Origin of the sequence: Sandarakinorhabdus sp. DWP1-3-1, from assembly GCF_049896705.1 — a bacterium.
Taxonomy (GTDB): domain Bacteria; phylum Pseudomonadota; class Alphaproteobacteria; order Sphingomonadales; family Sphingomonadaceae; genus Sandarakinorhabdus.
In genome coordinates this window covers 1-54,816 of record NZ_JAFCUV010000002.1, presented here as the reverse complement: position 1 = coordinate 54,816, position 54,816 = coordinate 1, and the positions used below count along the sequence as shown (strand labels likewise).

Sequence of the window (54,816 nt, the reverse complement as noted above, 5' to 3'; positions counted from 1 at the left end):
CTGCGGCATACTGTGACCAAGGGGCCGAGCCCGACCTTCCTGATGGAGATGCCCAAATACCAGTGGCCGGCGCCGCGCGACATCGGTATCGGCATGTACCAGCGCGCCATGGCGTTCATCACACGCGCCGGCGGCATCATCCTGGTGTCGACCATCGCGCTCTGGGCGCTGGCGACCTGGCCCAAGCCGCCGGCGGACTGGAACCGGCCGGCGCTCGAATACAGCATCGCCGGCCGCATCGGCGCCGGGCTTGAACCGATCTTCCGGCCGATCGGCTTCAACAAGGAAATCGCGCTGGCGCTGGTTCCCGGCATGGCGGCGCGGGAAGTCGCGGTCAGCGCGCTCGGCACCGTCTATTCGCTGCAGGGCACCGATGCCGACCACAGCGAGGACCTGGTGGAAAAGCTCGGCAAGGCCTGGTCGCTGCCGACGGCCCTGGCCTTCCTCGCCTGGTTCGTCTTTGCGCCGCAGTGCATCTCGACGCTGGCGGTGACCCGGCGAGAGACCGGCGGCTGGGCGTGGCCGGCGTTCATGTTCGCCTATCTGTTCGCCGCGGCCTATGTGGCGGCGGGCATCACCTACTGGACGTCGCGGGCGCTGTTCTGACCGGCACGAGCCGGATTTCGGCGGCAGCATGCTCGTTGTGGGCGCCGACCGGCACCGGCGTGAAGGTATCGGAAATCCACATCAGCCGGCCGGCGCCATCGCTAATGCGCGCCGACAGCGAGAGCCGCGCCGGCGGCTGCGCCCGGCGCGGATCGAAGTCCAGCCGCCAGTGCAGTGGCACCTGGTTGCCGTCCGGCCGGATCCGGGTACGGGCCAGCAGCGGTGCGGCCGCATCCGCCCGTGCCGTGTCGCGCAGTTCGACAACCAGTATGGCGCCGGCCGGCAATGCCACCCGCGCCGGATAGGTGACAATGCCGGTGGCGACGCCGGGCGTTGCGGTCGCCGGCACCGCCCTGCAGGACAGCGATCGCCTACCGCCGCCGCTGATGGTCAGGGTCTTGGCGCCTTCCAGCCCGCTGCCGCGCAGATCGAGGCCACCGCCGGAATAGCGAAAGCCCGACAGTGCCAGCCGGCGCGACAGGGCGACCTCGCGGCCGCGGTGCTCGAGGAAACTGCCATAAGGCTGCTCGACAATCGCGGCGATGCTGCCGTCGCCGCAGATATAGCGGCCCGATGCCGCCACCCGATAATCGGCAACAGCCGGAGTCGACGCCAGCAGAGCAGCACAGGCAGCAAGCAACCGCATCGGCAACCTCCGGACCGGAGCGGCGAGGATATTGCCCCGACCGCCGGCAATCAATGCGGTCATGCAGGAAACCGGGGCGATGGCGATGACGTTTGCAACGCGAGGGAGAATCACCATGCCGCGCGGTGACAAGGACGCCTATTCCGACAAGCAGAAGCGCAAGGCCGACCATATCGAGGCAGGCTATGAAGAGCGCGGCGTAGCGCCCGCGGAGGCCGAAGAGCGGGCTTGGGCCACGGTCAACAAGCAGGACGGCGGCGGCAAGAAATCTGGCAGCGGTCGAAAAGGCAATTGAAATAGGCACCTAGCCAAGGGGCCGGAAGGCACAAGGAAATCGTGCCAGTTGCGTAATTAAGTATGCGGGTACCGGCCTTCGAAAACAGATACTTGCCGTTCACCAACGTTCCATCGTTCGATTATTTCATCTCGGCGCAGGGTCGTTGCATTGCCGCGACTGCGTTCGCATCACGGCGTCCAGGCGACGAACCAACGTCGCCACATTTCTCCGAAAGGGACGCACCAAATGACATCGCCGAAAGGCGTTGCAGCACTGCTGCAGCGCATGACCCGTTGCGCCTTGCTGCTGGCGTCACTGGGTGCGACAATCGTCGCGGTACCTGCCAGCGCCGTCACGACACCGAGCTGGAACGGCTATAAATGGGCTCGCATCGGACAGTTGAGCGTCCGGGTCGGCGACAACGTTTCTAGCGTCTGGGACCCGTATCTCGACAAGGCGATGGCACAGTGGAGCACCGCCAAGAACATCGATTTCGTATCGGCCAAGGGCCTGCGCCAGGCAACGCCGCTGTCGTGCAATCCGGTCTATGGCGGCATCCAGGCGTGCAGCGCAAATTACGGTGCCACGGGATGGCTGGGCTATACCAACGTCTGGCTGAGCCGCGGCTTCATCGTACAGGCAACCGTCAAGCTCAACGATTATTATTTTGCGCAATCCCAGTACAATACAGGCGCCTGGCGGTCGATGGCTGTCTGCCATGAACTGGGCCATAGCCTCGGGCTCGACCACAACAATGCCGTGCGAACCGATGCCAACACCGGCAGCTGCATGGATTACAGCAACGATCCGAGCGGCCTGACCGGGAAGAACGGGACCCGCTCCAATATGGCGCCGGGTGCAGTCGATTTCACCGCGTTGAATGGCATCTACGCCAAGCCCAATCCGAGCCAGTTGGCCAGCACCAAACCGGGTGTCCGGGCCGGGGATGGCTACAGCCTTGCAGGCTTTCAGGTCAACTTCATCGCGTCGGTGCCCGAGCCGCAGAGCTGGGCACTGCTGATCGGCGGCTTCGGCCTTGTCGGCACAGCGATGCGCCGCCAGCGCCCGCGGGTCGTCAGGATCGCAGCCGCCTAATGGTCGATCCCGCGGCCGGTCCGCTTTTGCAGCTCGTCGATACGCTGGCTGGCAGCCGCCTTGCTCAGCGTTTCGTCAAAGTCTTCGCCGGCCTCCTGGCAAAGCGTGCGCAGATAGGACGCTTGCGGGCCGGTCATCGCCTCATCCCCCGTCGACCAGTCGGCGGGGTCCTTTTCGGCAGGGTTGGCTGGCTGATCGCTCATTCGTGAATCTTCCCGTCATCGGTCGTGTCGTGGCTGGCCTTGGGCATATCGGGAGTCGCTGCAACACCCAGCCCGCGATCCCGCATGACATCCGCAGGCGGTATCGGCTCGCCGGCGGCATCTTCGGTGGCATCGAGCACCGCAGCCTCGTCGAGCTGCCCGGGCGCGATCCCGGCATGCGGGCTGCCGAGGGGCCGGAAATCGTCGCGCTTCATGCCGGAATCGGGTGCCAGCGGGGCGGGGGTGGGGGTTGGCTCTGTCATGCCGTGTCAACGCGTTAAGCGGTGGACGGCTCCCTAATGCGCCTCGCCCCAGCTCGGGCCATGGCCGATCTCGACGCCGAGCGGCACCGACAGATGCACCAGCGGCCGATGTGCATCGGCCATGGTATCGCGGATGACCGGCATGGCTGCTTGGACATCGCCTTCCGGCACCTCGAACACCAGTTCGTCATGGACCTGGAGCAGCATCCTGGTGCCGTGCAGCCCGGCGTCGGACAGAGCGCCCGGCATCCGCGCCATGGCGCGCTTGATGATGTCGGCGGCGGTGCCCTGGACGCGGGCGTTGACCGCGGCGCGCTCCGCGAACTGGCGCTCGCCCTGATTCTTGGAAAAGATCAGCGGCACGTGCGCCTTGCGGCCGAACAGGGTGGTGACAAAGCCCTCGTCTTTCGCTGCCATGATGGTTTCCGCCATATAATTGCGAATGCCCGGGAAGCGGCTGAAATACAGGTCGATGTAGCGTGCCGCCTCGCCGCGATCGATGCCGAGCCGCTGGGCGAGGCCGAACGCCGAGATGCCGTAGATGATCGAGAAGTTGATGGTCTTGGCGCGGGCCCGGGTGTCGCGGGTGACCTCGCCGAACACCTCCTGGGCAGTCAGCGCATGGACATCGCCGCCTTCGGAATAGACCTGCTTCAGTTCGGGCACGTCGGCGATGTGGGCGACCAGCCGCAGCTCGATCTGGTTATAGTCGGCGGCCATCAGGACATGGCCGGGCGCCGCCACGAACGCATGGCGGATGCGGCGGCCGAGCTCGGTGCGGATCGGGATATTCTGGAGATTGGGATCGTTCGACGACAGCCGGCCGGTGCTGGTCGCCGCCAGCGCATAGTTGGTGTGGACGCGGTCGGTCCTGGGGTTGATCTGCGCCTGCAGGGCGTCGGTATAGGTCGATTTCAGCTTCGAATGCTGGCGCCAGTCGAGGACTTTCGTGGCGATCTCGGCGCCTTCGCCGGCGAGGCGCTCGAGTTCGGTGACATCGGTGGTCCAGGCGCCGGTCTTCGATGACTTCTTGCCGGATTTCAGTCCCATGCGCTCGAACAGCACCTCGCCCAGCTGCTTGGGGCTGCCGATGGTGAAGGGGCCGCCGGCGATGGTGTGAATCTCGCCCTCCAGGCGGGCGATCTCGATCTCGTAAGCCGCCGAAAGGTCGACCAGAGCACCGCGGTCGACGCGGATGCCGGCGAGCTCCATGTCGGCGATGACCGGCAGCACCGGGCGGTCGACGGTTTCGTAGATGGTCGTCGCCTGTTCACGCCACAGCCGGTCGCGGAAACAGCAGTGCAGACGAAAGGTGACGTCGGCATCCTCGGCGGCATAGTCGGTCGCCTTGCGCAGGTCGACCTGGGCGAAATCCCATTTGCCCTTGGCGCCGCCGGTGACGTCCTTGAAGGCGATCGGCGTGTGCCCGAGGTGGCGCGTCGACAGGTCATCCATGCCATGGTTCCAGCGCCCGGCATCGAGCGCATAGCTGAGCAGCATCGTGTCGTCATATGGCGCCAGCACCGGCACACCGTGGCGGCGCAGCACGATCAGGTCGTATTTGAGGTTCTGGCCGATCTTCAGCACCGCTGGATCGGCGAACAGCGGGTTCAATCGGGCGATGACCTCGGCCTCGTCCAGCTGGGGCACGCGTTCGGCGAGCAGGCCTTCGCCCGACTGGTGGCGCAGCGGGATGTAGCAGGCCCTGCCGGCACCGGTCGCCAGGCTGATGCCGATCAGGTCGGCGCGGCACTGGTCGATGCCGGTGGTCTCGGTATCGAGCGCGACGGCCCCCAGCCGCGTCGCTTCGGCGATCCACCAGTCGAGCCGGTCGAGGGTGGTGACGGTTTCATAATCGGCATGGACGAAGGGCTTGGCGTCATTGGCGACCGGCTGCGGCATGGCGTTGGCCGCTTCCGCCTCGCGGCCAAGCTTCGACAGCATGCCGCGAAAGCCGTGCTTGGCGAGGAACTTCGCCAGCGGCTCCTGCGGCGGGTGGCGCAGGGTCAGCGCGTCCAGCGGCTCGGCAAGCGGAATGTCGTCCTTCAGCCGGACGAGCTCGCGGCTGAGCCGGGCATCGTCGATCGAGGCGGCGAGCGTCTCGCGCAGCTTGGGCTTCTTGATGGCGTCGAGATTGGCGATGACGCCTTCGACGCTGCCATAGGCGACGATCAGCTCCGCCGCGGTCTTGGGCCCGACCCCGCGCACGCCCGGGATATTGTCGGCGGTGTCGCCCATCAGCGCCAGCACGTCGCCGACCTGTTCGGGGGGCACGCCGAATTTCTCGATGACCTCGGCGCGGTCGATGCGCTGGTTCTTCATCGTGTCGAGGCAATCGATGCCCGGCTGGATCAGCTGCATCAGGTCCTTGTCGGAACTGACGATGGTGACGTTGAAATCGGCGCGCAGCGCGGCACAGGCATAGCTGGCGATGATGTCGTCGGCCTCCACGCCATCCTGCTCGATGCACGGCACGCTGAAGGCGCGCACGGCGTCGCGGATCAGCGGGAATTGCGGCACCAGGTCCTCGGGCGGCGGCGGGCGGTGCGCCTTGTACTGGACGTACATGTCGTTGCGAAACGTGTGGCTGCCGGCGTCGAGGATCACCGCGAGATGCGTCGGCGCCTCGGCATTGGCGAGCTCGGTGATCAGTTTCCACAGCATGGCGGTGAAGCCATAGACGGCGCCAACCGGGGTGCCCTGCGGGTCGGTCAGCGGCGGCAGGCGGTGATAGGCGCGGAAGATATAGCCCGAGCCGTCGACGAGATAGAGATGCTGCTTGCTCATGCACGCGACTTAGCAGGCGCAACCGGAGGCGGCGAGGGCAAGGTTGCGCTTGCCAGGCCGTGCCGGGCGCGAAATAACAGCGGCGGTCCGCCAAAGAAAGTCCGCCATGCGCCCGATTATCCTTGCTGCCGCTGCCCTGCTGTCGAGCGTTGCCGCCAGCGCGCAGCTCGGCCCGGTGGTGGTGACGCCGGCGGCGACCGACATGCGGCTGGGCAAGCTGCGGCTGACGGCGCTGCGCGATGCCGCCGCCAATGCGCCCAATGATGCGAAAGTCTTCGGCGTCGAAACGGGCCCAGAAGCCGTGGAGGCGGTGCTCGCCGCCGCCGGCGCGGCGCCGGGGCAGATCAGCCTGTCGGTCAACACGCTGCTGGTGCGGATGCCGGGCCATGTCGTGCTGGTCGATACCGGCTATGGCGCCCCGCACGGCATCATGCTCGACAGCCTGGCCAGGGCCGGCGTGGCGCCGGCGGCGGTGACCGACATCCTGATCAGCCATGGCCATGGCGACCATGTCGGCGGGCTGATCGATGCCGATGGCAAGCCGGTGTATCCAAGGGCGACGGTGCGCATGGCTGCCGATGAGTGGACCGCGATCCAGGCGGCGCCGGCCAACGCCAAGCTGGTGGCCGGCATCGCGCCCCGGGTGAAAACCTTTGTCGCCGGGGCCGCCGTGCTGCCGGGCGTTGCCTCGGTCGATCTCAGCGGCCACACGCCGGGCCACAGCGGCTATCGCATCAGTTCGGGCGGCCAGTCGGTGCTCGCCATCGGCGACATGGCGCACAGCTATGTCGTTTCGTTGGGCAAGCCCGATTGGGCGATGGGCTATGACCGCGACCGCAAGCAGGGCGCCGAACGGCGCCGGTCGGTGCTGGCTGCCGAGGCAAGGGATGAAGAGCTGATTTTCTCCCCGCATTTCCCATATCCCGGGTTCGGCCGTGTCGTCGTCGCGGGTGACGGCTTTGCCTGGCAGCCGCAGCCGGGCCTGACGGCGAAATAGCGCCGGGCGCGCGCCCCATGGATTTGGCCTGCCGCTTCTGGCATGGACCATCATCCGACCATCACCCGAGGGGCGAAGTTTCGTGCAGGCCTTCAAGACGCTTACCGGCACCGCCATCCCGTTCGGGGTGGAAAATGTCGATACCGACGTCATCATCCCGGCGCGGTTCCTGAAGACCATCACCCGCACCGGCCTTGGCAAATCGGCGTTCTGCGCGCTGCGCGAGAACCCCGACAATATCTTCGATACCGATCGCAACAAGGGCGCGCCGATCCTCATCGCCGGCGACAATTTCGGCTGCGGGTCGAGCCGCGAGCATGCGCCCTGGGCGCTCGCCGACATGGGCATCCGCACCGTCATCGCGCCGTCGTTCGCCGATATCTTTTCGGGCAATGCCTTCAAGAACGGCATGTTGCTGGTCGTGCTGCCGCAGGACCAGATCGACCGGTTGATGGCGGTGGCGGACACCGACCCGATCACCGTCGACCTCGAGAACCAGGTGGTGACCACGCCGTTCCAGGATCGCTTCAGCTTCCCGATCGATCCGTTCCGCAAGCATTGCCTCGTCAACGGCCTCGATGAAATCGGGCTGACGGTGGCGATGGACGGCGATATCGCCGCCCATGAGAGCCGGCTTTCCGCCGAACGGCCCTGGATTGCCGACGCCGCCGCCCGCGCCGCCTGACCTCACGAAAGATCCCGATGACCAAGACTCTCCTGCTGCTCCCCGGTGACGGCATCGGCCCCGAAGTCACGGCCGTCGCCAAGCGCGTTGCCGGGCGATTGATCGCCGGCGGGCTCGACCTCGCCATCACCGAGGCGCGCTTCGGCGGTGCGGCGATCGATGCCGATGGCGTGCCGTTGACCGAGGAGACGCTGGCGGCGGCCAAGGCTGCCGATGCCGTGCTGATGGGCGCCGTCGGTGGCCCGCAATGGGCCGGCCAGTCCTATGACAAGCGGCCCGAAGCCGGGCTGCTCGCGCTGCGTGCCGGCATGAACGTCTTTGCCAACCTGCGCCCGGCGCGCTGTTTTGCGGCGCTGGCCGATGCGTCGACACTGAAGCGCATCTATGTCGACGGCCTCGACATATTGTTCGTCCGCGAGCTAACCGGCGGCGTCTATTTCGGGGAGCCGCGCGGTGTCGAGACCCTGCCCGACGGCCAGCGCCGCGGCGTCAACACCCATGTCTATACGACGAGCGAGATCCAGCGCGTCGCCCGCATCGCCTTCGACCTCGCCCGCGGGCGCAAGGGCGAGGTCGTGTCGGCCGAGAAGGGCAATGTCATGGAGGCCGGGCTGATGTGGCGCGAGGATGTGCAGGCGCTGCGCGACGCCGAATATCCCGACATCAAGCTGACGCACATGCTTGCCGACAATATGGCGATGCAATTGGTCAAGAACCCCAAGCAGTTCGACGTGATCCTGACCGATAACCTGTTCGGCGACATGCTGTCGGACGAGGCGGCGATGCTGACCGGGTCCCTCGGCATGCTGCCCTCGGCGGCGATCGGCGAGCCGGGGCGGCCGGGGCTGTATGAGCCGATCCACGGCAGCGCCCCCGATATCGCCGGGCGCGGCGTCGCCAACCCGTGTGCGTCGATCCTCAGCCTCGCCATGGCGCTGCGCCACAGCCTGGGCAGGGCGGACCTTGCCGCGGCGGTCGAGGCGGCGGTCGAGGCGGCGCTGGATGCCGGCGCACGCACGTCCGACATCGGCGGCGCGCTGACCACCGCAGCGATGGGCGACGCCATCCTCACGCACCTGAAATAGATGCTGCGCCGCGTCGCCGGGCCGTTCGTCACCGGGCTGGTGTTTCTGGCGCCGGTGCTGCTGACCATCGTCATCCTGCAGTGGCTGTCGGGCTATGTCGTCGCCGCGTTGGGGCCGGGCACGCTGGTCGGCGCCGCGCTGGCGCGGGGCGGCATGCTGGTGACGCAAAGCCCCGAGTTGGCGTTCCTGGCGGGCCTCGGCATCGCCGCGCTGTTCGTCTGGGCGCTCGGCCTGCTTGTGCAGACCCAGGCGCGGGCCCGGCTCGAGGGCGGGCTCGACAGCCTGATGGGTCGGATCCCGGTGCTCGGCGGCTTTTATCGCCCGTTGGCGCAGATGGTGCGCATGATCGGCGGCGCCGCGGGTGGCGAACTGCAGGGGATGGCGCCGGTTTCGGTGCGCTTCGGCGATGATACCGAGGTGCTGGCGCTGCTGGCGGCGCCGCAGGTCTTCGATATCGGCGACGGCCCGCGCCATCTGGTGCTGCTGCCGACGGCACCGGTGCCGGTCGGCGGCGCGCTGGTCTTTGTCGCGGTCGACCGGGTGCGCCGGGTGCCGGGCATCGGTGTCGACGACCTGGCGAAATTCTATGTCTCGATGGGGACGATCGCGCTGCCGGCTTTAGCAGGTGCCATACCGGCATCGGGCGGGGCCCGCCGGTGAACCTGGCCACCCGCATCTTCCTGGCGCTGCTGGCCGGGCTGGCGGCGGGCGCCATCGTGCCGATGCTCGGGGGTCCCGGGGTTTCGGCAGCGGCGCTGGCGATTGCCGAGCCCGTCGGCAACCTGTGGCTGCAGGCGCTGCAGATGACGATCATCCCGCTGATCGCCGGGCTGTTGTTCACCGGCATCGCCGAATCGGTCGGCACCGCCGGCGGCGGCAAGGTGGCCGGCGCGGCGCTGCTCAGCTTTCTCGTGCTGCTGCTGGTCAGCGCGGTCTGGGCGATCCTGTTCGTGCCGCAATTGCTCAGTGTCTGGCCGGCACCGGCGCAGGCGGCGGCAGCGCTGACCGGGACGGCGCCGGGCACGGCGGCAACCGTCGGCCCGATCAACGTCGGCGACTGGCTGTTGTCGCTGGTGCCATCGAACGTGTTCAAATCGCTTGCGGCCGGCGACATGCTGCCGGTCGTCGTCTTCGTGTCGGCGTTCGCGCTCGCTTCGGGTCGGCTGCCGGAGCGGCAACAGGCGCCACTGATTCTGTTCTTCGAAAGCCTGAAGGACGCCATGCTGGTGCTGGTCGGCTGGATCTTCGTCCTCGGCCCCGTCGGCGTGTTTGCGCTGGCGATGGCGGTCGGCCTCAAGGCCGGGCTCGCAGCGTTCGGCGTGCTCGCCCATTATGTCGTCGTGCTGGTCATTGCCCAGGTGTCGCTGATCCTCGTCGTCTATGTGCTGATGGCGTTCTTCGGGGGCGGCGTGGTGCGCTTTGCCCGGGCGGTGCTGCCGGCGCAGGCGGTGGCGGTCAGCACGCAATCGTCGATCGCGTCGCTGCCGGCGATCTATGAAGGCGCCGAACAGCTCGGCCTGCCCGAAAGCGTCAGCCGGGTGGTGCTGCCGCTGGCGGTGTCGATCTTCCGCATCACCTCGCCTTGCGCCAATATTGCGGTGGTCCTGTACGTCGGCCATCTCAACGGTATCGCGCCGGGTCCGCTGGCGCTGGCGGCGGGTGTGCTGGCGGCGCTGGCGGCCGCGGTCAGCACCGGCGGCCTGCCCGGGTCGATCACCTTCCTCGCCGCCACCGTGCCGATCGCCAACGCCATGGGCGTGCCCGTCGCCGCGCTGCCGCTGCTGCTGGCGGTGGAGCTGCTGCCCGACATCTTCCGCACCTTGGGCAACGTGACGGCCGACCTTGCCGTCACCGCAATCCTGTCCCGCCGTCTCAAACTTGAAAACGCCGCTGCACAGGTCTAGGGGCCGCTGTCTCTGGGAGAGTGCAATGGGTTACAAAGTCGTCGTCGTCGGCGCGACCGGCAATGTCGGGCGTGAAATGCTGAATATCCTGGCCGAGCGCCAGTTTCCGCTGGACGACATCGCCGCGGTGGCATCCCCGCGTTCGACCGGTGATATCATCGATTTCGGCGACACCGGGCGCGAGCTGAAGGTCCAGAACATCGAGCATTTCGATTTTTCGGGCTGGGACATCGCGCTGTTCGCTGCCGGATCGGGCCCCGCCCGCACCTATGCGCCCAGGGCCGCCGCCGCCGGCTGCACCGTCATCGACAACAGCAGCCTGTTCCGCATGGACGCCGATGTGCCGCTGATCGTGCCCGAGGTGAATCCAGAGGCCATCGACGGTTACGCCAAGCGCAACATCATCGCCAACCCCAATTGCTCGACGGCGCAGATGGTCGTCGCTCTGAAGCCGTTGCACGACGCCGCCGGCATCACCCGCGTTGTTGTTTCGACCTACCAGTCGGTGTCGGGCGCCGGCAAGGAGGGCATGGACGAGCTGTTCGAGCAGTCGCGCGGCATCTTCGTCGGCGATTCGAGCGAGGCCAAGAAATTTACCAAGCAGATCGCCTTCAACGTCATCCCGCATATCGACAGCTTCGTCGGCCCCGAGACCGATTACGACGGGTATACCAAGGAAGAGCTGAAGATGGCGCAGGAGACCAACAAGATCCTCGATCCGGGCATCCTGGTTACCGCCACCTGCGTCCGCGTGCCGGTGTTCGTCGGCCATTCGGAAGCGATCAACATCGAGTTCGAGCGCCCGATTTCGGTCAAGGAAGCCCAGGCCATCCTGCGCGAATCGCCCGGCATCATGCTTTTCGACAAGCGCGAGGACGGTGGCTACATCACGCCGATCGAATGCGTCGGCGAATATGCGACCTATGTCAGCCGCGTCCGCAAGGACCCGACCGTCGCCAATGGCCTGGTGCTGTGGTGCGTATCGGACAATCTGCGGAAAGGCGCGGCGCTCAACGCCGTGCAGATCGCCGAATTGCTCGGCCGGCGGCATCTGAAAAAGGCGGCGTGAGCTTCGTCCTCCAGCCGATCCCGCCCGATCAGCCGCTGGCGGGGGTGGTTGCCGGCGTGGTGCCGGCGCTGGATGCCGAAACCGCCGAAATGCTGGCCGAAGGGCTGGCCGTGATGCGGCAGGTGGCGCGGCCGCCGGTCTGGGGCAACTACATGGCCTGGCGGGACGGCGTCGCCGTCGGCTGCTGCGGGTTCAAGGCGCTGCCCGACAGCCCACCCGAGATCGGCTACATGACCTTTGCGCGGGCCGAGGGCACCGGCGTCGCGACAGCCATGGTCGGCGCGCTGCTGGCGATCGCCACCGCCGCCGGCGCCACGTCGGTAACGGCCCTGACCCTGCCGGCGCCGAACGCCTCCAACCGGGCGCTGGCGCGCAACGGCTTTGTTCATGCCGGCGATGTCATCGACCCCGACGAGGGCCCCGTCTGGCGCTGGGAATGGCACGCCGTAGTGTAACGCAAGCGTAAGACAGTGGCCGAATAATGGCTGCAATTTCAACATTCGCCGCAATTCCACCGCGATTGGTTCAGCGGCCATGCAGCCATGCTGCGACATAGCAGCCATGTCGATCCGCATGGTTGCGGCGGGGGAGTTGGACACCTAACTCCCGCGTCCCGACCATCGCCCTCCCGGTCGGCGGCACGTTTTGGAGAGTTTATGTTCAAGTCAGTTTTTGCGTTGGCGGCCCTTGCAGTTGCCGCCCCGGCCCTCGCCCAGGGCACGCCCGAGTCCTTCAACGGCCCATTCGTCGGTGTCCAGGGCGGCTGGCAGCAGGATCGCCAGACCCTCGATGTCACCGACAGCGCCGGCACCTTCGAAAGCCGCCAGAACAAGGACGGCTTCGCCTATGGCGGCCAGATCGGTTATGACTTCCGCCTCAGCCCGACGACCGTGCTTGGTGCCGAAGTGGCGTTGACCGGCCGCACCGGCACCACCCCGCTCGATGGCTTCAACAGCCTCGAATTGAAGCAGGGCCGCACCATCTCGGCCACCGCGCGCCTCGGTTATCTGGTGAACCCGGATGGCCTGGTCTACGTCCGCGGTGGTTATTCGAACGCCCGCTTCACCATCCGTGACGCCAATACCGACATCAGCGAAGACCGCGACGGCTTCCAGGTCGGCGTCGGTTACGAGCAGCTGGTGGCGCGCAACGTGTCGGCGCGTATCGAATATGCCTATTCGCGCTTCGGCACCGACAATCTGCCGGCCCTGGCCGCCGATCTCGGCGCCAACCAGGCCGAGCTGAAGTACACCCGCAATGCCGTGACGGCGGGCCTGAACTTCCGCTTTTGATGCAGCGACCGGGGTGGTTCTGCCGCCCCGGCCCTCGCAGATTGCAACACCCTCGCGCCCCGGCGCGGGGGTGTTGTCGCGTTCAGGCGGTGAAATTGCCTTCGGTCTTGGCACGCAATTCGTCGAGCGTGACGCCCGGCGCCAGCTCGACGAGGCGGAACGCCTCGCCCCTGGCGGGTCGTTCGAGCACGCACAGGTCGCTGATGACCATGTCGACGACCTCCTTGCCGGTCAGCGGCAGGCTGCATTCATGCTTGAACTTGGCCTCGCCAGCCTTGGAGTTGTGCTCCATCAATACGATGATGCGCTTGACGCCGGCGACGAGATCCATGGCGCCGCCCATGCCCTTGACCATCTTGCCCGGGATCATCCAGTTGGCGAGATCGCCGTTTTCGGCGACTTCCATGGCGCCCAATATGCTGAGGTCGATGTGCCCGCCGCGGATCATCGCGAAGCTGTCGGCACTGCTGAAATAACTCGATCGGCGCAGCTCGGTGATGGTCTGCTTGCCGGCGTTGATCAGGTCGGCGTCGATCTCGTCCTCATAGGGAAACGGCCCCATGCCGAGCATGCCGTTTTCGGACTGCAGCGTGATGTCGATGCCGGGCGCGATATGGTTGGCGACCAGCGTCGGCATGCCGATGCCGAGGTTGACGTAGTAGCCGTCGTGCAGTTCGCGGGCGGCGCGGGCCGCCTGTTCGTCGCGATTCCAGGCCATCGATCAGTCCTTCACTTCGGTTGCCAGCGCAGCGCCGGCGGAATGGCAGTGTCCAGCGTCGCTTCCGGGGTGTTCCAGGCGCCATAGACGGGGTTGGGCAGCATGAACCAGCCCTGCCCCCACAGCGCGGCAAAGGCACCGTCGGCGGCGCCGCGGCGGTCGGGCAGGGGGCGTTTCGCACCGTCGATGAAGTCGGTGAAGTCCCCGGCCTGGTCGCCGACCATGGCGACGATGCAGTATGTCTCGGCCGCTTTCAGCCGGCGCGGCTGCTTGCTCGACCCCGGCGCCACGTCGCCGCGCAGGTACAGCGTGTCGAGCGGTGCGGCAGCACCGAGCCCGGCAACCGCCAGTGCCTCGGCCACGACGGCCTGGCGGGCGTTGGTGGCGTTGCTGATCCAGATCGGCGTGACGCCGAGCCGGCGCAGCGCGGCCATGGCGGCGACGGCACCGGGCACGGCGATGGGCCGGGCGGCCCGATCGTCGAGCCATTGCGCCCATTCGGCCTCGTCATAGGGGTGGCCGAGGGCGGCATGGTACTGCGCGCCGGTGTTGAGCAGCGCGGTTTCGTCGATGTCGAGCACGACCGCGGGCCGGGCGCGGGTGGCGGCGGTGCACGGCGCGCGCTGCGGCTGGCCGCTGGCATCGGTGCCGGTGACGAGGGCGCTCTCGAACGGCGCCGAACCCTGCAGGGCCGGCAGGCGCGCGGTGACATAGCCGGTCAGCGCCGCATAGGCCTGGTGGCCGAGCGCGACCGCTTCGGCGCTGCCATAGGTCCAGGTGGTGGCGTAGAGCGAGCCCTGTGACGGGGCCGGCGGCGTGGCAACGGCGACCGGCGCAGGCGACGTCGCGCAGCCGGCGAGCAGCAGCATGGTCGACAACAGGGCCGGCAGCCGCGGCGTCATGCCGGCTCGCGGACCCGTACGGTGCGCTGCTCGATACGTTTCTCATAGTCGGTGCCGACGATCAGCCGTTGCACGAAGATGCCGGGGGTGTGGACGTGATCAGGGTCGAGTTCACCGGGGCCGACCAGCTCTTCGACCTCGGCAATGGTGACCTTTCCGGCGGTGGCCATCATCGGATTGAAGTTCCGCGCGGTCTTCCGATAGACGAGATTGCCGTAGGGATCGGCCTTCCAGGCCTTCACCAGTGACACGTCGGCGACGAGTCCCGTCTCCATGATGTAGGTTTCGCCGGCGAAATCCTTGTGCTCCTTGCCTTCTGCAACGAGCGTGCCGACGCCGGTTTTCGTATAGAAACCCGGGATGCCGGCGCCGCCGGCGCGGATGCGTTCGGCGAGCGTGCCCTGCGGATTGAACTCCAGCAGCAGCTCGCCGGCGAGATATTGCCGCTCGAACTCCTTGTTCTCACCGACATAGGAGCTGATCATGCGGGCGATCTGGCGGGTGCCGAGCAGCACGCCAAGCCCGAAACCATCGACGCCGGCGTTGTTCGAGATGGCGGTGATGCCGGTGGTGCCGGTGTCCTTCAGCGCGGCGATCAGCTTTTCGGGGATCCCGCACAGGCCGAACCCGCCCGACATGATCGTCATGCCGTCGAAAACGACGTCGGCCAGCGCGGCTGCGGCATCGGGATAGAGCTTGTTCGGCATCGGTGGCGCCTGTCTTGTTGCAGGTGCCGGTTAGCGCAACTGCGCACGGCGTGCCAGCGGGAGTCGAGATTGTGGCGACGCGGGGCCCGTCTCAGCGACCGGCGGGGGCCCGCATCGCCTCGTAGACGCGTTTCATCTTCGCCAGCGACGCGGCATTGCCGCTCTGGAAGAAGCGATACAGCGTGTCGGACGCCGGATCAGGGCCCCAACCGGTCTGCGACAGGGTGACCTTGGTGCGGTTCGGGCCCAGCGGCTCATACTCCAGCACCGCGACGACCTGCTTGAACAGCTCTCGCCCCGGCAGGCCGGCGGGGGCATTGGTGTTCTGGAAGACGATCAGGCGGTTCGGCAGATAGGTGACGATGCGGTGGCGGATGTTGTCCGGGTCGCCGATGGCGTGCTTGTCGTCGTATGTGGCCTCGAGGCTGCCGCCGGTCTTGAGGTCGATGGCGGCGACGGGGGCACTCCAGCGCTGGAATTCGGTGGCGTCGGTGAAGGCTTTCCACAGCACCGGGACGGGCGCGTCGATGACGATCGACTGCTGCAGCGTGCGCGCGCCGTCGGGAGCGACGAAACTGGTGTCGCTGACGGCCGGATTCGGGGCCGGATTTGCGGCAGCGAGCAGCAGCGCGATGAGCGGGATCATGGCGTTTTCCCCGGCGCTGCCGCCTGCAACCGGCCGAAATAATCGCGCAGCGCGGCGACTCCGGCGTCGAAACTGTCGAGACTGCGGTGGGTGCGCGCCTGCATGACGCCGCCTTCCATGACGCTCAGCACCAGTTGCGCCAGCGCCCGGCGGTCGACATCGGCGGGCAAACGGGGGCCGGCGGCGTCGAGACAGGCCTCCACGGCGAGCACCCAGGCGTCGAAATTGGCCGCCAGCAGTTCGCGCACCGCCGGATCGGGCTCGTGGATTTCCAGCGCCAGGCTGCCGATCGGGCAGCCATAGGTGCAATCGGTGATCTGCAGCAGCCCGCGATAATGGCCGAGCAGCGCGAAGACACGCTCGATCGGATCGGTGACGCCGTCCCAGGCGGGCGCCAGCAGCATCGGCGCGATGCCCTCGTGGTAGCGCTGGAGGACGGCGATCAGCACGTCCTGCTTGGTCGGAAAGGCGTGGTAGAGGCTGCCGCTGTTGGCGTCTGCGGCGCGCAGGATGTCGGCGACGCTGGTGGAGCCGTAACCCTTCTCGCTGAACAGCTTCATGGCGGCGTGGACGATGCGGTCGGGGGTGTTGGGAATGGGGGCTGACATGGGATTTTCGGTGCGATTTCTCTTGAGTGAGCGATCAAGTATTTCGCGACTTGAATGATCAGTCAAGAGATCTGCTGGGCGGGGTTCTTTCTGCTCCCTCCCCCCATGCTAGCGAAGCGAACATAGGGTGGGGAGGGAGCAGAGAGGTCAGTCCACCCGCCCCGCGAACCCATCGCGCAGTTCGCGCTTGAGCACCTTGCCGATGTGGCTGCGCGGCAGCTCGTCGATGAGGACCAGGTCGGCGAGGCGCTGGGTCTTGCCGAGACCGGCGTTGGCGGCGGCCTTCAGCGCTGCGGCATCGACGCCCGGCGCGACCACGAATGCGACCGGCGTTTCGCCCCAGCGGTCCGACGCGACGCCAACGACGGCGGCTTCGCGCACGCCGGGCAGGCCGAGCAGCACCGCCTCGATATCACTCGGGTAGATGTTGAAGCCGCCCGAGATGATCATGTCCTTGGCGCGGTCCATCAGGGTCAGGAATCCGTCCTCGTCGATGCGGCCGATGTCGCCGGTGCGCAGCCATTTCGAGCCGTCGGGCGCGGTCCAGTACGCCTTGTCGGTCAGGTCCGGCCGGTTGCGATAGCCGTTCATCGTGGCGGGCGACTGGCCGACGATTTCGCCTGGCGTTCCCGGCGGCACGTCGTTGCCGTCCTCATCGATGATGCGCACGGCATGGCCGTCGTTGGGGCGGCCGACGGTGTGCAGCTTGTCGGGGAATTCATGGGCGACGAGCATGAAGCCGACGCCGCCTTCGGTCATGCCGTAGAATTCGATGAGGCCGCCGGGCATGCGGCGCAGCACCTCGGCCTTCAATTCGCCGGGGAACGGTGCCGAGGTGCAGAACTTCATCACGAACGACAGGCTGTGGTCGTCGAAGGCCGGTTCGGCGAGGACGCGGCGGTACTGGACGGGGACCAGCATCGTGTGGGTGGCGGCGTGGGTTTCGGCCAGGCGCAGCCAGTCGCCGGCGTGGAATTTTGGCTGCAGCACGACGGTGCCCCCCCAGGCGAGGGTGGGGATGAAGCTGACCAGCGTGGTATTGGAATAAAGCGGCGTCGAGAGCAGCGTGACGCTGTCGCCGCTGTAGCCGAGCGCCTTGCCGCCGGTGATGTGGCGGGCGCGCATGTCGGCGGACTGGACGATGCCCTTGGGGGTCCCCGTCGTGCCGGACGAATAGATGATGTTGAAGGCGGATCCGGGGTCGAGCGGCGGCAGCGGCGGGGCGATGGTGCCATGGTCGATCCAGGCGTCGAGATTGTCGAGGTCGACCAGCGTCTGGCCGGTAAGCACATCGGCGAAGGCGGCGCGGTTGGCGGCATCGACAAACACCAGCCGGGTGCCTGAATCGGCGACCATCGCGGCGATCTGCGCGGGCGTGGAGCTCGGCGCCATCGGCGCGACGGTGGCGCGCAGGCGCAGGATCGCCTGCCACATGACGGCGTAATCGACCGACGAGGCAGCGATGATGGCGACGGCATCGCCGGGTCGGGTGCCGTGGGCGTGGAGCGTGGCGGCGGCGGCTTCGGCGCGGGCGACGAAGTCCCGGTAGCTGAGCCGGTGGTCGCCGCAGATGACGGCGGTGTGATCGGGGCGAGTCGCTGCGTGGTCGAGAATGGCGGCGGGGAAATCGAAGATGCTCGTCATGCGGTGACGGTGGCGTGGGGAAGGCGTGCTGTCTACCTCCCCCTCGAGGGGGGAGGCGACTCGCGCGTCAGCGCGGCGGGTGGGGGTGGTGCTTGCGTGGCCGCAATGATCATGATCGCGACGGCTCAGGCGGTCTGGGCAACTAGATTGCTAGGACGACTGCCGCTCGTTAGCATCGACCCGTGGGAAAAATGCTGTTCTTGTTTCAAGCGGGCCTTATGGCAGTTCTTCCGTTCTATAGAACAGTCTTACCGAACTTCTCATGGCCGCCGGCTATAGAATACAGTCATTTCGAGCAAGGCTCCCGCACCTCGGGCTCGCAGATCGAAAACAAAAATCCGCGATACCTACGAATAAAGCACATTTTGTCTGACGGAAAGCGCGACTGGAAATATGACATAAATACGTACGTGCCCGTCAACTATTATCGTGTTGGCGAGGTGTCGATAAACTGCTCGCCCGCCTTTATCGTGGTGAGCATTCCCTACGACAACGAGTGGTATATGCAATTTTCGCGGCCTAATCGTATGCACATCTGCTGACACTAAATCGTACGTGCACTTATCATTGGCCGTACCAGTGGTTCGCGTGCCGGGCGCGTCAGACCGCCCCCACCCGCCGCGCTGGCGCGCGAGTCACCTCCCCCGTCTAGGGGAGGGATTAAGCCAGGCCCTAAATCAGGCCCAGTGCTGCCACCAGCCGGCAGTCGATGATGCGGCCGGCGGCGCGTTGTTCGCCGAGGAAATCCGCCAGCCCGGCCAGCGCCACGACGTGGACGACGATGTTCTCCCCATCCACCCCGCCGCCCGGGCCGGTGCGGGTCAGGCCGGTGGCCTTGTAGAGCTGGAAGGTCTCGCTCGACATGCCGGGGGAGGTCGCGAACAGGCCGATGTCCTGCCAGTGCTTCGCCTCGAAGCCGGTTTCCTCGGCCAGTTCGCGGGCCGCGGTCGTGGTCGCATCGTCATTGTCGGCGGTGTCGCCGATGAGGCCGGCGGGCAGTTCGATGGTGCGGGCATCCAGCGGGACGCGGTGCTGTTCGACCAGCACGATCTCGGCATCATCGGTCAGCGCCAGGATGACGGCCGCCCCCATGTTGCCGATGCGCGACGCATATTCCCAGGTCCCGGACTTGTGGGCTTCCAGATACTTGCCGCGCCATTCCACCGTCATGTTGCGCTCGCGAACGCCGTCCCGGTGCGCAGCAATTGCGTTGCGATGGCGAATTTGTGGACTTCGGTCGGGCCGTCGTAGAGGCGGAAACCGCGCATGTCGCGGAAGATCATTTCGACCACCGTTTCGCCCGTCACGCCGATGCCGCCCAGGATCTGCACGCAACGGTCGGCGACCTTGAATAGTTCTTCCGACACGAAGGATTTGACGATGCTCGATTCGTGGCGGGCGCGGGTGTCGTTGTCGAGCATCCAGGCGACCTGGCGGATGGCGAGCCGGCACTGGTGCATGGCGATTTCATTGTCGGCGAGCATGAAATTGACGCCCTGGTGCTCGACCAGCGGCTTGCCGAAGGCGGTGCGGACGCGGGCGTGTTCGAGCGCTATATGCTGCACGCGGGCGGCGGCGCCGAGCCAGCGCATGCAGTGCGTCAGCCGCGCCGGCGCCAGCCGCATCTGGGCATAGCGCAGCGCGCTGCCGACCTCCCCCAGTACCTGCGTCGGGCCGAGCCGCAAGCCTTCGAAGCGCACCACGGCGTGGCCCTCGACATAGTTGCGGTCCATCGAGTCCATCACGCGCTCGATATGGATGCCTGGCGTGTCGCCCTCGCACAGGAACAGCGTCGGCCCCGATGGCCCGTGCGGATTTTCCGGCACGCGGGCCATGATGATCCAGGTCTTGGCGCCGTTCGCCCCGGTGATCAGCCATTTGAGGCCGGAGATTTCATAGTCGTTGCCGTTGAACACCGCGGTCGTCTGCAGTTGCGAGGGGTCGCTGCCGGCGCCGCCGGGCTCGGTCATCGCGAACACCGAACGCCGATCCCCGGCGACCATGGGCCTGAGGAATTGCTCCACCTGGTCAGGCCGGGCGATGCGGCCGAGCAGGTACATGTTGCCTTCGTCGGGTGCGGCGCAGTTCATCGCGATCGGGCCGAGGGTCGACCAGCCCGCCGCCTCGAACACCACGGCCTGGGTGGCGTGGTCGAAGCCCATGCCGCCCAATTCCACCGGCGCCTGCGGGGTCAGCAAGCCTTCCGCCTTGGCCAGCGCCACCAGCTCGTCGCGCAGGGCGTCGGTCGGGCCGTGCTGGGTCAGGCGCGGGTCCTTTTCGAACGGAATGACCTTGTCGATGACGAATTGCCGGACGCGCTGCGCCAGCGCGACGGTGGCCGGCGGGAAGGAGAAATCGGTCATGCGCAGTCCTTTGCGAGTTCGGCGGCGGCCTGGTCGAGAATCGCCAGTGCCAGCGTTGCGAACCCGGCATAGCGGTCCCCCGCCATCTCGCCCCGCTGCCATTTGCGATAGAGTTGCATCCAGGCGACCGCCAGCCGCAGCCGGGCGAGCGCCAGCGGCCAGCCGAGCGGACCGGGGTCGGCGCCACCGAGCGCGCGATAGCGTGCCGCGATTTCGGCGCGGCCGGGCCAGCCGGGGGTGAGCGAGGGCACGGCGTTCAGCGCGTGGACCGCGGCCGGGTCACCCGGTTCGATCCAGTAGGACAGCAGCACGGCGAGGTCGAAGCCGCGCGGGCCACGCGTGGCCATGTCCCAGTCGATCAGCGCGCGCGGCGCCATGGTGGCGGGGTCGACGAGCAGGTTGTCGGGCTTCAGGTCCATGTGGAGCAGCACGGGGGTGCCGCCGTCGGGGGGCGGCGTGCCTTCAAGCGCGGCGAGCAGCACGGCGGCGGGCGCGGGCAGGCCGCCGGGCCAGACCGCGGCGGCGCGCTTGGCCCAGCCCGCCAGTTGCCGCGGGTAGAAGCCTTCGGGCCGGCCGAGGTCGCCGAGGCCGATGGCGGCGGGGTCGAGCGCATGCAGCGCGATCATCTGGCCGAGCGTCGCATCCACAAGCCGGGCGTCGGCACCGGCGGGCAGCGTCCCGCCGATAGCCACCCCGGCGCGATATTCGAGCACCAGGAACGGCGTGCCGAGCACATCGGCGTCATCGCAAAAGGCCAGCGCCCGCGGCACGATGGCGAAATGCGGCGTTAGCGCCGACAGCACCCGCCATTCGCGCGCCATGTCGCTCGCCCCCGCCGCCAGCACGCCCGGCGGCGGCCGGCGGAGCACGGCGGGGCCGGTGGCGAGCTCGATGCGGTCGTTGCGATTGGCGATGCCGCCCGACAGCGGGGCGAAGTCGCTGCCCGGGGCCAGCGCCAGGCCATGCGGGCGCAGCCAGCGGTCGAGGATTTCGGGTTCCGTCATCCCGGCCGGGCTAGCACGGCGGCAGCGTCGCTTCTATGCCTTGCGGGATGAGCGAGACCGTCACCAGCGACCGGTTGATCCTGGCACCACATGGTGTCGCCGATTTCGACGAAATGGCGGCGCTATGGGGCGATGCGCGGGTGACGCCGTTCCTCGGCGGCGCGCCGCATAGCCGCGAGGACAGCTGGGCGCGGCTGCTGCGCTATGCCGGCAGTTGGGCGCTGCTCGGCTTTGGCTTCTGGTGCGTGCGCCGGCGCGATACGGGGGAGTTCATCGGGGATATCGGCTATCTCGATGCCAAGCGCACCGGGGTGGCAGGGTTCGGCGGCGATCCCGAAATCGGCTGGAGCCTGACGATCGCGGCGCAGGGCCAGGGGTTCGCGACCGAGGCGGTGCAGGCGGCGCTGGGCTGGGGTGCCGGGCGGTTCGCGCGGACCGTGGCGATGATCGACCCGCGCAATGTCGCGTCTGAGGCGGTGGCGGCGCGCTGCGGCTTCGCCTGCTTTGCCGACGCGGTCTACAAGGAGACGCCGACGCGGCTGTGGGAATATCGCTTTCTCGCCACGCGCGATCATGTTTGATTTGGCCCCGTGCTGAAATGGGTCGTCATCTATGCCGGCGTGATCGCCGGCGGGGCGCTGGGGCTGCAGGCGCTGGAATATCGGCGGCTGGTCCGCGCCGATGCCGGCGCCTGGCCGCAGCTGCTGGTGGCGGTGGCGTTCCTCGCGCTCGGGCTGTTCGCCGGCGCGCGGCTGTTCGGCCGTCACCCGGCCCCCGACCCCGGCAACCCGCCGGCGCAGGCGGCGCTCGGCATCAGCGCCCGCGAATTGGATGTGCTGCGCGAGATCGCGGCCGGGCGATCGAACAAGGAGATTGCCGGGCGGCTGGCGATCGCGCCGAACACGGTGAAGACGCATCTGGCGCATCTGTATGACAAGCTCGGCGCCCGGCGGCGGACCGAGGCCATCGCCCGCGCGCGCGAACTGGGATGCTGCCCTAGTTTTTCGTACCAATGTGCCGAAATCACCCTTTCGGGCGATTGCCGCCGGCCCGGCTGCCTGTCTTGGTCATGGGTGTTCATCGCTGCGAAAGGGGCATCCATGCTGCGCAACATCCTGGTCTTCGGCGTCATCGCCGGCATTCTCGTCGCCGTCCCGACCTATTTCATCGGCGTCGCCACGTCGGACGGGCCGCCGCCCGCCTATGGCATGCTGGTCGGCTATACGGCGATGCTGGTGGCGCTCAGCCTCGTCTTCGTCGGTATCAAGCGGCAGCGTGACCTGGCCGGCGGCGGGGTCATCGGCTTCTGGCCGGCGCTGGGCATGGGGCTGGCGATCAGCGCGGTCGCCAGCATCCTCTATGCGCTCAGCTGGGAGGCGGTGCTGGCGGCCACCGGCGTCGATTTCGGCGCGCAATATGCCGAGGCGCTGGTGGCGGCGGAAAAGGCCAAGGGGGTGAGCGGTGCGGAGCTGGCGCGCTATGTTGCCGAGATGGAGACGTTCAAGACGAATTACGCCGATCCGCTGTACCGGCTGCCGACGACGCTGACCGAGATCTTTCCGGTCGGGGTGCTGGTGTCGCTGGTGTCGGCGGGCTTGTTGCGGAACCCGCGGTTCATGGCGGCGCGGCGGGAGTAAAGCCTGGGCCCCGGCCTACGCCGGGGTGACAGTCTTTTTCAGGTCTCCGCCCAGCGGCGGATGAGGTTGTGGTAGAGGCCGGACAGGGTGACGACTTCGGGGTGATCGACACCGAGCGTGGCGGCCAGCGCCTGGATCGACTGGTCGAGGTCGAAGAGCATGGTGCGGGCGGCATCGTCGCGGATCATCGACTGGACCCAGAAGAAGCTTGCCAGCCTGGTGCCGCGGGTCACCGGTTCGACGCGGTGCAGCGATGAGGCGGGGTAGAGCACGAGGTCGCCGGCGGGCAGCTTGACGCCTTGCGCGCCGAAGGGCGTCTCGATCATCAGTTCGCCGCCGTCGTAGCTCTCGGGATCGGCGAGGAACAGCGTTGCCGACAGGTCGGTGCGGATCTTGACGCCCGCGACGGGGCGGATGGCATTGTCGACATGGGTGCCGAAATGCTGGCCGCCGTTGTAGCGATTGAACAGCGGCGGCACGGTGCGGTGGGGCAGCGCCGCCGCCACGAACAGCGGCGCGGCGCCCAGCGCATCGAGGATGCGGTTGCCCCAGTCGCGCGCGACGGGATTGTCGCGCGCCAGCTGGTCGTTGTGCTTGACGAGGCCCGACTGCGCCCCGGCGGTGACGCGGCCGTCGCCCCAGTCGGTGCCGAGCAGCGCCGCGCGGGCCTCGGCGACCTGGGCAGGCGACAGCACGGCAGGAACATGGATCAGCATGCAGAACCCTAGATCGACAGGGGTCCGGGGCCAAGGCCCCGGCCGCCGGCGACCTTACAAGGCGTAGCGCAGCGTCAGCAACGCCGACCGCCCCGGCGCGACATAGGCGAACGGCGTGCCGCTGCGGTAAATCGCGTCGTAATAGGTCTTGTTGGTCAGGTTGAGAACGTTGAGCTGGAGCTCGGCCTTGCCCGACAGCTTGACCCGCGCGGTGGCGTCGAAGCGCCAATAGGCGGGCAGCGTGGCGCTGCCGGCGATGGCCGCGCCGCCGAAGCGTTCGGAGTTGTAGTTGGCCTGGCCGCCGATGGTAAGTGCATCGAACACCCGCCAGGTCGCCAGCATGGCGAGGCTGTGCTTGGGAATGTTGGGGAACACGCCGCCGGCCTGGGGCGGGCTGACGGTCGGCCGCACCTTGGCATCGAGATAGGTATAGCCGCCGAACAGGCTGAGGCGCGGGGTGAGGTTGCCCTGGGCGCCGACTTCGAAGCCGGTGACGCGCTGGTTGCCGGCGAGGACCTGGAGGCCGGTCAGCGGATCGGTCAGCCGGGCGTTGGTCTTGTCGGTGCGGAAGACGGCGGCGGTCAGCAGCAGGTGGCCGCCCTCACCGGCCTGGTACTTCACGCCGGCTTCATAGCTGCGGTTGCGTTCGGGATCGAGGTTGGCGGTCTGCGGCCCGAGGCCGCCATAGCTGATGCCGCTGCCGTCGCTCTGTTCACCGCTGGGGTTCGACGAGGTGGCGGCGGAGACATAGAGGCTGAGCGGCGCCACGGGTTTCCAGACGAGGCCGGCATTCCAGTTGAGGAAGTCGCTGTCGTTCCTGAGGTCGGTGCGGGCGCCGGCGGCGGTGAACGACGTGCTGCGGACGGTATAGTCGTCATAGCGCAGGCCGCCCGACAGCTTCAGCGTGTCGCCGATGTCGATGGTGTCGAGGATATAGACCGCCTTGGTCGAGATCTCGGTATCGGTGCGGGCGCCCGACAAGGTGGGGAACTGGGTGAACGGAATGTTCGGATTGGGGTTGAAGATCGGCTGCAGGATGATCTGCGCCGGCACGATGATGGCGCCGACGGTTTCGGAGCTGGCAAAGGCGAAGGGCTTGTTGCTGATCGCCTCACGCGTGAGTTCGGTGCCGACGACGAGCGTGTGGTGGAGGCCGCCGGTATCGAAATCCATCGTCAGGTCGTTTACATTGGCCCAGGTCTGGCTGGTGGCGTTGCGGTTCTTGGGGTTGGCGCGCACCGTCCATTGCGCCGGATCGGGGTTGGTGATCACCGGGCCTTCGGGAGCGGAGGCGATATAGCTGTTGAGGTTGCTGCCATAGCGCAGGCGCGACGACAGCTTGATGTTGTCGCTGGCGCGCCAGACCAGCCGGCCGGTGCCGATATCGGCGCGGCCCTTGAGGAAATCGCGGCCGAGGACACCGTAGAAATTGCCGCGCGGCACGTCGAACGGCCGCTGGCTGCGCGCATCGAAGGGCACGCCCCAATCGGCCATGCCCTCCGTGCTCAGGTGGTAATAGTCGAGATTGATGTCGAGGTTGGCGGTCGGCTGCACCGCCAGCGACGCGGCGACGCCCCAGCGCCGGCTCCAGACATAGTCGCGGCCGGCGACATCGGCATCGTGCCACAGGCCGTTGATGCGCACCTGGACGTTGTCCGCCAGCTTGCGGTTGATGTCGGCGGTGAAGCGGCGCGTGGCATCGGTCCCGCCAGTGGCCTCGAACTTCGCCAGGTTGGCGGGCAGCGGCGACTTGGAGATCAGGCTGACGGCGCCGCCGGTGGTGCCGCGGCCGCCGAAGGTCGACGACGGACCCTTGACGATCTCGATCTGTTCGACGGCGAAGACTTCGCGGCTGGTGACGCCGGGGTCGCGCAGCCCGTCGATATAGACGTCGTTGCGGGCATCGAAGCCGCGGATGAAGATGCGATCGCCAAAGGCATTGCCACCTTCGCCGGTGCCGAGCGTGATGCCGGGCTGGGTGCGGACGAGATCGCGAAACGATTGCGCGCCGAGGTCCTGGATGACCTGCTGCGGGATGACGGTGATCGACTTGGGCGTGTCGGCGAGCGGCTCGGTGAACCTGGTCGAGGCCGAGCGGTCGACCTTGTAGGGGGCGGCGGGGTCGACATAGGGGTTCACCGGCACGCGTTCGCCGTTGACGATGATGGTCTGGTCGGCGGCAGCGGCATCGTCGGCGGCGAGGGCCACGCCGGGGGCGTACAGCGCCGACACGGTGGCGACGGCGCGCAGCGAGTGGCGCAGCGAGACTGGCATGGTGATGGACATCGAGACCCCGGTTTCAACTCTGTGAGACCCACGGGCTAGTGCGAGTCATTCTCATTTGCAACGGTATTGCGAACACCTCGCAAAAAATGTCGGACGCTGGCTGGCGCCGGTGCGTGCCCGCTAGCCGGCGCGCCGATGTTTCGGGCCTCGCGTCGGGGTCGGACAAGGACGTGGGTGACTGGCAGGTCGAGCAGTTCAAAGGTCGCCGCGTCTTGCGCCGATCGCCAGTGTCGCGGTTTTGTCGGTCTTGTTATTTCCGTTGTTCGATGAGATGCTGCAACGATCGATGTCGCAAGATCAACAGGTCGCGACCGGGCAGCCGCAAGGGGGACACGTCACATGTCGAAAGCATCGGATCTGGCATATCTTGCCGAAAGTCTTGGCGGCAGCTTCAAATATTTCAGCCAGAGCCTCGGCGGCATCAAGGGCGCCCGGACCAGCGGCGGCTATACCAGCGACAAGCAGAACCTGCCGGGCAATGTGACCGACCTTTATGTCGGCGGCACCTGCCACACCATGTCGCTTTACTGGATCATCGGAAACAAGTGCGGTCTCGGCGAAAAGAAGACCGATTTCATCAGCTGGGTGCTGCCGGCCGGCCCCAAGGGCGCACCGAACATGGGCGCCGTCAATGTGCTGGTCGCCAAGACCGCGATGTACAAGGCAGCCGGTCCCAAGGCGGCGACCCTGGGAATCAAGAGCGATCCGAATTTCGATGCGAGCTTTTTCTCGCGCTACGGCCTCATCAACGACAGTGAATACAGCGACGGCGCCGATGCGGTGAAGGCAGCGATCAGCAAGTCACGTCACCGGTATTTCATGGTCAGCTATGGCCGGGACGAGAGCGGTCATGGCTGCGCCGCCATGTCCTCGACCATGGGCGACTTTTCCTATTTCGATCCGAATTATGGCGAGGCGACGGTGCCGATCGGTGCCTGCATGCGCATCTGGTTCGACGAATATCTCAAGATTTCCGGCTACAAGGACAAATACGCCAACAAATCGTGCCTCGCCTATCGATACTGAGGCGTACCGGCAGTGCCGGACCGGTTGCGCCTCGAGCTGTCGAGGCCGGAGCTGACATCGAGGAAGAAACCGGAATCAACGGTTCAGCCGGCCCTCCACCAGTGCATCGACCACCGAAGGGTCGGCCAGCGTCGAGGTGTCGCCCAGATTGGCATGGTCGTTCTCGGCGATCTTGCGCAGGATCCGCCGCATGATCTTGCCGCTGCGCGTCTTGGGCAGCGCCGGCGTCAGGTGCAGGTGATCGGGGATGGCGATGGCGCCGATATGTTCGCGCACGCAGAACTTCAGCTCGGTGAGCAGCTTGTCGCTGGTCTCCACCCCGGCGTTGAGCGTCACATAGGCATAGATGCCCTGCCCCTTGATGTCGTGGGGGTAACCGACGACCGCGGCCTCGGCGACATCGGGATGGGCGACCAGTGCGCTCTCGACCTCGGCGGTGCCCATCCGGTGCCCCGACACGTTGATGACGTCGTCGACGCGGCCGGTGATCCACCAATAGCCGTCCTCATCCTGGCGGGCGCCGTCGCCGGTGAAATACTTGCCCTTGTAGGTGGTGAAATAGGTCTGGGTGAAGCGGTCGTGATCGCCATAGACGGTGCGCGCCTGCCCGGGCCATGACCGCAGCAGCACCAGGTTGCCGCTGATCGCCTCCCCCTCCGCCCGCGTGATGACGGCGCCCTCGGCATCGACCAGCGCCGGCTCGATGCCATAGAAGGGCAGCGTCGCCGACCCGGGCTTCAGCGGGGTCGCGCCGGGCAGCGGGGTGATCAGCGCGCCGCCGGTCTCCGTCTGCCACCAGGTGTCGACGATCGGCAGCGCGCCCTTGCCGACGACGCGATGATACCAGTTCCACGCCTCCGGGTTGATCGGCTCCCCCACCGTCCCCAGCAGGCGCAGCGACGACAGGTCGTGCTTTTCGACGGGCGCATCGCCGTCGCGCATCACCGCCCGCAGCGCCGTGGGGGCGGTGTAGAAGATGTTGACCTTGTGCTTGGCGATCACCTGCCAGAAGCGGTCGGTGGCGGGAAAGCTCGGGATGCCCTCGAACATCAGCACGGTGGCGCCGGCGCTCAATGGCCCATAGACGATATAGCTGTGCCCGGTGACCCAGCCGACATCGGCGGTGCACCAGAACAGCTCCCCGGGGCGGTAGTCGAACACGGTCTCGAACGTCAGGTTCGCCCACAGCAGATAGCCGCCTGTGGTGTGCAGCACGCCCTTGGGCTTGCCGGTGGAGCCGCTGGTGTAAAGGATGAACAGCGGGTCCTCCGCCCCCATCGGCTCGGGGGTGCAGGTCGTCGGCACCTGGTCGCGGACGTCGTGCCACCAATGGTCGCGATCAGGGTGCATGGTGACCTTGCCGCCGGTGTGGCGGACGACCAGCACCGCCTCCACGCCGCCTTCGCCCTCGCCGATGATGTCGATCGCCTTGTCGACCGCACCCTTCAGCGGGAACACCCGCCCGCCGCGCCGGCCCTCGTCGGCGGTGATGACGAAGCGGCTTTCGGCGTCCTGCAGCCGGCCGGCGATGGCATCGGGGGAAAAGCCGCCGAAGACCACCGAATGCACGGCGCCGATCCGGGCGCAGGCGAGCATCGCCACCGCCGCCTCCGGGATCATCGGCATGTAGATGGTGACGCGGTCGCCCTTGTCGACGCCCAGCGCCACCAGCGCATTGGCCATGCGGCAGGTTTCTTCCAGCAGCTCGCCATAGGTCACCGTCCGGCCCGGCGTCGCCGGGTCGTCGGCCTCCCAGACGATCGCGGTGCGGTCGGCCGGGTGGCGGTCGAGGCAGTTGGCGGAGGCGTTGAGCACGCCATCCTCGAACCAGCGGATGCGCACCGGGTCCCAGCGCCAGTTGCCCATGATCGTCGGCGGGGTCAGCCAGTCGAGCCGGCCGATCTCGCCGCGCCAGAAGGCATCGGGGTGCGCCAGGCTTTCGGCATGGCGCGCCTGGTACTGCGCCATGGTGGTCAGCGTGTTGGCGGCGGCGGTTTCGGGCACGGGATGGATGGTATCGGACATGGCACTCCCCGGCCCATCGATACGCGAGCCTTTGGTCAGCCTAGCAGGCCCGGAACTTTCCGCGAAACCCCCGCGTTGTTACGGCAACGGAGGAATTAATATGTCTGATATCGAAACGACTCGTGACGGCCGCGTGATCGAACGTCGGCGTGGGGGCGGCGGCTGGCTCGTCGCGCTGCTGATCATCGTGGCGCTGGTCGTCGCCGCCTTTGCCTTTGGCCTCATCAACATCGACCAAACGAAGGGCGCCAAGCTGCCCGAGATCAGCGTGAAGACAGAAGGCGGCCAGGCGCCGACCTTCGATGTCGACACCGCCAAGGTCAATGTCGGCGAGAAGGAAGAGACCATCACGGTCCCGACGCTCAGCGTCGATAAGGCCGACAAGAAGGACTAGTCCTTCCCGGCGCCGTCGCCTTCGCCTATGCGCGGAGGTGATGCCGCCCTTTCCAGCCTCGACCCTGATGTCGCGTGCGCTTGCCGAAGCGCGCGCGGCATCGGCGCGTGGGGAGGTGCCGGTCGGCGCGGTGATCAGCGGGCCCGATGGCGTCATCATCGCCACCGCCGGCAACCGCACGCTGGAGCTGAACGACGCCGGCGCCCATGCCGAGATGCTGGCGATCCGCGCAGCCGGCGCGGCACTCGGCAGCCCCAGGCTGACCGGCTGCACCCTCCATGTCACGCTGGAACCCTGCCCGATGTGCGCGTCGGCCATTTCCCAGGCGCGTATCGCGACGCTCGTCTATGGCGCGTCGGACCCCAAGTCCGGCGGCATCGAGCAAGGCCCGCGCGTGTTCAGCCATCCGCAGAGCCACCATGTCCCGCAGGTGATCGCCGGCGTGGGGGAGGCGGAGGCGGCGGGGCTGTTGCGCGCCTTCTTTGCAGCCAGGCGCTGACGCCCCTCTCCCGCCTGCGGGAGAGGCGACACGCGCGGCGTCGCGTAGGCGACATCCGTCGCGCGCGGCGGGTGAGGGTGTTCCTGCCTTATGCCACGAAAGAGACACCCTCACCCGGGCCGGCTTCGCCGTCTCTCGCCTCTCCCGCAGGCGGGAGAGGATGATCAGGGACGTTGGATTCCGCAGGCAAATTACCTCAGCAAAAACAACGTTGTCACGCTTAAGGCTACACTAAGGCTACACCATTGACGGTGGTGACAGCGACGGTGGGGATGAGGCGCCCGTTTGCCGGGCGCAGGCGGGGCGGGCGCGGAGCCCTCGGCGCCGGCGGCGGCGGCAGCAGGGCGAGCGCGTCCATGCGGCCGGCGATGGCGTCGCTGCGCTTGTCCTCGACCTCGTCGACACTGCGCAGCTTGGCGGCCTTGGGGTCGCTCTCGTGGCGAAGATGGTTGAGCAGGTTCATCAGCAGCCGGTCGTTGTACACCCGCTTCATGCCGACCAGCCCGCCGTCCTTCCACACCTGCTGCAACGTGCCCTCGAGCGCCCGCTCCATGGCCTCGTCGCGCAACCGCGCATAGGCCATGCGCCGCGCCGCATCCCAGGCCGCGGCAAAGGCCGGCTCCTTGGCGCGTAGGCGATAGGCGGTGGTGACATGGCGATCGACGTTGCGCGCCGCCCGCCGCACACTGCCGGTCTCGATCAGGTGGATGATGAACATCTCCATGACGTCGGGAGTCCACCCCTCCTCCCGCTGCCGACTGCGGGCATGAAGGCGGGCGAGCATGGCGGGGTCAATTTCGTGCTGGTTATCCATAGGGGTGCATATAACCTATATGGATTGTTTTGGCAAGGGTATGTAATACGATTTGTAACGGAGAGCCTTGGCGCTAGACATCGAACAATGGTCTGCATACCATAATGTCTATGCTCTTACCCCATGACGCATCGAAGATAGTGCCATCAACGCTTGGCCCACAGACACCACTCGGGTATTTTCGGAGCTTAGGAAGTAATCACGACGTTGCTGAATTCTGGGTCGTCGAAGACGAAACGGCAAAATGGGCAATATTATTATCGGCTAGCGATGAACGATGGCACTTCAACGCTATCCGCCTAGACACCCCGACGTCGTGGAACGGCGTAAGCCTGGGCAAAATAGAGATCGTTGTAAATGTGGAGTCTTTCGAATTTAGCGATACCCTTAGCACCAGAAAAGGGTGCATAACGGTCGCCTCAAATAAGGTCTTTATAGCTGCAGCACGCGAAGGTGCTTGGGGCACCCGGATCGTCTTTGAAGTCGCTAACGCTGAAAAGTGTGAAACAACTGCGGCGGCGGTCTTTTATAATTGGCAGCTAATTCAACGACGCTTTGATGGAAGCCCTAACATTCTATTTGAGAAGAAATCCTGATATTTATGGCGACCGGTTTTATCTCCTACACACATGCAGATGCTGAGTTTAAGAACCGCCTTTTGGGGCATCTAGCTCCACTTAGGCGTGAAGGGCTTATCGAGGTCTGGCATGATGGCTTGCTACGTCCCGGTGAACATCTTGACCCTGCGATCCAAAGCGCTCTCTCCGCCTCGCAAATAGTAATTTTGCTGATTTCATCCGACTTCATTGCGTCGGAATATTGTTACGAGCAGGAGCTCATTCGCGCGTTTGCTCGACAACGCGATGGAAGGGCACAGGTTGTTCCAATTATCTTACGCCCGTGCCAGTGGAAGGGTGTGCCAGTTGGTAGTGACGCACGTTTGGCGGATTTCATCGCGCTGCCGAAAGATGGAAAGCCGGTTTCGACGTGGTCTGATGTCGACGCAGCTTTTGATGACGCAGTGGGCAGGCTGCGCGACATGATAAGAAACAGCAATTTGTCCCAAAAGGATTCTGCAACTAGAAAAGCGGCAATCTCGGATCAGGCGCTCGAACGACTTCCGTCTGCGTCATCAAACTTATCTCTTGCATCATCACCTACCGATCTTGATCGCGACCGCCTACTTCGCAAAGGTTTTGCCGCTACGATGAGCGTATTTGAGAAGCGACTCAAGGAGCTTGCCGAATCAAATTTGAGACTTGAGAGCGAATTCGATTTAATTGACAGTCGGTCAATGTCTGCGCGAGTATACCTCGATGGTAAGCGAGTTGGCGAGGTTAGTATTTGGCACGGCAACGGGTCATGGCGAAATGCCCTATGTTTGAGTTACGACACCAACAATAGCAGCCGGAATACGATGAACGATTGGTTGTCGCTCGAAACTGGCGATGAGGGGCTCTGCTTTAGTACACACGGCTCGCTTTCGTATGAAGTTCAGCGTCGGCAACTGGATGCTGATGGTGCCGCCGATTATCTCTGGGCCAAATTTCTTGATCAGATACGAAGCCGAATGCCATGAAACGATAGCATGAAGGAGAATCAGAGACGTTTGGAGTGCGCCGGCTACCATCTTTGTTTTAAGTTCTGGACATCTTAATTTGCCTATCACTTTGGGTTAGGGGCGCTTGTGCAAAGCCGCTAAATAGTGTTGTTTTCATGTAGCACTACGTGGCGCAGCAAAACTGAATGATTTCAGGTTGAGGGCAAAGTAACGGACCGATAAGTTCAAGCGAACGAAGTGTCTTGCAGGGCTCCGGTCGGAACTCTCAGACCCGATAGCCCGTTACCCCGCCATGCGCCCCACCCTCCCGGCCGCCGCACTCGCGCTGTCCGCCGCCCCGGCCGCGGCGTGCAACATCTGTCATTCGCCGACCGCGCTCGGGGTGCGGCACCTGTTGTTCGACCATGATTTCCTGGCGAACGCTGCCGCGGTGGCGGCGCCGGTGCCGGTGTTGCTGGCGATCGTGTTCGCGGTGGCGCGGGGATGAGGGGGCCGGTGCCGGGGTCGGTGCGGCCGGCGATCGCCGCGGCGATGGCGATCGGGATCGGGCTGGGCGGCTTTTTCGACGGCATCGTGTTCCACCAGATCCTGCAGGTCCACAACATGCTGTCGGGCTGGCTGCCGGTGAGCGACCTTGTCAGTGCCAAGACCAACATGGTGTGGGACGGGCTGTTCCATGCCGCGGTGTGGATCATCACCGGCATCGGCGTCGTGCTGTTGTGGCGCGCCGGGCAGCGGGGCCTGGTGCCGCGCGGCGGCGCAGTGCCGGCGGGCGGATTCCTGATCGGCTGGGGGCTGTTCAACCTGGTGGAGGGGGTGATCGACCATCATGTGCTCGGCGTCCACCATGTCTATGAGGCGATGGGCGCGTCGGTGTGGGATTATGTGTTCCTGGGCTGGGGGGCGGCGATGGCGATGACGGGGTTGTGGCTGGTGGGGCGGCGTTGACCCTCCTCTCCCGCCTGCGGGAGAGGCGACACGCGCGCCAGCGCGGCGGGTGAGGGTGTGCGCCTGTTTCGACGCTCGGGTACACCCTCAGGTGCGCTGGCGCGCCTCTCGCCTCTCCCGCAGGCGGGAGAGGGTTTCGAGCCACTCGCGCATCGCGGCGTTGACCTTGTCGGGGGCCTCCTGCTGGACCCAGTGGGACACGCCGGGGAAGCGTTTCAGGGTGAAGTCCGTCACCAGCGGGGCGTACCCTTCCGTCAGCGCGATATCGAGGGCGGTGTCCTCCTCCCCCCACAGCATCAGCGTCGGCACGTCGAGGACCGGGGCGGGTTCGTCGAGGATGTTCGGGAAATTGGCGCGGTAATAGTTGATCATCGCAGTCAGCGCGCCGGGCCGGCTGGCGTTGTCGCGGTAATGGTCGATGACCGCCGGCGGGAAGGCGGATTTGTCGACGGCCATGTTGGTGAAGGCCTTGCCGATGCCCTCCGCATGCCGCGCGCCGAGCATCGCCTCGGGGAGCTTGGGCAGCTGGAAGAAGGCGACGTACCAGCTCTTGCGTTTCTGGGCCCAGCTTGTCCGCAGCACGTCGCGGAAGACGCGCGGGTGGGGGACGTTCATGACGATGAGGCCGTCCAGCGGGCGCGTGTTTCGGAGCGCGAAGATCCAGGCGATGATGGCGCCCCAGTCGTGGGCGATGAGCAGGCGTCGGCGCGCGCCGAGCGCATCGAACAGGGCGGCTGTGTCGGCGACCAGGTGATCGATGTGGTAATCGGCCTTGTGCGGCGGCCGGCTGCTGTCGCCATAGCCGCGCAGATCGGGCGCGACGGCGTGCCAGCCGAGGTCGGCCAGCAGCGGCAACTGGTGCCGCCAGCTGAAGCGGCTTTCGGGGAAGCCGTGCAGGCAGAGGGCGATATCGGGGCCGGACCCGCATTCGTCGATGGCGAAGGTAAGCCCGTTGGCAGCGATGGTCCTCGACCGGGGTCCGGGGTCGCCGACCCCGGCCGCCGGAGGCCCCTCAGCCATTGAAATTCAGCCGCAGGCCCGGCCGCGGCCACCGGCATTTCGCCATCTTGCCCGTCGTCGACAGGCAGACCCAGGCGTCCATCATGTCGGCGCCGCCGAAGGCGATGTTGGTGGTGAGGAGATCGGGGAAGGCGAAGAATTCCTTGGCGCCGGTCGCCGGGTCGATCGAGGTGACGCCGGCTTCCTCGATCAGGGTGGCCTGGGCGATGTTGCCGTTGGCCTCCATCGCGAGGCTGTCGAGGAAAGTCTTCGTGCCCCAGGTGGTGACGAAGCGGCCGGGGACGGCGGCGAGCGGCGAGGGTGCGACGGTGCCGGGGCCGGTGATGTCGAATTCCAGGAGGACGCGGCCCGCGGTGACGGCGGCATAGACTTTCGTGCCATCGGGCGACAGGCCGACGCCGTTCAAATTGGGGCCATAGACGGCGCACACGCAGCCGCTGCCGTCGGGCTTTCCGTAGAACAGCCCGCCCTTCGTCTCGTGATGCGGGAAATGCTTGCCGAGGTCGGTGAACCAGAAGCCGCCGGCGGTATCGAAGACGATGTCGTTGGGGCCGGACAGGGCGAGGCCGTCGATGGTCTTGTCGAACAGGCGCTCGACCTTGCCGGTGGCGATGTTGACGCGCTCGATGCGGCCGGTGGTGTAGTCCTCGGCGGCGTTGCCGGGCAGCAGCATGCCATCCTGTTCGTACCAGGCGAAGCCGCCGTTGTTGCAGACATAGATGGCGCCATCGGGGCCGATCGCCGCGCCATTGGGGCCGCCGCCGGTGGTGGCGACGGTGGAGAGCGTGCCGTCTGGCCGCAAGCGAGTCAGCTTGCCGGCCTTGATCTCCACGAAGATGACGCTGCCGTCGTCCATGGCGATGGGGCCTTCGGGGAAGGCGAGGCCCTCGGCGACGATCGTGTGTGGATGCATGTGGAGTCTCCCCAAGTGTTTTGCCGCATGGTGGCGCGGGCGACGGGGGAGCGCCAGTGGTGAAATGGGCTAGGGTTTCGCCGCCCGCAGCGGCGCATATTCGTTGCCGGGGTTCCACAGCGGCCAGGCGGTGCCGTTGGCGAGTGTATGGCCGACGAGGAAGGCGGCGCTCGCCTCCTGCGCGGTGCCGGCGAAGGTCCAGGCCGGGTCGAACTGGTCGTTGGGCTGGTGGTAGCGATTCTGGTTGTAGGCGTTGACCAGAGCGTCGCCTTTGGCGGTGCCGCCGTCGACCAGGTCGCGCCCGGCGCGGAACGACAGGGCGGGGACGCCGCGGCGGGCGAAGGGGTAGTGGTCGGAGCGGAAGTACCAGCCGGCCTCCGGATTGGGTTCGTCGGTGACGGTGAGGCCGAGGCTGGCGGCGGCGGAGCGCAGGTCGGTTTCGAGGGTGGTGCGCCCACCGCCGACGAGTTCGAGGTTGCGCGCTGCGGGCAGTACGACATGCGGATCGAGGTTGATCACGGCGACGGTCTGCGACAGCGGCCGCGCCGGGTTGGCGGCATAGTGCTCGGCGCCGATCAGGCCCTTTTCCTCCGCGGTCCAGGCGGCGAAGACGACGCTGCGCGCCGGGCGCGGGCCGGCGGCGAAGGCGCGGGCGACCTCCAGCAGCTCGGCGGTGCCGGTGGCGTTGTCGATGGCGCCGTTGCGGATGGTGTCGCCGGTCGCGTCGGGGCCGTTGCGGCCGTTCGCGTCCCAGTGGGCGCCGTAGAGCACGACCTCTGCCAGGCGGGACGCGCCGGGCAGGATGCCGACGACATTGTGGCTGGTGATCGCCATCGCCGCGAGACTGCCGTCGGCGGCGAGCGTGGCGTCGCCGAGCGGGACGGCGGTGAAGCCGGGGGCACGGGCGCGCGCCTTCAGCGTCGCCAGGTCGAGCCCGGCGGATTTGAGCAGATCGGCGGCGACGGCGCCCGACAGCCAGCCGCTCAATTGCAGCGCCGAGGGTTTCAGCGGCTGCGGCACCATCGCCGGCAGGGCATCCCCGCTGCCGACCTGCAGCCAGGGGTAGCTGGCGGCGGCGTCCTCGTGGATGACCAGCACGCCCGCGGCGCCGGCGCGGGTGGCGGCCTCGAACTTGGCGCCGATGCGGCCGGCGAAGACCAGGCGGCGGCCTTCGAAGCCCAGGTCCTGGCCCGCCTCGAAATCGGGGTCGTTGGCGAGGACGACGGCGATCTTGCCCTTCATGTCGACGCCGCGATAGGCGTCGTAGCCTTGGCCGACGATACCGAAGCCGGCGAAGACCAGCGGCAGCGCCTGCACCTGCGTGCGGCCGACATTCTTCAGCGCCAGCGTCGCGTCGCGGCCGAGGACGAGGGGGTGCGCCTTGCCGCCGAAATTCAGTGCCAGCGTCGCGCCGGGCAGGCGATCGAGGCGGACCAGCGGCACCGCCTGGCGCCATGTGCCGTTGTCGCCGGCAGGCCGGAGCCCGGCGGCGGCCATGGCCTTTTCGAGGAAGGCGAGGGTCCGCAGCTCGCCATCCTCGCCCGGGCCGCGGCCGGCGAAGGCGTCGGAGGCGAGCGTCGCGACATCGGCCTTGATGCGGGCGGCGGAGATGGGGGGCGGCGCGGCGGCGATCAGCGTGGCGGCGGCGAGAAGCAGGGGGAGGGTGCGCATGGCCTTCTTTGGGCGACTTGTGGCGTGCCGCGCAAGATGGCCCTTTCGCAGCGGACTCGCCTCGCCTAATGTTCCCGCAACGTTCCGTTGGAGACCGACTTGTTCGAACTGCTGATTGCTGCCGTCATCGGCCTGGCCCTTGCCCTGGCGCTGGGCTGGGCCCTCTGGGGCCGACCGTTGGCGGCGGCGCGGGCCGAAGGCGCCCGGGCGGCGGCGGAGGCGGCGGAGCTGGCCGCCGAGGTCAGCCGCCAGCAGCAGGCGCGCGCCGCCCATGCCGTCGAGGTCAAGATGCTGGGCGAGCGCAATGCCGAGCTCCGTGATGCCGAAATGGACCGGGAACGGCTCGCCGGCGAACTGCAGGCGCTGAAGGCCACCCAGGCCGAGCGCGACGCCGCCCACGCCGCCGAGGTGGCGCGGACGGCGGAGCGCTTCACCGCGCTGGCCAATGCCGCGCTGGAGGGCGCGCAGGCGAAACTCGCCGAAAGTGCCGAGGCGCTGATGACGCGGCAGCGCGAGGCGGCGGGCGCGGGGCTCGAGGCCAATCGCAACCAGCTCGCCGAACTGATCGCGCCGGTGAAGGAAACGCTGGTCAAATACGAGACGCGGCTGGGCGAGGTCGAGGCGGCGCGAACCGAGGCCTATGGCAGCTTGAAGGAACAGCTCGCCAATGTCGTGCTGGGCCAGGAAAAGGTCAGCGGCGCCGCGGCCAAGCTGGAAACCGCGCTCCGGTCGTCGGGCAAGGTCGCCGGCCGCTGGGGCGAGGAACAGTGTCGCAACGTGCTGGAGGCGGCGGGCCTCGTCGAAGGCATCGATTTCGAGACGCAATGGTCGGTGGACGGCGAGGACGGCAACAAGCAACGCCCCGATTTCAAGATCAACCTGCCCGGCGGCCGGGTGCTGGTCATCGACGTCAAATGCTCGATCGACGCCTATATCTCGGCGGCGGAAGCCGATGATGCGGCGACGCGCCAGACCTATCTCGCCGCGCATGCCAAGGCGGTGAAGGCGCATGCCGAGGGGCTGGCGAAGAAGGATTATGCCAAGGCGGTCGGCAGCGCGGTGGAGTTCGTCGTGCTGTTCGTGCCGGGCGAAAACTTCCTCGGCGCGGCGCTGGAGCAGGACCGCAACCTGATGAACGATTATTTCAAGCGCCAGGTCGTGCTCGCCGGCCCGGTCAACCTCGTCGCCGTCGCCCGCACCGTCGGCGCGCTGCGCGACCAGGCCCGGCTGGCCAAGGAAGCCGGGGAGATCGCCAAGCTGGGGCGGGATCTGTACGATTCCATCCGCATCATGGGCGGCAATTTCAACCGCGTGCAAAAGGCGCTGGAATCGGCGGTCGGCAACTGGAACACGCTGGTCGGCCAGGTCGACGCGCGGGTGATCGGCCGCGCGCGCAAGCTGAAGGACATGGGCGCCGCGACGGGCCTTGAGGAGCTCGTCGATCTGGCGCCGGTGGTGAACGTGCCGATGCTGCCGGCGTCGACCGAACTGGCGGTGGCGATGCTGCCGGGGGTGGAGGACGCGGCGGAGTAGCGACGGACTGGTTTGGGGAAGCGCCGTGGGTCTGCTTTCGCCCAGTTGCGGACGTTCCCTCTCCCGCTTGCGGGAGAGGCGACTCGCCATCTTTGGCGAGCGGGTGAGGGTGTTTTCTCGTTCCGGCACGAGCGTACACCCTCACCCGGCGCCCGCGACGAATGTCGCCCTCGCAACGCCGCGCGTCTCGCCTCTCCCGCAAGCGGGAAACGCGTCGGCTCCCTCCTCCCCCTTGAGCGTAGCGCCCGGAGAGTGGGGAGGGTTGGGGTGGGCGGAGCGCGAGGTGCGGATCACCTGTGCGCATGATCCGGTCGAGCTGGCGGTGCTGGCCGGCGCCGGCTGATCGCGCCGTCGCTGGTCGCTCGATCGGCGTCGCCGTGCAGCAGCCGGCGGCGTTCCGCGTCGGTCACGGCGGCGAAACTGCGCCGCCCGGCGAGCCACAGCAGTGTCGCCAGCAGCAGCCAGCCACCGAGCGTCAGCCACTCGGGCGGCACGGCGCCGGCGCTGGCGAACCAGGGCTGGACCAGCGCCACGGCGGCGATGGCCAGCGAGGCGATGGCGGCGGTGACCACCAGCGGCGTGCCGCCGGGCGCGGTGAAGGCGGCGCGGCTGCCGTCGCGGCGCAGGCGCAGCAGCGCGACGCAGGTGACGACATAGACGACGCCGAAGCACGCCGAGGTCAGGTTGACGATCGGCAGCACGAAACCGCGGCCGAGCGGCAGCGCAACCAGCGTCGCGGCGGTGACCAGCAGCACCCCGGCGATCGGCGTGCCGCGGCCGTTGATGCGGGCAAACCCCGGCGGCGACAGCCTGGCGCGACCGAGCGCGAAGAACACCCGGCTGCCGGCCATCAGCAGCGCGTTCCAGGCGGTCAGGTTGCCGAGGACGGCGGTGATCATCACCAGCCGCGCGACGCCGGGGCCGCCGAGTGCGATCTCGAAGGCCTGGGCGGCGGGCAGGGCGAGCCCGGTCAGCACGCCGCGCGGCACCAGCGCGGTGATCGCGAACACCAGCGTGATGTAGAAGATCGCGGCGCCGACGACGGCGACGACGATGGCGCGGCCGGCGGAGCGCATCGAGGTGCCCGCTTCCTCCGATGCCGTGGCGGTGACGTTGAAGCCGGCGAACCAGAACGGCGCGGTACCGAGCACCGACAGGAAGGCCGCGACCTGCGCGGGCGCCGTCGCGCCGGGCACCAGCGGCCGCAGGTTGGCCGGATCCGCCCAGGCGATGGCGACGCCGAGAAACGCCAGCATCAGCGCGATGCGCACACAGGTCACCCAGGCCTGGGCGCGCGCCGTGCCGCGGGTGCCGGCGGCGTTGAGCACGGCGAGCGCGAGCGCGCAGCCGGCGCCGCACAGCACGCCGCCCAGGTGCACATCGGCGCCGAGCAGCCGGTACAGCACCGGCCCCTCGATGCCCGGAAACAGCAGCCCGAACAGCTGGCCCACCGAAATCGCCTCGAAGGCGCAGGCGGCGGTGTAGATCAGCGCCATCGTCCAGCCGGTCGCATAGGCCGCCGGCGCGCCGCCGAGTTCATGGGCATAGACCATCTCGCCGCCGGCGGCCGGCAGCCGCGCCGCCATCTCGGCATAGCAGAAGGCGACGAGCAGGATGGCGACGCCGCCGATCGCCAGCGCCAGCGCCGCGCCGCCGGGGCCGGCCTTGCCGACGATGTCGCCCAGTATTACGATCCAGGCGACGCCGACGACGCTGCCGAACGCCAGCGCGAAATATTGCGGGGCCGAGATCGAACGGGCAAGACCCCGCCCGGCGACCGCCGGCGGCGCGGTCGCGACCGGTGCTGCCGTCATCCTCGTGCCATCATGTCATGCCCTCGCCGCCGGGTCGGAACGTGCCGGGGTATCGGCCAAAGGTAAAGCCGCCCCGCGCAGGCGTTTGCAAGGCACTGGTCAGGCCCTGCTTTGCGCATGCTATAGGCGTGTCGATGGCGGGATCGGGATATTCGGCGTGGCGGGTGCTGCGCGTAGGATTACGCGGCGGCAGCGGCTGGGGCCCGGCGTGGCGCTCGCCGGCGCCGCAGCCGGCCTATGACGTCGTCGTCATCGGCGGCGGCGGCCATGGCCTCGCGACGGCCTATTACCTGGCGAAAACCCATGGCATCCGGCGGGTCGCGGTGCTGGAACGCGCCTGGCTCGGCGGCGGCAATACCGGGCGCAACACCACGATCGTGCGTTCCAACTATTATCACCGTGAAAGCGCGGCGCTGTACGACCTGTCGGTCAAGCTGTACGAGGGGCTGTCGCGCGAACTGAATTACAATATCATGGTCAGCCAGCGCGGTATCATCACCCTGCTGCACAGCCGCCACGACCTCGACGCGGCGCGCCGCTGGGTCGGCGCCATGGCGCTGAACGGCGTCGCCAGCCGCATGCTCGACCGTGCCGACGTTGCCCGGCGCATACCGCTGCTCGATATGGACCCCGGCGCCCGCTATCCGGTCATGGGCGGTTTCGTGCAGGAGCGCGGCGGCACCGCGCGCCACGATGCCGTCGCCTGGGGCTATGCCCGCGCCGCCGACCGGCTGGGCGTCGACATCATCCAGCAATGCGAGGTGACGGGTTTCTGCCGCGACGCCGGCGGCCGGGTGACGGGGGTCGAGACCAGCCGCGGCACCATCATGGCCGGCAAGGTGGCGATGTGCGCCGCGGGCAACTCGTCGGTGCTTGCCGACCTGGCCGGGTTCCGCCTGCCGGTGCGCAGCCATGCCCTGCAGGCCTTCGTGACCGAGCCGGTAAAGCCGGTGCTCGACACGGTGGTGCTGTCGCTCGCCACCGGCGTCTATCTGTCGCAATCGGACAAGGGCGGCCTCGTCATCGGCGGCGGACTCGACATGTTCCCCTCCTATGCCCAGCGCGGCAACATCGCGACGCTGCAGAACGTCCTCGGCACCGTCGCCGACCAGTATCCGGCGCTCGGCCGCGCGCGGCTGGTCCGGCAATGGGCCGGCACCGTCGATGTCGTGCCGGATTCGAGCCCCATCCTCGGCGAGACCCCGGTGCCGGGCCTTTACATCAACTGCGGCTGGGGCACCGGCGGCTTCAAGGCGATCCCCGCCGGCGGCACGCTGCTGGCGCATCACCTCGCCACCGGCACACCGCACCCGATCGCGGCGCCGTTCGGGCTCGCTCGCTTCACCAGCGGCGCGTTGATCGACGAAGCCGCGGCGTCGGGGATCGCGCACTGATGCAGCTGATCCCCTGCCCCTGGTGCGGTCCCCGCGACGAGATCGAGTTCCGCTGCGACGGCGAGGCCCGCCCGGCCCGGCCGCTTGCCGCCGGCGACGCCGAATGGGCCGACCATCTGTTCATGCGCACCAACCGCCGCGGCGTCCATGTCGAACGCTGGCTGCATGTCCATGGCTGCCGGCGCTGGTTCGACCTGACCCGCGACACCGCCCGCCACCGCGTGCTCGGTAGCGGGCCGATCGGCGACGCGTCATGAGCCAGTCGTTCCGCCTGCCGGCCGGCGGCGCCATCGACCGGTCGCGCCGCCTCGCCTTCACCTGGGAAGGCCGGGTGCTGCACGGCCATCCCGGCGATACGCTGGCGTCGGCGCTGGTCGCCAACGGCGTCCGCATCGTCGGCCGCTCGTTCAAATACCACCGGCCGCGCGGGCTTGTCGGCGCCGGCGTCGAGGACAGCAACGCGCTGGTCCAGCTCGGCACCGGCGCGCGCAGCACCGCCAACCTGCGGGCGACGGAGGTTCCGCTGTACGACGGCCTCGTCGCGCGGCCGGTCAACTGCTGGCCCAATGCACGCATCGACATCGCGGCGGGGCTGGGGCTGTTCGCCCGTTTCCTCGGCGCGGGGTTCTACTACAAGACCTTCATGTGGCCGCACTGGCACTGGTTCGAAGGGCCGATCCGCCGCATGGCCGGGCTTGGCCGCATCGCCGCCGCCGCCGATCCCGATCGCTATGAGAGCCGCAACGCCCATTGCGACGTGCTGGTCGTCGGCGCCGGGCCGGCGGGCCTGGCGGCGGCGCAGGCGGCAGCGGCGACCGGCGCGCGGGTCATCCTCGCCGAACAGGATTTCGTGGTCGGCGGGCAACTGCTCGTCGACGATGCGATGATCGACGGCGAGCCCGGTGCCGACTGGGCGGCGCGCGTTGCCGGCGCGCTGGCGGCAATGCCCGATGTGCGGCTGCTGCTGCGCACCACCGTCATCGGCTATCACGACCACAAGAGCTTAACCCTGGTGGAGGAGGTCGGCAACGACGCCGCATGCGCCGCCGACCCGGCGCTGCCGCGCCAGCGGCTGTGGACGGTCCGCGCCGGCCGGGTCATCCTCGCCACCGGCGCCATCGAGCGGCCGCTGGTCTTTCCCGGCAACGACCGGCCGGGCGTGATGCTGGCAGGGGCGGTGCGCCATTACCTCCGCCGTCACGCGGCGCTGCCGGGCCGCCGTGCCGTCATCGTCACCAACAACGACGACGCCTATCGTACCGCACTGGCGCTCGCCGACGCCGGGGCGACCGTGGCGGCGCTGGTCGATGTCCGCGACCCGGCACCGGCGGGGCTGGCCGCCGAACTTGCCGCGCGCGGCATCCCGCTCCACGCCGGGACGGCCATCGTCGCCACCCGCGGCAAGGTCCTGTCCGCCGTGCGCATCCGCCACGCCGACGGCAGCGAACGCTGGCGCGCCTGCGACCTGCTCGCCATGTCGGGCGGCCACAACCCGGCGGCGCATCTGTTCAGCCAGTCGGGCGGGACGCTGGAATGGGACGAAGCCATCGCCGCGTTCGTGCCCGGCGACGGCCCGCAGGCGGCGGTGTCGATCGGCGCCGCGGCGGGCTGTTTCGACCTGGCGGCAGCGCTCAAGGCCGGCCATGCCGCGGGCGGTGGCAACGGACCCGCGCCGGCCGCGGACGACCGCGCCGTGACTCCGCTGCAGCCCTGCTGGCAGATGGCGGGTGACGGCACGGCATGGGTGGACTTCCAGAACGATGTCACCACCGCCGATATCGCCATCGCCGCCGCCGAGAATTTCCGCTCGGTCGAGCATCTGAAGCGCTACACGACGCTCGGCATGGCGCCCGACCAGGGTAAGACCGCCAACGTCAACGCGCTGGCGCTGATGGCGGCGCAGACCGGCCGCGACATCCCCGCCACCGGCCACACCCGCTATCGCCCGCCCTATGTGCCGGTGGCGCTCGGCGCCTTTGCCGGGCGGCGGCGCGGGACGCTCTACCGCCCGCTGCGGCAGTTGCCGGCGCATGACCGCCATGTTGCGGCCGGCGCGCATCTCGAGGACGCCGGCGGCTGGCTGCGTGCCGTCGGCTACCCGCGCGCCGGCGAAACGCTCGCCGACGCCGAACAGCGCGAGGCGTTGGCCGTCCGCACCGGCGCCGGGCTGTTCGACGCCTCGCCGCTCGGCAAGATCGAGGTTGTCGGCCCCGACGCCGCCGCCTTCCTCGATCGCATCTATGCCAATGCCATGGCGTCGCTGAAGCCCGGCCGGGTCCGCTATGGCCTGATGCTCGACGACAATGGTGTCATCATCGACGACGGCGTCTGCGTGCGCCTCGCCGACGCGCATTTCCTCGTCTGCACCTCGAGCGCCGGCGCCGACCGCATCGCGCTGTGGCTGGACCAATGGCTGCAATGCGAATGGTCCGACCTCGACGTCATCGTCGCGCCGGTCACCGCTGCCTGGGGCGTGCTGACGCTGACCGGGCCGGAGGCGCGCGCCCTGCTGGCGAGCGTCGGCACCGACATCGACCTCGGCGATTTCCCGCACATGCGCCTGCGCACCGGCAGCGTCGCCGGGCTGGGGTGCCGCGTGCTGCGCGTCAGCTACACCGGCGAAACCAGCTATGAAATCAACGTGCCGGCGCGCGACACGGCGCTGCTGTGGGACCGGTTGCTGGCGACGGGCAAGGTGACGCCGGTCGGCATCGATGCCTGGATGGTGCTGCGGACCGAGAAGGGCTACCTCCACATCGGCAGCGACACCGACGGCACCACCAATCCGATCGATGTCGGCTGGGGGCATGTGCTGAAACGCAGCGGTGATTTCCTCGGGCGGCGGTCGTTGCTGCGCCCCGCCGACCAGGCGAGCGGCCGGCTGCAGTTCGTCGGCCTCGAGCCGCTGGACGCGGCGCTGCTGCCGATCGGCGGCCATGTCGTTGCCGCCGACGGCAGCAGCGACGGTTATGTCACCGCAAGCGTGCACAGCCCGGTGCTCGGCCGGCCGATTGCGCTGGCGATGCTGCGCGGCGGCCGTGCCCGGCTGGGCGAAATCGTGTCCGTCCGCGCTCTCGACGCCACGGCACGCCATCGGGCCCGCGTCGTCGCGCCGCAATTCTACGATCCGGACGGGGCGCGGCTGCGTGGTTGAGCCTCCGTTCGTCACCGCGCCCGGCCTCGCCGTCGGCCGTGCCGACCCTGGCGCCGCGCACCTGCTGCGTCGCCGCGACGGTGGCGACGGCCCCGGTTACCGCCTCGCGCCCGGCGAATATCTGCAGCTCGACGCCGCCCCGCCGGCGCTGCCGCCAGGCACCACCGCGCATGTCGCGGACCTAACCCATGCCCTCATCGGTTTCACCATCACCGGGCGAGGGGCCGCCGACCTGCTCGCCAAGGGGACCGGCCTCGACCTCCACCCGCACCGCCTGCCGGTCGGTACCGCCACCCGCACCCTGTTCGCCCAGGTCGACATCGTCATCGTTGCCGGAGCCGAGGGCTTTCGCATCCTCGCCGAACCCGGCTATGCCGCGCATCTGGCCGCCTGGTTCATCGATGCGGCCATCGAATTCAACAGCGGGCACAGCATGGCATGACCGACGAGATCGCCTATATTCTCACCATCACCTGCCCCGATCGCGGCGGCATCGTCGCCGCCGTGTCGACCTTCCTCCACGAACAGCAGTTTTCGATCACCGAGGCGCACCAGCACAGCGCCAGCGAGGGGCTGTTCTGCATGCGGCTGGCGCTTGCCGGTTCCGCCGGCAGCGTGCCCGACGTGGCGACGCTCGCCACGCTGTTCGCGCCGATCGCCACGCGTTTCGGCATGGACGCACAGTTCCACGACACCGCCGTCCGCCCGCGCGTGCTGCTGATGGTGTCGAAATTCGGCCATTGCCTGCACGATCTGATGCATCGCTGGCGATCGGGGCAGTTGCCGGTCGACATCGTCGCCGTCGGTTCGAACCACGACGACATGCGGTCCTTCGTCGAATGGTGCGGCGTCCCCTATCACCATTTGCCGGTCACCGACGGCAAGGCGGCGCAGGAACAGCAGCTGATCGCGCTCACCGAGGCGCTCGCCATCGATCTCGTCGTCCTCGCCCGCTACATGCAGGTGCTGTCACCGACATTGTGCGCCGCCTGGGCCGGGCGCTGCATCAACATCCACCACAGCTTCCTGCCCAGCTTCAAGGGTGCCAAGCCCTATACCCAGGCCCATGCCCGCGGCGTCAAGATCATCGGTGCGACGGCGCATTACGTCACCACCGACCTCGATGAAGGCCCGATCATCGAACAGGACATCCGCCGCGTCAGCCACACGAGATCCCCCGCCGAACTGGTGCTGATGGGGCAGGAGGTGGAGGCCAGCGTGCTGGTCCGCGCCGTCCGCTGGCACGCCGAGCGCCGCGTCTTCGGTACCGGCCAGCGCACCGTGGTCTTCGATTGAGCGTCGCCGAACCGCCGCAGGGCGCAGCGATGCGGATCGCGCTGTTCGAGCCCGAGATCGCCGGCAATGTCGGCGCCGTGCTGCGGCTCGGCGCCTGCCTCGGCACGGCGGTCGACCTGATCGAGCCGATGGGCTTCGAATGGGACGACCGGCGCGTGCGGCGCACCGCGATGGATTACATCGACCACGTCGCTGTCGTGCGCCACCCGGGCTTCGACGCTTTCCGCGGGTCGATCGGCACGCAGCGGCTGGTGCTGTTCACCACCAAAGGCGATCGCTCGGCCTATGATTTCGCCTTCCGGCCCGACGATGTGCTGCTGTTCGGCAAGGAAAGCGCCGGCGTCCCGGCTGCGGTTGCCGATGCCTGCGCGGCGCGGCTGCGCATCCCGATGCGGCCGCAGGTGCGATCGATGAACATGGCGACCAGCGCGGCGCTCGCGCTCGGGGAGGCCTTGCGGCAATGTGGAGCGCTGCCGGGTTGACCGTCGCCGTCAGCGCAGGCCCTGCAGTGCTGCGCCCATGCGGACGCCGGCGGCGATGACCCGGCGTTCGGCGATGGTGCGCAGCATCGTCATGTACGCCGCGGTCATCGGCGGCGCTTCGGCCGGGGCCTTGGTGGCGCGCAACGCCGGGCCGGTATAGGCGCTGTCACGCGCCAGGATTTCGCTTTCGTCGCGCCATTGGACGAAGCCGCCGTCCGGCACCATCGCCGCCGCGCGCGGGGCAAAGGCCGCGTGCAGGCGCGTGACATCGCCGTTCTCGTCGCCGCCGTCGACGCCGGTCGGATCGAACACCTTGTCCCACAACTGGTGCAGTTCCATCGGCGGCAGCCCGGGCCCGCGGCGCACCCAGGCGATGGTGCCGGCGCGGTCGCTTTTCAGCCAGCTGCCGTCGAGCCGATGGCCGCGGTGCAACGGCTGGTGCATGTCGCCGCCGATGTGCAGCAGCCAGCACAGCGCCACCGCGCGCTGCGCCGGCGGTGCGGCGGCGTTGCGCGCCGTGGCGAGGTTGGCCGCCCATTGTGCTTCGGCCTTGCCGGCGGTGTACCAGTCGAGCGCGGTCCAGCCGTGGACGATCTTCAGCGCATAATGCCAGTCCGGCCGGTCTGCCGGTGTGTCGCGGACATCGTCGGGCCAGCGCGCCATTAGCCCGAACAGCCGGCGCGTCCGTGCTTCGCCGGTCAATCCGGCCAGGTTGCGATCGAAGCGCGCCTTGTCGGGATGCCGGGCCATGATGGCGACGATCGCCTGCACCGCGGCCGGGTCGCTGGCCTGCAGCCGGTCATGGGCCAGTTCACCGGTAAGGCGATGACCGCGATTGTCCCAGGCCGCCGCGGGCAATGCCGCGCAGAGCAGGATCAGGCACAGCAGGCGCTTCAACATCGTCGAACGTCTTTCGGATCGGTTGGCGGAACGGCAGGTCAGGATGACGCCGAATGCCATCACCGGCCAGTGCCGGTTGCGCAAGCCCCCCGACCAAGAACGCCGGCGCCCCGCGTGTTACCGACGCATCTCGCCGCGGCGCATCGGCATCGCGTCGATCGTCGCGAACAGCCGCTCGGTCGAGATCGGTGCGCGCTCGTCGAGCTTGATGCCGCCATCCTTGCCGATCAGCAGCGCGCGGAATTCGCCCGGCCTGGCGTCGAAGCGGCGACGCAGTGTCGCTGCATCGTCCGCCGCGCCATCGACGTCATCGCCGGCGACGACGACCAGCCGCAGGTCGCGCTCCCGCGTGCCCGGCCCCGCGACCGCAAGCTGGCGCACGAGCATCGGCGCGTTGCGCGACGGCGCGAAGACGATCAGCAGGCGCTCGTTCCAGCGCGCCGCGTCGATCGACACCGTGGCGAGCGCGGACAGCAGGAGCAGGGCGGGCAGGGCCATGTCCAGGTCAACGGCCGACCGCCCGTTTCGGGTCCATCGCCGTGGCCGGCACGTCGCCGTCGAAGTTGATCGATCGTTCGACGATCGGCAGCATCCGGCGCTTCGACTGCATGAAGATGCGCCCGACATATTCGCCGATGATGCCGAGGAACATCGCGTTCAGCGTGATCGACAGCAGGATCAGCAGCGTCGTCGTCGCAAAGCCCGCCGGCCACATGGCACCGAAGACCAGCCGGCCGACCAGATAGCCGATGATCAGCAGCAGCGTGACGGTACCGACGGCAAGGCCGAGCATCGACGCCATGCGCAGCGGCACCAGCGAATGGTTGAGCAGGCCGTCGACGCCGAGCGCGATCATCTTGCCGAGCGGAAACTTGCTCTCGCCGGCAACGCGCGCCTGGCGATCATAGGGAAAACCGACCTGCGAGAATCCCATCGAGCTGATGAGGCCGCGCAGATAGGGCGAGGTATCCTCCACCGTCCGCAGTTGCGCCAGCACACAGGCATCGACCAGCCGGAATTCGCCGGCGTCGAGCGGCAGGTCGTCCTCGCTCAATGCCCGCATCGCCCGGTAGAACAGGCGGCGGCTGGCGCTGACCAGCCGCCCTTCCGCCAGCGATCGCCGCACGCCATAGACGACCTGGTGCCCTTCCGCCCAGCGCGCCAGCATCTGCGGGATCAGCTCGGGCGGGTCCTGCAGGTCGCAGTCGATCTGCACCGAGCAATCGCCGCGCGCCGACTGATAGGCGAGCAGCAGCGACCGCTGATAGCCATAGTTGCGCGACAGGCGCAGCACCCGCACCCGCGGGTCGATCGCGGCCAGCCGCTTCAGCACATCGAAGGTCGCGTCGGTCGAATGATTGTCGGAAAAGATGATCTCGAAATCATGGTCGGGGATGGTGGCGAAGGTGGCGACGATGGCCTTGTAGGCGCGTTCGACATTCGCCTCCTCGTTATAGGCCGGCACCAGCACGGACACGAGCGGCGGGCGGGTGCCGGTGCGGGTCAGCATGGCGCCAGTTCCCGTGTCGTCGGCGCGGCACCCATCGCCGCGACCGTGGCGGCGATCCCCGCCGGGAGGTCGGTGCGGGCCCGCCAGCCGAGGTGATCCGCCGCCAGCGCCGTCGACCCGCACAGATACGCGACCCCGCCCGCCGGCCGTGGATCGCCCATGCCGACCAGCGCCGGCGACGCGCCGACGGCCTCCGTCACCATCGACGCGACCTCGATCATCTGCGGCGCCTTGCCGGTGGCGAGGTTGACGACCGGCGGCAAGGCGCCGGCCGCCGTGCCGAACCGTAGCAGCCCCGTCACCGCATCGTCGATGAACAGCAGGTCGCGGCGGTCGCACGGGCGATCGAGAAAGGTCGGCAGGCCGGCCAGGCAGTTGCGGATCAGCGCCGGCAGCAGGAATTGCGTCGACTGGCCGGGGCCATAGACCAGCGCCAGCCGGGCGGTGACCGCGGCGAACGGCAGGCGCGGCCGCAGCATGGCGAGGTTGACGGTGCCGGCGACCAGCATCGCCGCATAGGGCGTCAACGGCTGTTCGCGCTGGCTTTCGACGAACGGCGCCGGCCCGGGGCCATATTCGGCCAGCGATCCGGCGCGGACCAGCAGCCGCGGCGGCCGGCGGCTGCGCGCGGCGGCAACGACCAGCGCCATCAGCCGGTTGAGGTCGGCAAGGCTGTCGGCGACGTCGCCCATGTCGGGGCCGGCCGGGGCGCGGGTGGTGGCGGCGAGATGATAGACGTGCTCCGGCGCGGCCGCATCGAGCAGGCGCGGCAGGTCGCTGTCATCGGCGACGACGTGGACCGCGGCCCGGCCGGCAAGGCCGGCGATCCGCCACAGGTCGGTCGTCGGGCGCACCAGCAGGTGCACGGTGTCGCCGCGGTCGACGAGCGCCTGCGCCAGGCGCGCGCCGATGAAGCCGGCCCCGCCGGTGACGAGCACGCGGCGGGACGGGGCTGCGCAGGCGGCCGCGCCGGCCATTCAGCCGACGAGCACCGGTTCGGGCAGCGGCACCAGGAAGCGGCCGCCGCCGGTGAGGAACTCGGCCTGCTGGTCATGGATCTCGTCGAAGAAGTTCCAGGCCAGCACCAGCAGCACGTCGGGCTTGCGTTCGCCGATCGCCGCGGTCGAATGGACGGGGATCTTCATGCCGGGGGAATAAAGCCCCTGCTTCAGCGGGTTGCGATCGACGAGGAAATCGAGCGTCGCCGGCCCGATGCCGAAATAGTTGAGCAGCGTATTGCCCTTGGCCGGCGCGCCATAGCCGGCGACGCTGAGGCCCTGGCGCTTCAGGTCGGCGAGCATGGCAAGCAGCTTGGTGCGTACGCCGGCGATCCGCGCCGCAAAGGCATCGTAGGTGGCGGCGTCGAACAGGCCCGCGGCATGTTCCTCGGCGATCATCTCGGCGACGATGGGTTTCGGCGTGCGCGGGCCGCCGACGGGCTGCAGGAACACCCGCATCGACCCGCCATGGACCGGCAGCCGGGTGATATCGACGATCTCGAAGCCGCAGATCCTGCCCATGCTGGCAAAGGACTGGACGCTGAATTCGGACAGATGCTCCTGGTACACCGTGTCGAACTCGTTCTTTTCGATGAGATCGAGGGCGCGCGGCACCTCGACGACGAACACGCCGTCGTCCGCCAGCAGCGTCTTTACCCCGGCCATGAAAGCGTGGAGATCGCCGATGTGGTTGAAGGTGTTGGTCGTCACGATGACCTGTGCCGGGCCGCGGGTGCGGCGCAGTTCGGCGGCGCTGTCGGGCCCGAAATAGCCGACATGGACCTCGACGCCGCGCTCGCGCGCCAGTTCGGCGATGTTGGCGGCCGGATCGACGCCCAGCGTCTTCAGGCCGATGGCGTTGCAGGCCGACAGGAACAGGCCGTCGTTGCAGCCGATGTCGACGACCAGGCCGTCGCCGGCTTCGGCCGCCACCGCTTCGGCCAGCCCGGCGAAATGGCCGTGCATCGTCGATGCGCCCGACGGGACATAGAGATAGTGGCGGAAGAAATCGGCCGGGATCTGGTCCTCCACCTGGATCAGTCCGCATTGGAGGCAGACCTCGGTATCGAGCGAGAATTTCGGCTGTTCCTCCGCCAGTTCACCGGCGCGCACGAACATGTTCGCCGGCGGGTGATCGCCCAGCGGCAGGAAGCCATAGGGATCGGGCGCCAGGCAGGCGCGGCAGTGGCTCATGTGGCTCATCGAATATCTCCCCGTTCGAAAGGCTGGTCAGGCGGTGGCGTGGCGGCGGCGGTCGAGCCGGGCGCCGGCAAAGGCCGCGAACGTCTCGTGCATGAAGGCGATCTGCGCCGGCTCCAGGCCATGGTGGCAGGCCAGCAGCAGGCCGCCGCGCATCACGTCGTCGGCGACCGGATAGCCGCCCGGCGTCACCACCATCTCGACATTGCGCATCGCCGGCTGGCGCAGGATGTTGCCGGTGAACACCGGCCGGGTCTGGATGTCGTGGCGCTCCAGATGGATCTGCAGCTCGCGGCGGGTGAACGGCGCATCGGCGCGGATCGTCAGCGGAAACGCCAGCCAGCCGGTGCGCGACGCCGGCAGCTGTTCGGGCAGTACGAACCAGTCCTCGTAGCTGGCGAAAAATTCGCGGTGCGCAGCGAAATTCGCCTCGCGCAGGCTGATGTTCAGCTCCAGCTTGTCGAGCTGTACGAGGCCGAAGGCGGCGCCGATCTCGGACGGTTCGAGATTGTAGCCCAGTTCCTCGAACAGGAACTTGGCATCATATTCGATACCGTCGAGCGCGACATCGAAGCGGGTCTCGATATTCTCCGAATCGACGAACAGCGACGATGTCCGCCCCCAGGACCGCAGCAGCAGCGCGCGGCGTGCGAGGTCGTCGTCGTTGACGCACAGCATCCCGCCATTGCCGGCGGCGTTGATGACGTGCGAGCCGTAGAAGCTCGTCGTGCTGATGTGCGACCGGGTGCCGGTGCTGGTGCCGCGCAGCGTCGCGCCCAGCGTGTCGGCGCTGTCCTCGATCACCATCAGGCCATGGGCATCGGCGATGGCGCGGATGCGATCCCAATCGGGCAGGTTGCCGATCAGCGACGGGATCATCATCGCCCGCGTCCGCGGCCCGATCATCGCCTCGATGCGGTCGACATCGATGTTGTAGGTGGCGGGCGCCGCGTCGACAAAGGCCGGGACCAGCCCGTGGCGGACCAGCGGCGCGACGGTGGTGGCAAAGGTCAGCGCCGGGGTGATGACCTCGCTGCCCGGCGGCAGGCCGAGCAGTTCCACCGCGAGATAATTCGCCGACGACCCGGAATTGACCATGATGCCGTGGCGCTTGGCGAACAGCGCCGCCACCCGCGCCTGCATCGCCCGCACCCGGGCGCCCATCTGCGTCGAGCTGCGCAGCACTTCGTTGACGGCGGCGATCTCTGCCTCGCCATGCACTGTCTGGCCATAGTTCACGCGCATTGCCGTAGATCCCCCATCGGTTCGGTGACATGTGCCGGCGCGCCGCCGGCAAAGGCGTCGAGCTGGCGTTGGCTGAAATCCCGCATGTCGGCGCCGGCGGCATGGGCGCGGTACCAGTCGACCGTCAGCCGCACCGACGCGGCCAGGTCGAGCCGCGGCTGCCAGCCGAGCCGTGTCCGCGCCTTGGTGGTGTCGAGGCGCAGCAGCTGCGCTTCGTGCAGCGACCCCGCGGCGACGTCGCCGAGCTGCATGGCCGGGCCGCCCGGCCCCCAATGGTCACGGACGAGGCCGGCGAGCGTGCCGACATCGACGACGCCATCGGGGTCGGGGCCGAAATTCCAGGCGCCGGCATGGCGATCACCATCGCGCAGCAGCGCGGCGGCCAGCATCAGATAGCCGTGCAGCGGTTCGAGCACATGCTGCCACGGCCGGATGCTGGCGGGGTTGCGGATCGACACCGGCACCCCCGACGCAGCGGCGCGGGCCAGGTCGGGCACCAGGCGGTCGACGGCCCAGTCGCCGCCGCCAAAGACATTGCCGGCCCGCGCCGTCGCCAGCCGCGCGGTGCCGGGCCCGGAGAAATACGACCGGCGATAGGCCGCCGCGATCAGTTCGGTGCAGCCCTTGGAGGCACTGTACGGGTCGGCACCGCCCATCGGGTCGGATTCGCGATAGCCCCAGTCCCATTCGTTGTTTTCATAGCATTTGTCGCTGGTGACGACGACGATGGCGCGCAGCGACGGCATCCGCCGTGCTGCTTCCAGCACCACCGCCGTGCCGACGACATTGGTCTGCAATGTTTCCAGCGGCGCCGCGTAGGACCGGCGGACGATGGCCTGCGCCGCCATGTGGATGACGATCTCCGCATCGAAATCGCCCAGCGCCGCGTCGAAGGCCGCGGCGTCGCCGATGTCGGCGATGCGGCTGTCGAGCAGCCCGTCGCCGCCGATGGCGGCATGCAGCGACGGCCCCGGCGGCGGCGGCAGCGCGATGCCGACGACGTCTGCGCCCAGGTGGCGCAGCCACAGCGCCAGCCAGCCGCCCTTGAAGCCGGTATGGCCGGTCAGCAGGACGCGGCGGCCGCGCAAGGTCGCGAGCGAGGGGTCCACGCTCAGGCGCTGACCAGGCGGGGATCGGCCGCGGCCGGCGCGAAATCGAGCCAGGGCGGCACCGGCTGGGCGGCCAGGCCGTCCAGATATTCGCGGTCGCGGACGGTATCCATCGGATGCCAGAAGCCCGGGTGGCGATAGGCGAACAGCTCGCCATCCTCGGCCAGTCGCGTCAGCGGACCCTGTTCCAGCGGCTCGCTGTCGTCGCCGAGATAATCGAAGATCTGCGGTTCGAAGACGAAGAAGCCGCCGTTGATCCACGCCTCGCGGGCCTGGACCTTTTCGGCAAAGCTGGCGACGCGGTCGCCCTCCATCTCGAGGCTGCCGAAGCGCGCCGGCGGCTGCACCGCGGTCACCGTCGCGATCTTGCCGTGGCTGCGATGCATCTCGAGCAGCGCCGGGATGTCGATATTGCCGACACCATCCGAATAGGTGACCATGAAAGTGTCGTTGCGCAGCCAGTCGCGCAGCCGGCGCAGGCGGCCACCGGTCATCGTCGACAGGCCGGTATCGACGACGGAAACGTTCCAGTCGAGCTTTGCGCTGGGCGAAAACACCGTGTTGCCGTTGCCCAGCGCCACGGTGAAGTCGTTGTTCATCAGGTGGAGGCTGTGAAAAAAGCCTTTCATCAGCATCGCCTTGTAGCCGCAGGCGACGACGAAGTCGGTGTGGCCCCAGCGGCTGTAGATATCCATGACGTGGAGAATGATCGGCTTGCCGCCGACCTCGACCATCGGCTTGGGGACGCGCACCGTTTCTTCGGCAAGGCGCGAACCAAGACCCCCGGCAAGCAGCACGATCTGCATGGCAACCCCCGTCGAAATCTGCTGACATTCGAAGCCGATGGACATTAGCGCGGCGGCCCCGGCCGGCCCACGGCGCTTACGGCGAGGCGCCTGGCAATTTCGCTATCACTCTTTTGAACCGGGGCGGCCCGACCGCTCCGGTGGTTCCGAACGGGGTAGCGTTTCGACCAAAGGAGGCACCGCCGATGCCCACCCTTTGGAATCCCGGCGACACCTATAGGTTCGCGCTGGATCAGGGGGGACGGCATGCGTGTTGCGATGATCGGTTCGGGTTATGTCGGCCTGGTGTCGGGGGCCTGCTTTGCCGATTTCGGGCACGATGTGTGCTGCGTCGACAAGGATCCGGGCAAGATCGAGCGGCTGC

56 protein-coding genes and 1 pseudogene (1 of these 57 only partly in view) are annotated in these 54,816 nt (G+C 67.9%); 28 read left to right on the top strand and 29 right to left on the bottom strand.

Features of this window, described 5'->3' with window-relative positions; genetic code table 11:
• Window positions 1-606 carry the final stretch of a ferrous iron transporter B gene (gene feoB, locus ACP7AI_RS09575; RefSeq protein WP_426166722.1) on the top strand. The gene continues 1,251 nt to the left of window position 1, outside the view, so only the last 606 of its 1,857 coding nucleotides appear in the window; its start codon lies off the left edge, out of view; the stop codon is at window positions 604-606.
• On the opposite strand, the gene ACP7AI_RS09570 is transcribed toward feoB, so the two are convergent.
• Complete coding sequence (locus ACP7AI_RS09570; protein WP_426166720.1) at window positions 575-1,252, bottom strand: YbaY family lipoprotein; 678 nt, start codon at window positions 1,250-1,252, stop codon at window positions 575-577. The two genes, feoB and ACP7AI_RS09570, sit on opposite strands and share 32 nt — an antisense overlap.
• A gap of 115 nt (window positions 1,253-1,367) precedes the next feature.
• Here ACP7AI_RS09570 and ACP7AI_RS09565 point away from each other — a divergent pair.
• Both ACP7AI_RS09565 and ACP7AI_RS09560 read left to right on the top strand, forming a co-directional pair.
• Window positions 1,368-1,535, top strand: a pseudogene (locus ACP7AI_RS09565) (plasmid stabilization protein); the annotation flags it as partial.
• 240 nt (window positions 1,536-1,775) lie between these two features.
• A complete protein-coding gene (locus ACP7AI_RS09560) occupies window positions 1,776-2,624 on the top strand; it encodes a PEPxxWA-CTERM sorting domain-containing protein (RefSeq protein WP_426166718.1) in 849 nt (282 codons plus the stop codon).
• On the opposite strand, the gene ACP7AI_RS09555 is transcribed toward ACP7AI_RS09560, so the two are convergent.
• The 3 genes from ACP7AI_RS09555 to polA are packed head-to-tail and all read right to left on the bottom strand — an operon-like array spanning window position 2,621 to window position 5,877.
• Entirely contained in the window at window positions 2,621-2,827 is a 207-nt protein-coding gene (locus ACP7AI_RS09555) for a DUF3072 domain-containing protein (protein WP_426166716.1), read from the bottom strand. The two genes, ACP7AI_RS09560 and ACP7AI_RS09555, sit on opposite strands and share 4 nt — an antisense overlap.
• A complete protein-coding gene (locus tag ACP7AI_RS09550; RefSeq protein WP_426166714.1) occupies window positions 2,824-3,090 on the bottom strand; it encodes a hypothetical protein in 267 nt (88 codons plus the stop codon). Before ACP7AI_RS09550 ends, ACP7AI_RS09555 begins: the two co-directional genes overlap by 4 nt.
• A gap of 33 nt (window positions 3,091-3,123) precedes the next feature.
• Window positions 3,124-5,877, bottom strand: a complete 2,754-nt coding sequence (gene polA / locus ACP7AI_RS09545; protein ID WP_426166712.1) for a DNA polymerase I — start codon at window positions 5,875-5,877, stop codon at window positions 3,124-3,126.
• A 106-nt stretch (window positions 5,878-5,983) separates the two neighbouring features.
• Here polA and ACP7AI_RS09540 point away from each other — a divergent pair, with 106 nt between their 5' ends.
• The 8 genes from ACP7AI_RS09540 to ACP7AI_RS09505 all read left to right on the top strand — a co-directional run bounded on the left by ACP7AI_RS09540 (window position 5,984) and on the right by ACP7AI_RS09505 (window position 12,909).
• The gene (locus ACP7AI_RS09540) at window positions 5,984-6,874 is read left to right on the top strand and encodes an MBL fold metallo-hydrolase (RefSeq protein WP_426166710.1); all 891 of its coding nucleotides are present in this window, start codon (window positions 5,984-5,986) and stop codon (window positions 6,872-6,874) included.
• An 82-nt stretch (window positions 6,875-6,956) separates the two neighbouring features.
• Window positions 6,957-7,559: a 3-isopropylmalate dehydratase small subunit gene (gene leuD / locus ACP7AI_RS09535; protein ID WP_426166708.1), complete on the top strand. Its 603-nt coding sequence runs from the start codon at window positions 6,957-6,959 to the stop codon at window positions 7,557-7,559.
• Window positions 7,560-7,576: 17 nt separating this feature from the next.
• Window positions 7,577-8,644, top strand: coding sequence for a 3-isopropylmalate dehydrogenase (gene leuB, locus ACP7AI_RS09530; protein WP_426166706.1), 1,068 nt, complete (start codon window positions 7,577-7,579; stop codon window positions 8,642-8,644).
• Window positions 8,645-9,304 carry a DUF502 domain-containing protein gene (locus tag ACP7AI_RS09525; RefSeq protein ID WP_426166704.1) on the top strand — a complete coding sequence of 220 codons (660 nt, stop codon included), beginning with the start codon at window positions 8,645-8,647 and terminating at the stop codon, window positions 9,302-9,304.
• Entirely contained in the window at window positions 9,301-10,548 is a 1,248-nt protein-coding gene (locus tag ACP7AI_RS09520) for a dicarboxylate/amino acid:cation symporter (protein ID WP_426166702.1), read from the top strand. Before ACP7AI_RS09525 ends, ACP7AI_RS09520 begins: the two co-directional genes overlap by 4 nt.
• A gap of 25 nt (window positions 10,549-10,573) precedes the next feature.
• Entirely contained in the window at window positions 10,574-11,617 is a 1,044-nt protein-coding gene (locus ACP7AI_RS09515) for an aspartate-semialdehyde dehydrogenase (RefSeq protein WP_426166700.1), read from the top strand.
• Window positions 11,614-12,072, top strand: coding sequence for a GNAT family N-acetyltransferase (locus ACP7AI_RS09510; protein ID WP_426166698.1), 459 nt, complete (start codon window positions 11,614-11,616; stop codon window positions 12,070-12,072). The genes ACP7AI_RS09515 and ACP7AI_RS09510 overlap by 4 nt, the downstream gene beginning before the upstream one ends.
• A gap of 201 nt (window positions 12,073-12,273) precedes the next feature.
• On the top strand, window positions 12,274-12,909 hold the full coding sequence (locus tag ACP7AI_RS09505) for an outer membrane protein (protein ID WP_426166696.1): 636 nt from the start codon (window positions 12,274-12,276) through the stop codon (window positions 12,907-12,909).
• Between the two features lie 82 nt (window positions 12,910-12,991).
• Here ACP7AI_RS09505 and ACP7AI_RS09500 read toward each other — a convergent pair whose 3' ends face one another.
• The 9 genes from ACP7AI_RS09500 to ACP7AI_RS09460 all read right to left on the bottom strand — a co-directional run bounded on the left by ACP7AI_RS09500 (window position 12,992) and on the right by ACP7AI_RS09460 (window position 21,501).
• Window positions 12,992-13,627, bottom strand: a complete 636-nt coding sequence (locus tag ACP7AI_RS09500; RefSeq protein ID WP_426166694.1) for a CoA transferase subunit B — start codon at window positions 13,625-13,627, stop codon at window positions 12,992-12,994.
• An 11-nt stretch (window positions 13,628-13,638) separates the two neighbouring features.
• Window positions 13,639-14,529 carry an HAD family acid phosphatase gene (locus ACP7AI_RS09495; protein ID WP_426166692.1) on the bottom strand — a complete coding sequence of 297 codons (891 nt, stop codon included), beginning with the start codon at window positions 14,527-14,529 and terminating at the stop codon, window positions 13,639-13,641.
• Window positions 14,526-15,236: a CoA transferase subunit A gene (locus tag ACP7AI_RS09490; RefSeq protein WP_426166690.1), complete on the bottom strand. Its 711-nt coding sequence runs from the start codon at window positions 15,234-15,236 to the stop codon at window positions 14,526-14,528. Before ACP7AI_RS09490 ends, ACP7AI_RS09495 begins: the two co-directional genes overlap by 4 nt.
• Window positions 15,237-15,327: 91 nt before the next feature.
• A complete protein-coding gene (locus ACP7AI_RS09485; protein WP_426166688.1) occupies window positions 15,328-15,882 on the bottom strand; it encodes an SRPBCC family protein in 555 nt (184 codons plus the stop codon).
• A complete protein-coding gene (locus tag ACP7AI_RS09480) occupies window positions 15,879-16,490 on the bottom strand; it encodes a TetR/AcrR family transcriptional regulator (protein ID WP_426166686.1) in 612 nt (203 codons plus the stop codon). Before ACP7AI_RS09480 ends, ACP7AI_RS09485 begins: the two co-directional genes overlap by 4 nt.
• 147 nt (window positions 16,491-16,637) lie before the next feature.
• Window positions 16,638-18,134 (bottom strand): class I adenylate-forming enzyme family protein, encoded by a 1,497-nt coding sequence (locus ACP7AI_RS09475; protein WP_426166684.1) that lies wholly within the window; start codon window positions 18,132-18,134, stop codon window positions 16,638-16,640.
• A 672-nt stretch (window positions 18,135-18,806) separates the two neighbouring features.
• On the bottom strand, window positions 18,807-19,304 hold the full coding sequence (locus tag ACP7AI_RS09470; protein ID WP_426166682.1) for an NUDIX hydrolase: 498 nt from the start codon (window positions 19,302-19,304) through the stop codon (window positions 18,807-18,809).
• On the bottom strand, window positions 19,301-20,497 hold the full coding sequence (locus tag ACP7AI_RS09465; RefSeq protein WP_426166680.1) for an acyl-CoA dehydrogenase family protein: 1,197 nt from the start codon (window positions 20,495-20,497) through the stop codon (window positions 19,301-19,303). The genes ACP7AI_RS09470 and ACP7AI_RS09465 overlap by 4 nt, the downstream gene beginning before the upstream one ends.
• Complete coding sequence (locus ACP7AI_RS09460) at window positions 20,494-21,501, bottom strand: phosphotransferase family protein (protein WP_426166678.1); 1,008 nt, start codon at window positions 21,499-21,501, stop codon at window positions 20,494-20,496. Before ACP7AI_RS09460 ends, ACP7AI_RS09465 begins: the two co-directional genes overlap by 4 nt.
• Window positions 21,502-21,548: 47 nt before the next feature.
• On the opposite strand from ACP7AI_RS09460, the gene ACP7AI_RS09455 reads away from it, so the two are divergent.
• Both ACP7AI_RS09455 and ACP7AI_RS09450 read left to right on the top strand, forming a co-directional pair.
• Window positions 21,549-22,082, top strand: a complete 534-nt coding sequence (locus ACP7AI_RS09455) for a GNAT family N-acetyltransferase (protein WP_426166676.1) — start codon at window positions 21,549-21,551, stop codon at window positions 22,080-22,082.
• 9 nt (window positions 22,083-22,091) lie between these two features.
• Complete coding sequence (locus ACP7AI_RS09450) at window positions 22,092-23,138, top strand: DUF4199 family protein (protein WP_426166674.1); 1,047 nt, start codon at window positions 22,092-22,094, stop codon at window positions 23,136-23,138.
• A 38-nt stretch (window positions 23,139-23,176) separates the two neighbouring features.
• Here ACP7AI_RS09450 and ACP7AI_RS09445 read toward each other — a convergent pair whose 3' ends face one another.
• Both ACP7AI_RS09445 and ACP7AI_RS09440 read right to left on the bottom strand, forming a co-directional pair.
• Entirely contained in the window at window positions 23,177-23,854 is a 678-nt protein-coding gene (locus tag ACP7AI_RS09445) for a Fe2+-dependent dioxygenase (RefSeq protein ID WP_426166672.1), read from the bottom strand.
• 54 nt (window positions 23,855-23,908) lie between these two features.
• Window positions 23,909-26,140: a TonB-dependent receptor gene (locus tag ACP7AI_RS09440; protein ID WP_426166670.1), complete on the bottom strand. Its 2,232-nt coding sequence runs from the start codon at window positions 26,138-26,140 to the stop codon at window positions 23,909-23,911.
• A gap of 339 nt (window positions 26,141-26,479) precedes the next feature.
• Between ACP7AI_RS09440 and ACP7AI_RS09435 the strand changes: the two genes are divergently transcribed.
• Window positions 26,480-27,166: a YopT-type cysteine protease domain-containing protein gene (locus tag ACP7AI_RS09435; RefSeq protein WP_426166668.1), complete on the top strand. Its 687-nt coding sequence runs from the start codon at window positions 26,480-26,482 to the stop codon at window positions 27,164-27,166.
• Window positions 27,167-27,241: 75 nt separating this feature from the next.
• Here the strand turns inward: ACP7AI_RS09435 and acs are convergent, their stop codons facing one another.
• Window positions 27,242-29,191 (bottom strand): acetate--CoA ligase, encoded by a 1,950-nt coding sequence (acs, locus tag ACP7AI_RS09430; protein WP_426166666.1) that lies wholly within the window; start codon window positions 29,189-29,191, stop codon window positions 27,242-27,244.
• A gap of 100 nt (window positions 29,192-29,291) precedes the next feature.
• Between acs and ACP7AI_RS09425 the strand changes: the two genes are divergently transcribed.
• Window positions 29,292-29,585, top strand: coding sequence for a hypothetical protein (locus ACP7AI_RS09425; RefSeq protein WP_426166665.1), 294 nt, complete (start codon window positions 29,292-29,294; stop codon window positions 29,583-29,585).
• 67 nt (window positions 29,586-29,652) lie between these two features.
• The gene (locus ACP7AI_RS09420) at window positions 29,653-30,084 is read left to right on the top strand and encodes a nucleoside deaminase (RefSeq protein WP_426166663.1); all 432 of its coding nucleotides are present in this window, start codon (window positions 29,653-29,655) and stop codon (window positions 30,082-30,084) included.
• 226 nt (window positions 30,085-30,310) lie between these two features.
• On the opposite strand, the gene ACP7AI_RS09415 is transcribed toward ACP7AI_RS09420, so the two are convergent.
• A complete protein-coding gene (locus ACP7AI_RS09415; RefSeq protein ID WP_426166661.1) occupies window positions 30,311-30,868 on the bottom strand; it encodes a hypothetical protein in 558 nt (185 codons plus the stop codon).
• 170 nt (window positions 30,869-31,038) lie between these two features.
• Here ACP7AI_RS09415 and ACP7AI_RS09410 point away from each other — a divergent pair, with 170 nt between their 5' ends.
• From ACP7AI_RS09410 to ACP7AI_RS09395, 4 genes are all read left to right on the top strand, one after another.
• Complete coding sequence (locus ACP7AI_RS09410; RefSeq protein ID WP_426166659.1) at window positions 31,039-31,494, top strand: hypothetical protein; 456 nt, start codon at window positions 31,039-31,041, stop codon at window positions 31,492-31,494.
• Between the two features lie 5 nt (window positions 31,495-31,499).
• A complete protein-coding gene (locus ACP7AI_RS09405) occupies window positions 31,500-32,477 on the top strand; it encodes a toll/interleukin-1 receptor domain-containing protein (protein WP_426166658.1) in 978 nt (325 codons plus the stop codon).
• A gap of 274 nt (window positions 32,478-32,751) precedes the next feature.
• Window positions 32,752-32,946, top strand: coding sequence for a hypothetical protein (locus tag ACP7AI_RS09400; RefSeq protein WP_426166656.1), 195 nt, complete (start codon window positions 32,752-32,754; stop codon window positions 32,944-32,946).
• Window positions 32,943-33,407: a DUF2243 domain-containing protein gene (locus ACP7AI_RS09395; RefSeq protein WP_426166655.1), complete on the top strand. Its 465-nt coding sequence runs from the start codon at window positions 32,943-32,945 to the stop codon at window positions 33,405-33,407. Before ACP7AI_RS09400 ends, ACP7AI_RS09395 begins: the two co-directional genes overlap by 4 nt.
• An 87-nt stretch (window positions 33,408-33,494) precedes the next feature.
• Here ACP7AI_RS09395 and ACP7AI_RS09390 read toward each other — a convergent pair whose 3' ends face one another.
• The 3 genes from ACP7AI_RS09390 to ACP7AI_RS09380 all read right to left on the bottom strand — a co-directional run bounded on the left by ACP7AI_RS09390 (window position 33,495) and on the right by ACP7AI_RS09380 (window position 37,011).
• On the bottom strand, window positions 33,495-34,427 hold the full coding sequence (locus ACP7AI_RS09390) for an alpha/beta fold hydrolase (protein ID WP_426166654.1): 933 nt from the start codon (window positions 34,425-34,427) through the stop codon (window positions 33,495-33,497).
• Window positions 34,420-35,340, bottom strand: coding sequence for an SMP-30/gluconolactonase/LRE family protein (locus ACP7AI_RS09385; protein ID WP_426166652.1), 921 nt, complete (start codon window positions 35,338-35,340; stop codon window positions 34,420-34,422). Before ACP7AI_RS09385 ends, ACP7AI_RS09390 begins: the two co-directional genes overlap by 8 nt.
• Before the next feature lie 69 nt (window positions 35,341-35,409).
• Window positions 35,410-37,011, bottom strand: a complete 1,602-nt coding sequence (locus ACP7AI_RS09380; RefSeq protein WP_426166650.1) for a M28 family peptidase — start codon at window positions 37,009-37,011, stop codon at window positions 35,410-35,412.
• A 99-nt stretch (window positions 37,012-37,110) separates the two neighbouring features.
• Here ACP7AI_RS09380 and ACP7AI_RS09375 point away from each other — a divergent pair, with 99 nt between their 5' ends.
• The gene (locus tag ACP7AI_RS09375) at window positions 37,111-38,544 is read left to right on the top strand and encodes a DNA recombination protein RmuC (protein WP_426166648.1); all 1,434 of its coding nucleotides are present in this window, start codon (window positions 37,111-37,113) and stop codon (window positions 38,542-38,544) included.
• Window positions 38,545-38,834: 290 nt separating this feature from the next.
• Here ACP7AI_RS09375 and ACP7AI_RS09370 read toward each other — a convergent pair whose 3' ends face one another.
• Window positions 38,835-40,358: an APC family permease gene (locus tag ACP7AI_RS09370; protein WP_426166646.1), complete on the bottom strand. Its 1,524-nt coding sequence runs from the start codon at window positions 40,356-40,358 to the stop codon at window positions 38,835-38,837.
• Window positions 40,359-40,492: 134 nt separating this feature from the next.
• Between ACP7AI_RS09370 and ACP7AI_RS09365 the strand changes: the two genes are divergently transcribed.
• From ACP7AI_RS09365 to ACP7AI_RS09340, 6 genes are read left to right on the top strand one after another with little or no spacing between them, the layout of a single operon-like run.
• Window positions 40,493-41,752: a sarcosine oxidase subunit beta family protein gene (locus tag ACP7AI_RS09365; protein ID WP_426166644.1), complete on the top strand. Its 1,260-nt coding sequence runs from the start codon at window positions 40,493-40,495 to the stop codon at window positions 41,750-41,752.
• On the top strand, window positions 41,752-42,009 hold the full coding sequence (locus ACP7AI_RS09360; protein ID WP_426166642.1) for a sarcosine oxidase subunit delta: 258 nt from the start codon (window positions 41,752-41,754) through the stop codon (window positions 42,007-42,009). Before ACP7AI_RS09365 ends, ACP7AI_RS09360 begins: the two co-directional genes overlap by 1 nt.
• The gene (locus ACP7AI_RS09355; protein WP_426166640.1) at window positions 42,006-44,906 is read left to right on the top strand and encodes a sarcosine oxidase subunit alpha family protein; all 2,901 of its coding nucleotides are present in this window, start codon (window positions 42,006-42,008) and stop codon (window positions 44,904-44,906) included. The genes ACP7AI_RS09360 and ACP7AI_RS09355 overlap by 4 nt, the downstream gene beginning before the upstream one ends.
• On the top strand, window positions 44,899-45,348 hold the full coding sequence (locus ACP7AI_RS09350; RefSeq protein WP_426166638.1) for a sarcosine oxidase subunit gamma family protein: 450 nt from the start codon (window positions 44,899-44,901) through the stop codon (window positions 45,346-45,348). Before ACP7AI_RS09355 ends, ACP7AI_RS09350 begins: the two co-directional genes overlap by 8 nt.
• Window positions 45,345-46,202: a formyltetrahydrofolate deformylase gene (gene purU, locus ACP7AI_RS09345; RefSeq protein ID WP_426166636.1), complete on the top strand. Its 858-nt coding sequence runs from the start codon at window positions 45,345-45,347 to the stop codon at window positions 46,200-46,202. The genes ACP7AI_RS09350 and purU overlap by 4 nt, the downstream gene beginning before the upstream one ends.
• Window positions 46,203-46,231: 29 nt before the next feature.
• The gene (locus tag ACP7AI_RS09340) at window positions 46,232-46,684 is read left to right on the top strand and encodes a tRNA (cytidine(34)-2'-O)-methyltransferase (RefSeq protein ID WP_426166634.1); all 453 of its coding nucleotides are present in this window, start codon (window positions 46,232-46,234) and stop codon (window positions 46,682-46,684) included.
• A gap of 9 nt (window positions 46,685-46,693) precedes the next feature.
• On the opposite strand, the gene ACP7AI_RS09335 is transcribed toward ACP7AI_RS09340, so the two are convergent.
• The 8 genes from ACP7AI_RS09335 to rfbF form a co-directional block, all read right to left on the bottom strand.
• Window positions 46,694-47,584, bottom strand: coding sequence for a S1/P1 nuclease (locus ACP7AI_RS09335; protein ID WP_426166632.1), 891 nt, complete (start codon window positions 47,582-47,584; stop codon window positions 46,694-46,696).
• Between the two features lie 117 nt (window positions 47,585-47,701).
• Window positions 47,702-48,082, bottom strand: coding sequence for a DUF4174 domain-containing protein (locus tag ACP7AI_RS09330; RefSeq protein ID WP_426166630.1), 381 nt, complete (start codon window positions 48,080-48,082; stop codon window positions 47,702-47,704).
• Between the two features lie 7 nt (window positions 48,083-48,089).
• On the bottom strand, window positions 48,090-49,094 hold the full coding sequence (locus tag ACP7AI_RS09325; RefSeq protein ID WP_426166628.1) for a glycosyltransferase family 2 protein: 1,005 nt from the start codon (window positions 49,092-49,094) through the stop codon (window positions 48,090-48,092).
• The gene (locus ACP7AI_RS09320; protein ID WP_426166626.1) at window positions 49,088-50,032 is read right to left on the bottom strand and encodes an NAD-dependent epimerase/dehydratase family protein; all 945 of its coding nucleotides are present in this window, start codon (window positions 50,030-50,032) and stop codon (window positions 49,088-49,090) included. Before ACP7AI_RS09320 ends, ACP7AI_RS09325 begins: the two co-directional genes overlap by 7 nt.
• Window positions 50,033-50,071: 39 nt before the next feature.
• Window positions 50,072-51,295 (bottom strand): methyltransferase domain-containing protein, encoded by a 1,224-nt coding sequence (locus ACP7AI_RS09315; protein WP_426166624.1) that lies wholly within the window; start codon window positions 51,293-51,295, stop codon window positions 50,072-50,074.
• A 27-nt stretch (window positions 51,296-51,322) separates the two neighbouring features.
• Window positions 51,323-52,537, bottom strand: a complete 1,215-nt coding sequence (locus ACP7AI_RS09310; RefSeq protein ID WP_426166623.1) for a DegT/DnrJ/EryC1/StrS family aminotransferase — start codon at window positions 52,535-52,537, stop codon at window positions 51,323-51,325.
• A complete protein-coding gene (gene rfbG, locus ACP7AI_RS09305) occupies window positions 52,528-53,646 on the bottom strand; it encodes a CDP-glucose 4,6-dehydratase (RefSeq protein ID WP_426166621.1) in 1,119 nt (372 codons plus the stop codon). Before rfbG ends, ACP7AI_RS09310 begins: the two co-directional genes overlap by 10 nt.
• Window positions 53,647-53,648: 2 nt before the next feature.
• On the bottom strand, window positions 53,649-54,452 hold the full coding sequence (gene rfbF / locus ACP7AI_RS09300; RefSeq protein WP_426166619.1) for a glucose-1-phosphate cytidylyltransferase: 804 nt from the start codon (window positions 54,450-54,452) through the stop codon (window positions 53,649-53,651).
• A 246-nt stretch (window positions 54,453-54,698) separates the two neighbouring features.
• On the opposite strand from rfbF, the gene ACP7AI_RS09295 reads away from it, so the two are divergent.
• A partial coding sequence (locus ACP7AI_RS09295) for a hypothetical protein (protein WP_426166607.1) occupies window positions 54,699-54,816 on the top strand: 118 nt, incomplete at its 3' end.

Coding starts and splice junctions, on each gene's coding strand:
- ACP7AI_RS09495 (WP_426166692.1), bottom strand. CDS start 14,529: ATGACGCCGCGGCTGCCGGCCCTGTTGTCGACCATGCTGCTGCTCGCC.
- ACP7AI_RS09470 (WP_426166682.1), bottom strand. CDS start 19,304: ATGACGGTGGAATGGCGCGGCAAGTATCTGGAAGCCCACAAGTCCGGG.
- ACP7AI_RS09420 (WP_426166663.1), top strand. CDS start 29,653: ATGTCGCGTGCGCTTGCCGAAGCGCGCGCGGCATCGGCGCGTGGGGAG.
- ACP7AI_RS09435 (WP_426166668.1), top strand. CDS start 26,480: ATGTCGAAAGCATCGGATCTGGCATATCTTGCCGAAAGTCTTGGCGGC.
- purU (WP_426166636.1), top strand. CDS start 45,345: ATGACCGACGAGATCGCCTATATTCTCACCATCACCTGCCCCGATCGC.
- ACP7AI_RS09325 (WP_426166628.1), bottom strand. CDS start 49,094: ATGCTGACCCGCACCGGCACCCGCCCGCCGCTCGTGTCCGTGCTGGTG.
- ACP7AI_RS09360 (WP_426166642.1), top strand. CDS start 41,752: ATGCAGCTGATCCCCTGCCCCTGGTGCGGTCCCCGCGACGAGATCGAG.
- ACP7AI_RS09445 (WP_426166672.1), bottom strand. CDS start 23,854: ATGCTGATCCATGTTCCTGCCGTGCTGTCGCCTGCCCAGGTCGCCGAG.
- ACP7AI_RS09415 (WP_426166661.1), bottom strand. CDS start 30,868: ATGCTCGCCCGCCTTCATGCCCGCAGTCGGCAGCGGGAGGAGGGGTGG.
- ACP7AI_RS09310 (WP_426166623.1), bottom strand. CDS start 52,537: ATGCGCGTGAACTATGGCCAGACAGTGCATGGCGAGGCAGAGATCGCC.
- ACP7AI_RS09560 (WP_426166718.1), top strand. CDS start 1,776: ATGACATCGCCGAAAGGCGTTGCAGCACTGCTGCAGCGCATGACCCGT.
- ACP7AI_RS09340 (WP_426166634.1), top strand. CDS start 46,232: ATGCGGATCGCGCTGTTCGAGCCCGAGATCGCCGGCAATGTCGGCGCC.
- leuB (WP_426166706.1), top strand. CDS start 7,577: ATGACCAAGACTCTCCTGCTGCTCCCCGGTGACGGCATCGGCCCCGAA.
- ACP7AI_RS09515 (WP_426166700.1), top strand. CDS start 10,574: ATGGGTTACAAAGTCGTCGTCGTCGGCGCGACCGGCAATGTCGGGCGT.
- ACP7AI_RS09395 (WP_426166655.1), top strand. CDS start 32,943: ATGAGGGGGCCGGTGCCGGGGTCGGTGCGGCCGGCGATCGCCGCGGCG.
- ACP7AI_RS09475 (WP_426166684.1), bottom strand. CDS start 18,134: ATGACGAGCATCTTCGATTTCCCCGCCGCCATTCTCGACCACGCAGCG.
- ACP7AI_RS09490 (WP_426166690.1), bottom strand. CDS start 15,236: ATGCCGAACAAGCTCTATCCCGATGCCGCAGCCGCGCTGGCCGACGTC.
- ACP7AI_RS09550 (WP_426166714.1), bottom strand. CDS start 3,090: ATGACAGAGCCAACCCCCACCCCCGCCCCGCTGGCACCCGATTCCGGC.
- ACP7AI_RS09330 (WP_426166630.1), bottom strand. CDS start 48,082: ATGGCCCTGCCCGCCCTGCTCCTGCTGTCCGCGCTCGCCACGGTGTCG.
- polA (WP_426166712.1), bottom strand. CDS start 5,877: ATGAGCAAGCAGCATCTCTATCTCGTCGACGGCTCGGGCTATATCTTC.
- ACP7AI_RS09380 (WP_426166650.1), bottom strand. CDS start 37,011: ATGCGCACCCTCCCCCTGCTTCTCGCCGCCGCCACGCTGATCGCCGCC.
- rfbF (WP_426166619.1), bottom strand. CDS start 54,452: ATGCAGATCGTGCTGCTTGCCGGGGGTCTTGGTTCGCGCCTTGCCGAA.
- ACP7AI_RS09555 (WP_426166716.1), bottom strand. CDS start 2,827: ATGAGCGATCAGCCAGCCAACCCTGCCGAAAAGGACCCCGCCGACTGG.
- ACP7AI_RS09540 (WP_426166710.1), top strand. CDS start 5,984: ATGCGCCCGATTATCCTTGCTGCCGCTGCCCTGCTGTCGAGCGTTGCC.
- ACP7AI_RS09480 (WP_426166686.1), bottom strand. CDS start 16,490: ATGTCAGCCCCCATTCCCAACACCCCCGACCGCATCGTCCACGCCGCC.
- ACP7AI_RS09355 (WP_426166640.1), top strand. CDS start 42,006: ATGAGCCAGTCGTTCCGCCTGCCGGCCGGCGGCGCCATCGACCGGTCG.
- ACP7AI_RS09440 (WP_426166670.1), bottom strand. CDS start 26,140: ATGTCCATCACCATGCCAGTCTCGCTGCGCCACTCGCTGCGCGCCGTC.
- ACP7AI_RS09455 (WP_426166676.1), top strand. CDS start 21,549: ATGAGCGAGACCGTCACCAGCGACCGGTTGATCCTGGCACCACATGGT.
- ACP7AI_RS09525 (WP_426166704.1), top strand. CDS start 8,645: ATGCTGCGCCGCGTCGCCGGGCCGTTCGTCACCGGGCTGGTGTTTCTG.
- ACP7AI_RS09485 (WP_426166688.1), bottom strand. CDS start 15,882: ATGATCCCGCTCATCGCGCTGCTGCTCGCTGCCGCAAATCCGGCCCCG.
- ACP7AI_RS09365 (WP_426166644.1), top strand. CDS start 40,493: ATGGCGGGATCGGGATATTCGGCGTGGCGGGTGCTGCGCGTAGGATTA.
- ACP7AI_RS09385 (WP_426166652.1), bottom strand. CDS start 35,340: ATGCATCCACACACGATCGTCGCCGAGGGCCTCGCCTTCCCCGAAGGC.
- ACP7AI_RS09500 (WP_426166694.1), bottom strand. CDS start 13,627: ATGGCCTGGAATCGCGACGAACAGGCGGCCCGCGCCGCCCGCGAACTG.
- ACP7AI_RS09570 (WP_426166720.1), bottom strand. CDS start 1,252: ATGCGGTTGCTTGCTGCCTGTGCTGCTCTGCTGGCGTCGACTCCGGCT.
- ACP7AI_RS09460 (WP_426166678.1), bottom strand. CDS start 21,501: ATGACGGAACCCGAAATCCTCGACCGCTGGCTGCGCCCGCATGGCCTG.
- ACP7AI_RS09425 (WP_426166665.1), top strand. CDS start 29,292: ATGTCTGATATCGAAACGACTCGTGACGGCCGCGTGATCGAACGTCGG.
- ACP7AI_RS09405 (WP_426166658.1), top strand. CDS start 31,500: ATGGCGACCGGTTTTATCTCCTACACACATGCAGATGCTGAGTTTAAG.
- ACP7AI_RS09335 (WP_426166632.1), bottom strand. CDS start 47,584: ATGTTGAAGCGCCTGCTGTGCCTGATCCTGCTCTGCGCGGCATTGCCC.
- ACP7AI_RS09400 (WP_426166656.1), top strand. CDS start 32,752: ATGCGCCCCACCCTCCCGGCCGCCGCACTCGCGCTGTCCGCCGCCCCG.
- ACP7AI_RS09390 (WP_426166654.1), bottom strand. CDS start 34,427: ATGGCTGAGGGGCCTCCGGCGGCCGGGGTCGGCGACCCCGGACCCCGG.
- ACP7AI_RS09370 (WP_426166646.1), bottom strand. CDS start 40,358: ATGACGGCAGCACCGGTCGCGACCGCGCCGCCGGCGGTCGCCGGGCGG.
- ACP7AI_RS09465 (WP_426166680.1), bottom strand. CDS start 20,497: ATGACCGATTTCTCCTTCCCGCCGGCCACCGTCGCGCTGGCGCAGCGC.
- acs (WP_426166666.1), bottom strand. CDS start 29,191: ATGTCCGATACCATCCATCCCGTGCCCGAAACCGCCGCCGCCAACACG.
- ACP7AI_RS09505 (WP_426166696.1), top strand. CDS start 12,274: ATGTTCAAGTCAGTTTTTGCGTTGGCGGCCCTTGCAGTTGCCGCCCCG.
- ACP7AI_RS09315 (WP_426166624.1), bottom strand. CDS start 51,295: ATGAGCCACATGAGCCACTGCCGCGCCTGCCTGGCGCCCGATCCCTAT.